At 62.8% G+C, this 57,671-nt stretch carries 51 protein-coding genes and 2 tRNA genes (1 of these 53 only partly in view); 18 read left to right on the top strand and 35 right to left on the bottom strand.

Going from position 1 to position 57,671, the window contains the following annotated elements:
• The first annotated feature begins 74 nt into the window (after positions 1 to 74).
• Positions 75 to 998 carry a helix-turn-helix transcriptional regulator gene (locus ATN38_RS02525; RefSeq protein WP_007729195.1) on the top strand — a complete coding sequence of 308 codons (924 nt, stop codon included), beginning with the start codon at positions 75 to 77 and terminating at the stop codon, positions 996 to 998.
• Here ATN38_RS02525 and ATN38_RS02520 read toward each other — a convergent pair.
• Positions 991 to 1,935: a rhomboid family intramembrane serine protease gene (locus tag ATN38_RS02520; protein ID WP_042453365.1), complete on the bottom strand. Its 945-nt coding sequence runs from the start codon at positions 1,933 to 1,935 to the stop codon at positions 991 to 993. The two genes, ATN38_RS02525 and ATN38_RS02520, sit on opposite strands and share 8 nt — an antisense overlap.
• 17 nt (positions 1,936 to 1,952) lie before the next feature.
• Positions 1,953 to 2,480 (bottom strand): peptidylprolyl isomerase, encoded by a 528-nt coding sequence (locus tag ATN38_RS02515; protein WP_007729190.1) that lies wholly within the window; start codon positions 2,478 to 2,480, stop codon positions 1,953 to 1,955.
• A 90-nt stretch (positions 2,481 to 2,570) separates the two neighbouring features.
• On the opposite strand from ATN38_RS02515, the gene ATN38_RS02510 reads away from it, so the two are divergent.
• A complete protein-coding gene (locus ATN38_RS02510; RefSeq protein ID WP_042453366.1) occupies positions 2,571 to 3,023 on the top strand; it encodes a hypothetical protein in 453 nt (150 codons plus the stop codon).
• A gap of 57 nt (positions 3,024 to 3,080) precedes the next feature.
• Here the strand turns inward: ATN38_RS02510 and ATN38_RS02505 are convergent, their stop codons facing one another.
• The 16 genes from ATN38_RS02505 to dnaA form a co-directional block, all read right to left on the bottom strand.
• Complete coding sequence (locus ATN38_RS02505) at positions 3,081 to 4,358, bottom strand: lipase family protein (protein ID WP_050656763.1); 1,278 nt, start codon at positions 4,356 to 4,358, stop codon at positions 3,081 to 3,083.
• Between the two features lie 127 nt (positions 4,359 to 4,485).
• Positions 4,486 to 6,150, bottom strand: a complete 1,665-nt coding sequence (locus ATN38_RS02500; protein ID WP_007729186.1) for an alpha/beta-hydrolase family protein — start codon at positions 6,148 to 6,150, stop codon at positions 4,486 to 4,488.
• A 62-nt stretch (positions 6,151 to 6,212) separates the two neighbouring features.
• Entirely contained in the window at positions 6,213 to 7,322 is a 1,110-nt protein-coding gene (locus tag ATN38_RS02495) for a hypothetical protein (protein WP_054828211.1), read from the bottom strand.
• A 284-nt stretch (positions 7,323 to 7,606) separates the two neighbouring features.
• Positions 7,607 to 7,679: transfer RNA gene (locus ATN38_RS02490), tRNA-Ala, on the bottom strand.
• Between the two features lie 176 nt (positions 7,680 to 7,855).
• A tRNA-Ile gene (locus tag ATN38_RS02485) sits at positions 7,856 to 7,929 on the bottom strand.
• Positions 7,930 to 8,004: 75 nt separating this feature from the next.
• Positions 8,005 to 9,399 (bottom strand): DUF3566 domain-containing protein, encoded by a 1,395-nt coding sequence (locus ATN38_RS02480; RefSeq protein ID WP_218747541.1) that lies wholly within the window; start codon positions 9,397 to 9,399, stop codon positions 8,005 to 8,007.
• Positions 9,399 to 11,930, bottom strand: coding sequence for a DNA gyrase subunit A (gene gyrA, locus ATN38_RS02475; protein WP_047272672.1), 2,532 nt, complete (start codon positions 11,928 to 11,930; stop codon positions 9,399 to 9,401). The genes ATN38_RS02480 and gyrA overlap by 1 nt, the downstream gene beginning before the upstream one ends.
• Positions 11,931 to 12,016: 86 nt before the next feature.
• Positions 12,017 to 14,053, bottom strand: a complete 2,037-nt coding sequence (gene gyrB, locus ATN38_RS02470) for a DNA topoisomerase (ATP-hydrolyzing) subunit B (protein WP_003942515.1) — start codon at positions 14,051 to 14,053, stop codon at positions 12,017 to 12,019.
• Between the two features lie 197 nt (positions 14,054 to 14,250).
• Entirely contained in the window at positions 14,251 to 15,174 is a 924-nt protein-coding gene (locus ATN38_RS02465) for an alpha/beta fold hydrolase (protein WP_007729179.1), read from the bottom strand.
• Positions 15,175 to 15,202: 28 nt separating this feature from the next.
• Positions 15,203 to 16,324 carry a PDR/VanB family oxidoreductase gene (locus ATN38_RS02460; RefSeq protein WP_054188747.1) on the bottom strand — a complete coding sequence of 374 codons (1,122 nt, stop codon included), beginning with the start codon at positions 16,322 to 16,324 and terminating at the stop codon, positions 15,203 to 15,205.
• Positions 16,324 to 17,235: a metal-dependent hydrolase gene (locus ATN38_RS02455; protein ID WP_007729174.1), complete on the bottom strand. Its 912-nt coding sequence runs from the start codon at positions 17,233 to 17,235 to the stop codon at positions 16,324 to 16,326. Before ATN38_RS02455 ends, ATN38_RS02460 begins: the two co-directional genes overlap by 1 nt.
• A 124-nt stretch (positions 17,236 to 17,359) precedes the next feature.
• Positions 17,360 to 17,905 carry a DUF721 family protein gene (locus ATN38_RS02450; protein ID WP_003942471.1) on the bottom strand — a complete coding sequence of 182 codons (546 nt, stop codon included), beginning with the start codon at positions 17,903 to 17,905 and terminating at the stop codon, positions 17,360 to 17,362.
• A complete protein-coding gene (recF, locus tag ATN38_RS02445; protein ID WP_064688058.1) occupies positions 17,898 to 19,127 on the bottom strand; it encodes a DNA replication/repair protein RecF in 1,230 nt (409 codons plus the stop codon). Before recF ends, ATN38_RS02450 begins: the two co-directional genes overlap by 8 nt.
• Positions 19,128 to 20,036 (bottom strand): phosphogluconate dehydrogenase (NAD(+)-dependent, decarboxylating), encoded by a 909-nt coding sequence (gene gnd, locus ATN38_RS02440; RefSeq protein WP_218747540.1) that lies wholly within the window; start codon positions 20,034 to 20,036, stop codon positions 19,128 to 19,130.
• A 44-nt stretch (positions 20,037 to 20,080) separates the two neighbouring features.
• Entirely contained in the window at positions 20,081 to 21,265 is a 1,185-nt protein-coding gene (gene dnaN / locus ATN38_RS02435) for a DNA polymerase III subunit beta (RefSeq protein ID WP_007729165.1), read from the bottom strand.
• A 589-nt stretch (positions 21,266 to 21,854) separates the two neighbouring features.
• Complete coding sequence (gene dnaA, locus ATN38_RS02430) at positions 21,855 to 23,417, bottom strand: chromosomal replication initiator protein DnaA (protein ID WP_003942491.1); 1,563 nt, start codon at positions 23,415 to 23,417, stop codon at positions 21,855 to 21,857.
• A gap of 780 nt (positions 23,418 to 24,197) precedes the next feature.
• On the opposite strand from dnaA, the gene rpmH reads away from it, so the two are divergent.
• The 6 genes from rpmH (at position 24,198) to ATN38_RS02400 (ending at position 27,930) form a co-directional block, all read left to right on the top strand.
• On the top strand, positions 24,198 to 24,341 hold the full coding sequence (rpmH, locus tag ATN38_RS02425; protein ID WP_003942540.1) for a 50S ribosomal protein L34: 144 nt from the start codon (positions 24,198 to 24,200) through the stop codon (positions 24,339 to 24,341).
• A gap of 26 nt (positions 24,342 to 24,367) precedes the next feature.
• On the top strand, positions 24,368 to 24,748 hold the full coding sequence (gene rnpA, locus ATN38_RS02420; RefSeq protein ID WP_003942450.1) for a ribonuclease P protein component: 381 nt from the start codon (positions 24,368 to 24,370) through the stop codon (positions 24,746 to 24,748).
• Positions 24,745 to 25,125: a membrane protein insertion efficiency factor YidD gene (yidD, locus tag ATN38_RS02415; RefSeq protein ID WP_007729147.1), complete on the top strand. Its 381-nt coding sequence runs from the start codon at positions 24,745 to 24,747 to the stop codon at positions 25,123 to 25,125. Before rnpA ends, yidD begins: the two co-directional genes overlap by 4 nt.
• A 4-nt stretch (positions 25,126 to 25,129) precedes the next feature.
• The gene (gene yidC, locus ATN38_RS02410) at positions 25,130 to 26,236 is read left to right on the top strand and encodes a membrane protein insertase YidC (protein WP_003942570.1); all 1,107 of its coding nucleotides are present in this window, start codon (positions 25,130 to 25,132) and stop codon (positions 26,234 to 26,236) included.
• 20 nt (positions 26,237 to 26,256) lie between these two features.
• Positions 26,257 to 26,820, top strand: a complete 564-nt coding sequence (locus ATN38_RS02405; protein WP_003942504.1) for a protein jag — start codon at positions 26,257 to 26,259, stop codon at positions 26,818 to 26,820.
• Between the two features lie 234 nt (positions 26,821 to 27,054).
• Complete coding sequence (locus ATN38_RS02400; protein ID WP_042453666.1) at positions 27,055 to 27,930, top strand: GNAT family N-acetyltransferase; 876 nt, start codon at positions 27,055 to 27,057, stop codon at positions 27,928 to 27,930.
• A 799-nt stretch (positions 27,931 to 28,729) separates the two neighbouring features.
• Here the strand turns inward: ATN38_RS02400 and ATN38_RS02395 are convergent.
• Positions 28,730 to 28,867, bottom strand: coding sequence for a hypothetical protein (locus ATN38_RS02395; protein ID WP_157838935.1), 138 nt, complete (start codon positions 28,865 to 28,867; stop codon positions 28,730 to 28,732).
• A 717-nt stretch (positions 28,868 to 29,584) separates the two neighbouring features.
• On the opposite strand from ATN38_RS02395, the gene rsmG reads away from it, so the two are divergent.
• From rsmG to ATN38_RS02375, 4 genes are all read left to right on the top strand, one after another.
• A complete protein-coding gene (gene rsmG / locus ATN38_RS02390) occupies positions 29,585 to 30,265 on the top strand; it encodes a 16S rRNA (guanine(527)-N(7))-methyltransferase RsmG (RefSeq protein ID WP_019746204.1) in 681 nt (226 codons plus the stop codon).
• Positions 30,266 to 30,346: 81 nt separating this feature from the next.
• Positions 30,347 to 31,348 (top strand): ParA family protein, encoded by a 1,002-nt coding sequence (locus ATN38_RS02385; RefSeq protein ID WP_003942510.1) that lies wholly within the window; start codon positions 30,347 to 30,349, stop codon positions 31,346 to 31,348.
• Between the two features lies 1 nt (position 31,349).
• Complete coding sequence (locus tag ATN38_RS02380; RefSeq protein WP_003942563.1) at positions 31,350 to 32,390, top strand: ParB/RepB/Spo0J family partition protein; 1,041 nt, start codon at positions 31,350 to 31,352, stop codon at positions 32,388 to 32,390.
• Between the two features lie 255 nt (positions 32,391 to 32,645).
• On the top strand, positions 32,646 to 33,329 hold the full coding sequence (locus ATN38_RS02375) for a GNAT family N-acetyltransferase (RefSeq protein WP_218747539.1): 684 nt from the start codon (positions 32,646 to 32,648) through the stop codon (positions 33,327 to 33,329).
• A gap of 20 nt (positions 33,330 to 33,349) precedes the next feature.
• Here ATN38_RS02375 and ATN38_RS02370 read toward each other — a convergent pair whose 3' ends face one another.
• The 4 genes from ATN38_RS02370 to nox form a co-directional block, all read right to left on the bottom strand.
• Positions 33,350 to 34,540, bottom strand: coding sequence for an N-acetylmuramoyl-L-alanine amidase (locus tag ATN38_RS02370; RefSeq protein WP_003942558.1), 1,191 nt, complete (start codon positions 34,538 to 34,540; stop codon positions 33,350 to 33,352).
• Between the two features lie 128 nt (positions 34,541 to 34,668).
• Complete coding sequence (gene trxA / locus ATN38_RS02365; RefSeq protein ID WP_003942530.1) at positions 34,669 to 34,992, bottom strand: thioredoxin; 324 nt, start codon at positions 34,990 to 34,992, stop codon at positions 34,669 to 34,671.
• A gap of 38 nt (positions 34,993 to 35,030) precedes the next feature.
• The gene (trxB, locus tag ATN38_RS02360) at positions 35,031 to 36,038 is read right to left on the bottom strand and encodes a thioredoxin-disulfide reductase (protein WP_218747538.1); all 1,008 of its coding nucleotides are present in this window, start codon (positions 36,036 to 36,038) and stop codon (positions 35,031 to 35,033) included.
• A 131-nt stretch (positions 36,039 to 36,169) separates the two neighbouring features.
• Positions 36,170 to 37,381, bottom strand: a complete 1,212-nt coding sequence (gene nox, locus ATN38_RS02355; RefSeq protein ID WP_218747537.1) for a 4,4'-dithiodibutanoate disulfide reductase — start codon at positions 37,379 to 37,381, stop codon at positions 36,170 to 36,172.
• A 98-nt stretch (positions 37,382 to 37,479) separates the two neighbouring features.
• Between nox and ATN38_RS02350 the strand changes: the two genes are divergently transcribed.
• Positions 37,480 to 38,046 (top strand): helix-turn-helix domain-containing protein, encoded by a 567-nt coding sequence (locus tag ATN38_RS02350; RefSeq protein WP_030537491.1) that lies wholly within the window; start codon positions 37,480 to 37,482, stop codon positions 38,044 to 38,046.
• A 9-nt stretch (positions 38,047 to 38,055) separates the two neighbouring features.
• Here ATN38_RS02350 and ATN38_RS02345 read toward each other — a convergent pair whose 3' ends face one another.
• The 5 genes from ATN38_RS02345 to ATN38_RS02325 are packed head-to-tail and all read right to left on the bottom strand — an operon-like array spanning position 38,056 to position 46,478.
• The gene (locus ATN38_RS02345) at positions 38,056 to 38,772 is read right to left on the bottom strand and encodes a hypothetical protein (protein WP_218747536.1); all 717 of its coding nucleotides are present in this window, start codon (positions 38,770 to 38,772) and stop codon (positions 38,056 to 38,058) included.
• A 53-nt stretch (positions 38,773 to 38,825) separates the two neighbouring features.
• Positions 38,826 to 39,452, bottom strand: coding sequence for an RNA polymerase sigma factor SigM (gene sigM / locus ATN38_RS02340; RefSeq protein WP_074447119.1), 627 nt, complete (start codon positions 39,450 to 39,452; stop codon positions 38,826 to 38,828).
• Between the two features lie 47 nt (positions 39,453 to 39,499).
• Entirely contained in the window at positions 39,500 to 43,558 is a 4,059-nt protein-coding gene (locus tag ATN38_RS02335; protein ID WP_218747535.1) for a lipid II flippase MurJ, read from the bottom strand.
• Positions 43,555 to 45,909 (bottom strand): DUF6049 family protein, encoded by a 2,355-nt coding sequence (locus tag ATN38_RS02330; protein WP_218747533.1) that lies wholly within the window; start codon positions 45,907 to 45,909, stop codon positions 43,555 to 43,557. The genes ATN38_RS02335 and ATN38_RS02330 overlap by 4 nt, the downstream gene beginning before the upstream one ends.
• On the bottom strand, positions 45,906 to 46,478 hold the full coding sequence (locus ATN38_RS02325) for an NUDIX hydrolase (protein WP_037130264.1): 573 nt from the start codon (positions 46,476 to 46,478) through the stop codon (positions 45,906 to 45,908). Before ATN38_RS02325 ends, ATN38_RS02330 begins: the two co-directional genes overlap by 4 nt.
• Before the next feature lie 111 nt (positions 46,479 to 46,589).
• Here ATN38_RS02325 and ATN38_RS02320 point away from each other — a divergent pair, with 111 nt between their 5' ends.
• Positions 46,590 to 48,041, top strand: a complete 1,452-nt coding sequence (locus ATN38_RS02320) for a CCA tRNA nucleotidyltransferase (protein WP_003942535.1) — start codon at positions 46,590 to 46,592, stop codon at positions 48,039 to 48,041.
• Here ATN38_RS02320 and ATN38_RS02315 read toward each other — a convergent pair.
• From ATN38_RS02315 to ATN38_RS02300, 4 genes are all read right to left on the bottom strand, one after another.
• Positions 48,025 to 49,332 (bottom strand): MFS transporter, encoded by a 1,308-nt coding sequence (locus ATN38_RS02315; RefSeq protein ID WP_075835067.1) that lies wholly within the window; start codon positions 49,330 to 49,332, stop codon positions 48,025 to 48,027. The two genes, ATN38_RS02320 and ATN38_RS02315, sit on opposite strands and share 17 nt — an antisense overlap.
• Positions 49,333 to 49,355: 23 nt before the next feature.
• Positions 49,356 to 50,993, bottom strand: coding sequence for an acyl-CoA dehydrogenase family protein (locus ATN38_RS02310; protein WP_218747531.1), 1,638 nt, complete (start codon positions 50,991 to 50,993; stop codon positions 49,356 to 49,358).
• Complete coding sequence (locus ATN38_RS02305; protein WP_042924289.1) at positions 50,977 to 51,600, bottom strand: TetR/AcrR family transcriptional regulator; 624 nt, start codon at positions 51,598 to 51,600, stop codon at positions 50,977 to 50,979. The genes ATN38_RS02310 and ATN38_RS02305 overlap by 17 nt, the downstream gene beginning before the upstream one ends.
• 87 nt (positions 51,601 to 51,687) lie before the next feature.
• Entirely contained in the window at positions 51,688 to 52,254 is a 567-nt protein-coding gene (locus ATN38_RS02300) for a TetR/AcrR family transcriptional regulator (protein ID WP_218747529.1), read from the bottom strand.
• An 86-nt stretch (positions 52,255 to 52,340) separates the two neighbouring features.
• Between ATN38_RS02300 and ATN38_RS02295 the strand changes: the two genes are divergently transcribed.
• Positions 52,341 to 53,762: an MFS transporter gene (locus tag ATN38_RS02295; protein ID WP_030537482.1), complete on the top strand. Its 1,422-nt coding sequence runs from the start codon at positions 52,341 to 52,343 to the stop codon at positions 53,760 to 53,762.
• A 24-nt stretch (positions 53,763 to 53,786) separates the two neighbouring features.
• Here ATN38_RS02295 and ATN38_RS02290 read toward each other — a convergent pair whose 3' ends face one another.
• Entirely contained in the window at positions 53,787 to 54,728 is a 942-nt protein-coding gene (locus tag ATN38_RS02290; protein WP_218747527.1) for an NAD-dependent epimerase/dehydratase family protein, read from the bottom strand.
• 134 nt (positions 54,729 to 54,862) lie between these two features.
• On the opposite strand from ATN38_RS02290, the gene ATN38_RS02285 reads away from it, so the two are divergent.
• The 3 genes from ATN38_RS02285 to ATN38_RS02275 are packed head-to-tail and all read left to right on the top strand — an operon-like array spanning position 54,863 to position 56,491.
• A complete protein-coding gene (locus ATN38_RS02285) occupies positions 54,863 to 55,558 on the top strand; it encodes a TetR/AcrR family transcriptional regulator (protein ID WP_003942494.1) in 696 nt (231 codons plus the stop codon).
• A gap of 53 nt (positions 55,559 to 55,611) precedes the next feature.
• A complete protein-coding gene (locus ATN38_RS02280; protein ID WP_003942572.1) occupies positions 55,612 to 56,217 on the top strand; it encodes a YqgE/AlgH family protein in 606 nt (201 codons plus the stop codon).
• A 55-nt stretch (positions 56,218 to 56,272) separates the two neighbouring features.
• Entirely contained in the window at positions 56,273 to 56,491 is a 219-nt protein-coding gene (locus ATN38_RS02275; protein WP_042924370.1) for a hypothetical protein, read from the top strand.
• Here the strand turns inward: ATN38_RS02275 and ATN38_RS02270 are convergent.
• Together ATN38_RS02270 and ATN38_RS02265 are read right to left on the bottom strand one after the other, a co-directional pair.
• Positions 56,484 to 57,464, bottom strand: a complete 981-nt coding sequence (locus ATN38_RS02270) for a bile acid:sodium symporter family protein (RefSeq protein ID WP_003942582.1) — start codon at positions 57,462 to 57,464, stop codon at positions 56,484 to 56,486. The two genes, ATN38_RS02275 and ATN38_RS02270, sit on opposite strands and share 8 nt — an antisense overlap.
• A gap of 4 nt (positions 57,465 to 57,468) precedes the next feature.
• Positions 57,469 to 57,671, bottom strand: partial view of an MFS transporter gene (locus ATN38_RS02265; RefSeq protein WP_218747525.1) — the final stretch only. The gene runs 967 nt beyond the window's last position; 203 of the gene's 1,170 nt are visible here — the last part of the coding sequence; the start codon falls outside the window, past its right edge; its stop codon occupies positions 57,469 to 57,471.

The following is a 57,671-nucleotide window of genomic DNA, read 5'->3' as shown; positions in this document are numbered from 1 at the left end:
CGCTCGGACGAGTCCGTCGATCAGGGGATGCGGAGACAGCGGACTCGTGCTGTGACCCAAGGCATAATTCAGGGATGGCTGATCCGACCTCGAGACGCTTGGCTGCCGCGCTGAGGCTGCGCGACGCCTTACCCGCGATGGTCCCGGCGCGCGCACTCTTCGAATTGCAGGAAGCAGTGCCGTACCACCACGCCGGACTGTCACGGTGGGATCCGTCCGAACGCACCCACCGAACAGTCGCGAGCCTGGGATACCCGGCGGCATCCCTCGACGTCGTCAATACTCGAATGGCAGCACATCCCGTCTTCGAACAGCTTCAAGGGCAGCGGCTGCCGATCGTTCTGCACGACGTCGACGATCATCTGCGGACCGGAGTTCTGTTCGATACCGTCATCACACCCTTCTACAGCGACGGCATCAGCCAGTGTCTGTTTGCGGGCGACGGTCGCTATCTAGGAATGTTCAACGCGAGTACAACACCGGGGCATTATCTCGACGATCAATCGAAAGTGACGATCGCTCTGCTCGCAGCGTCGTTGGCCGCTGCCCTCGACCCATACGAGCCCAGCCGGAAGGCGTTGCCCGATTCACGGCCGACAGCTCTGATCGCTCCGGACGGCACCGTCGTCGACGGCTCTCGCGAACTGCCGATAGCGGTGCGGCACGCCGGCGCCGAAAGTGCCCGAACGGGTGCCCCCGCCACTTACCTGTCACTCGACGGGACTTCGGTGATTCGTCTCGAGGTAACGCCGACCCAAGGGGGCCTCGCCGTCGTCAAATGGCATTCGATCGAGCCACCGATGGGATTGACTCGACGCGAACTGGAAGTACTCGCACTGATACCGACCGGGGATTCGAACACGGCCATCGGAGCACGCCTGGGGATCGGAGCAGCAACGATTGCTACACATGTCGAACGCGTGATTCGGAAAGTAGGCGTCCCCAATCGAACCGCCGCGGCAGCACTGGCGACCCGATGGGGATTGCTCGCTAACTGATTCCCAGCTGTTCGCGCAGTTGAACGACGCGGAGCACGATGACTCCGATTGTCACCACGGTGACGGCACCAAAAGCGATCCAGCCGATCCGCACCGCCTTCACGCGGTTCTCACCGGCGCCCAACCACTGCGGGGCGTACAGGAATGCAGCGGCCGTTGCGGCACCTGCCACCAGACCTCCCGCGTGACCCCAGAACGAGATCCCGGGCAGCGAAATGCTGATGATCACATTGATCGCGATCACCGAGATGATCGGGACCGGGCTTCGACGCAAACGCAATAGAAGGACGGCCTGTGCGCCCATGATGCCGAAGATCGCACCCGACGCCCCAGCAGTCCAGGACAGGGCCGTGAGCGAAGAGAACACCGGCTGGAATGCCATCACCGAGGCGGAACCGCCGAGAAGCGAAACCAGGTAGATGCCGATGTACCTCGAGCGGCCCATCACGATTTCGGTGTCGCGTCCGAGGATGTAGAGGGCGTACATGTTGACCGCGAGGTGCAAGATGCCGAAGTGCAAGAACCCGGAGCCGATGAGCCGGAACCAGTCACCGCTGGCGACCAGACCCGGATTGAGTGCCCAGTTCGCGAAGATCGACGAGCCGACCTGATTGTTCATGATGCTTCGCGACTGCGCGAAGGTGGCGAGGAACGCCAGGACGTTGAGCCCCATCAAGGTGTACGTCACGACCGGGACCGCACGGGTGGGGCTCACGGTGTTTCCGGCGACGCCCCGAACGGGACGGACATCACGCTGACCGGCAGCTACACAGTCAACACATTGGTATCCCACCGCCGCCTCGCGGAGGCAGTCCGGGCACGCCGGACGTCCACAACGATTGCAGGAAAGTGCGGTGGGTCGATCTGGATGGCGGACGCACCGCGGTTGGGGCGGGATGCCCTCACTCGCACCGCCGCCCCAACCGGGGTTCGTCATCTGCTTGTTTTACCTGTTCAGGAGATGGTGATGCTGTTGATCACGACGGGCTCGACCGGACGATCGCCACGATCGACGGCGGTGGAGGAGATAGCGTCGACAACCTTCTTGGAATCGTCGTCGAGAACCTCACCGAAGATGGTGTGGCGACGGTTCAGGTGCGGCGTCGGGCCGGTGGTGATGAAGAACTGCGAGCCGTTGGTTCCCGGGCCTGCGTTGGCCATGGCCAGCAGGTAGGAACGGTCGAACTGCAGTTCCGGGTGGAACTCGTCACCGAACTTGTAGCCCGGGCCGCCGGTGCCGGTTCCGGTGGGGTCGCCACCCTGGATCATGAAGCCGTCGATGACGCGGTGGAAGATGGCACCGTCGTAGAACGGGCCGGTCTTGGTGCCGGCGGCGTTTGCGGTGGTGTACTCCTTCGAGCCGTCGGCGAGGCCGACGAAGTTCTCGACGGTCTTCGGCGCATGGTTGCCGAACAGAGCGATCTTGATGTCGCCGCGGTTCGTGTGCAGCGTTGCGGTTGCGGTCTGATGAGTTGAAGTCACACCACCATCGTGCCATTGCCGGCGTTCTCGCGGATGTCGCCCCGCAAAAGTCTCCCTGTCCTCGCCCCACTGTTATGGCACAGTGAAGTCATGACACGAGTGACCGAGTCCCTCAGCACGCAGTTGCCCGACACCTTCGATCACGCGCGCGCCCGCGTCGAGGACACCTTCGACGAGACTGCCGCCTACCTCGAAGAGACAGCGGCTCGCATCAAGGAGTCCGAGGCAGCCGACAACGCTCGCCGTATCGCCGCGGTGGTCGCGACGTCGGTCGCTCGCGGCGCTGGGCAGGTCGGGTTGTTCCTGGGCCGTCAGGGCAAAGTCCTCGCCAAGAAGGGCGTCGAGCGCGCAAAGGCTATCCCCACGAAGTCCGCGGAACGCACCGAGAAGCCTCGCGGCCGCAAGCGCGTCACGGTGTTCGTCATCGCCGGTGTCGCGGTGATCGGTGGCGCGGTGTTCTTCAAGAGCCGCCGACGCGAGCATCCGCCGGTCGCTTCCGCACCCCCTCGCCTCGAGGAGAACTCGGCCGAGAAGACCGCTTAGTCGACATACGAAAAGCCCCGGAACAGATTGTGTTCCGGGGCTTTTCGATGTTCACGTTCAGCAGTTGGACGGTGCCGGGACGTTGTTGAAGCGATCGATCATGTATCCGATGGATTCGGGGGTACCCACCAGGTACGGCGTCGCGTGATTGATTGCCAGTCCCGGAATGATCGGGGGCAGTTCGTTGACGGAGAACTGCACCGTCGCGCCCTTGCCGCACCAGTCTCGCGCCAGTTGCTGCCCCTGGCCGAACGGAACGATGTCGTCGGAGCGGCCATGCTGAATGAGCACGGGCGACTCCGGCGTCAGCTTGCCGATCTTCTGCTCGTCGAGGATTGCCTGCGCCATGGGTAGACGCGCCAGAACTGCGGAGAGTGATTCACCGGAATTGGTGAAGCTCGACGACTGCTGGAAGCCGAACTGCAATCCACTTTCGGCGACGCACTGGTTCTTGGTGGCGGCCAACATCTGTCGGCCACGATCGTTGATCTCGGCGTCGAGCAGCGGCTGAACCTCGGGGTACTGCGCAAGGATCCCGTTGAGCGCGTATCCGATCACTCCGGTGAGGAACGTGCCGTCGACCTGCTGCAGCGTCGCCGCCAGATCGGCGGGCGGAGCGCCTGCATACGTGCCCTTGAGATCAAGCTCGGGAGCATACGACGGCTTCAATTCCGTTGCGGCAGCGGCAGCTCCACCACCTTGCGAGTAACCCCACAGTCCGACGGGGCCGTCGGCGGGAATGCTCGTGTTCGGGAGTTGCTGAGCGGCTCGCACCGAGTCCAGAACGGCGTGCGCTTCGGCTTCACGGTTGACGTAGGTGTGATCGCCCGGAGTTCCGAGGCCCTCGTAATCGGTGACGACGACGGCAATGCCGTTGAGCAGCAACGTGTTCACCCAGATGGACTCGTAGCCGACCATGACGTCCGTCGGGAACTGGTACTCGATACCGGTGTTGAACAGCTTGGACGGTGCGCATTGATCGCCCTGCCCATGCGTTCCCACCGCTGCGGCAACCAGTGGACGCGCCCCCTGCCCGGTCCACGGGTTCGACGGTTCGAGATAGGTGCCCGTCACGGCAACGGGGGCGCCCTTGGCGTCCTCGCTTCGGTACATGATCTTGGTGGCGGTTGCCGGCCACGCACCGTTCGATCCGGGCACGCTCAGCAGCAGTGGTGACGGCTCACTCTTGATGAGATCTCCGTTGGCACCTGCCGGAAGCTCGACCGGCGGCGTGTAGAAATCCGCCGGCTCCGCCGTTGCGGCAGGGGCCGTCACAGCACCCATGACCAGTGCCGCGACGGAGACCCCGGCCGCCCACCATGCTCTGCTCTTCACGTTTCGATCTCCCCACGTTCGCTTGCGCTGTGGCTTGGCACACAGCGAACGCAGAGTAACACATACCTCACGTAACACTTTTTCGTGAGGTTTTCGCCTTAACAGGCTGAAATACAACCGTTTACGACTACTTCGTGGGCTCCAGATTGGTGGTCAGCAGCGCACGAAGCTTGTCGGTATCAGCCGAGGTCCAGGCCTCGGGGTGCAGGATCTTGGCCCACATGTCCGCTGCATCCTCGCCGTAATTGTGACCGTGCCCGGACGGGACGTCAGCCGAGAAGACCATGTCGAGGGTTACCTGCCAGAAGGTCACGAGAGGAACCCATGTCATTCCCGGATCCACGTCGCGACCCAGCGGTTCCTTGAGCCAATCCGGCTTGTTGAGCAGCAGGTCGAAGGACCACCACGTGATCGGGTCGCTGGCGTGCTGCCAGTACACGATGCGATCGTCGTCCCAGTCCGACTTCAGCTCCAGATCTTCCGGATCACCGGCAAACCGAATTGCCTGGCCACCGTCGATCACCGGCAGAATCTCCGGTGAGCCCGAGTCACGACTGTCCGTGATTTCCTGCCACTGAGCAGTGAAGTTGGGGGTTCCGACCCACAGTGCGCCGTCGACGCGCGTCATCATGTCCTGGGCGCCGGCGAATGCGGCCTGGCCACCGTAGGAGCCGAGGCTCTCACCGAAGACAACCAGTTCGGGTCGCGTCTCAACGGGCAAGTCGATCCACTTGGCGTACACCGCGTTGAACAGCGCGCGGCCGGCGATCATCGGCGTCTCACGGTCGGCGATGAAGGCCAACGGACTCGGAAGGAATGAGTACTGCATCGACGCGATCGCCGTGTCCCCGCCCTCGACGTACTCGAACGCCGACGCGACGTCCTCGTTCACCCAACCGCGACCGGTGGTCGTGACAACTGCGAGAGTTCCGCGGTCGAATCCGCCGGTGCGCTCCAACTCGTCGACGACCCGCTGTGCGACACCGTTGATCGAGTCCGAGGATTCACGTCCGGCATACACCCGGATCGGTTGCTTCGCTTCACGTCCGGTCAATGCAGAGATCTCGGCTGCAGTGGGACCGCTACCCATGAAGGTGCGCCCCTCCTGACCGAGAGAATCCCAAGCCTCGGCGGACATCGGCGAACCGCTCCGCTCTGCAATCATGGGCTGTTCGATGCCGTCCGGTGTTTCGTGATCCGCACCGGAGAAACTCCAGTTCGCGAAGGCGATCAGCCCGTTGTACAGCGCACCGTTCACGATGAAGATGCCGAGGGCGAAGATGACGATCAAGCTGCCGACCTTCGCCGCCTCGAGGGGAACGAACCGAAGTGCGACGGCGGTGAGCTTGTTGGTGGTGAAACGAAGACCACGGCCTGCCTCGAGCAGGATGAACCAGATTCCGAGCGAAATCATCAGCACCAGAAGATAATTCGCCTGATTGGTGCGTGGAGCTTCCACGAGATCGCGAACGATCTGCTGCCACCACGAACCGAGGACCAAGAACGTCGGCACCAGAATGACGGCCGCGACCAACAGGATTCGCCAGCCGATCTTCTTGGTGCGATCCGACCACTGCGGTTCGACGCCGCACTTGCGGATCATCCAGGCGACCGTCACGCCGACGCCGTATCCCATCGCGAGCGAGATGCCCGTCGCAACGCCCTGCAGGTACCACGCGCGCGGCAACAGGGACGGACTCATCGACCAGGTGAAGAAGACCAGAGCAAAGGCAAGCCCGACCGGGTGCAGCGTCTTGCAGTAGAGGCGCAGCCGTTCCCACACACGTTTCATGCCGGAATCGTATGCGCCCCGTGCCCGAATCAGGTCACGAAGCGCACACGCGTCCAGTCTGTTTACGGGGCGAAGCGCAAAATCGCGGCAACTGCGCCGCCGCCCGGAATGTCCTCCGCGCGAACAGCGAGCACCCGCGCACCCGTCAGGAGCGCACGACGAGCGATCTCGTCGACGACCCCGTAGGTGCTTCCGTTGGTCGACTCACCGGTCGTGAGAGCGCCCGTCTGGGGATCGAGACTTCCGGGTACGACGGAATCGATGTCGATGAAAACGGTGTCGACCTGTCCGTACGTCGCGGCTGTTGCCACGTCGGCGACGTCCGTCTGAGTGCGTCCCTGTTCCGTGCGCACATTGAAGGTGTCCCGCACCGCCGCCAGCTGCTCGGCATGGAAGTCGTCGAGCGCCGGACGCGAACCGTCCGCCACTTCCTGCGTCGACAAGGCTTCGGGGTTTCCCTCGACGGTTTTGTCGACCAGGTGGCGGTACGAATTCACGGAGCGATACACCGACGCGATGGGTTCCGCAGCGGCCAGAATCAAGGGGACGTCACGGCCGGCGAGCACACCGCGGACCTCGTGATCGACTGCGCGGGCGTACTGATTGACGCGCAGCTTTCGGCTGTCCGAACCCGAGAGCCGACCCGCCTCGGTGCGACTGTTGATCGACGACTTGCCCGCGTGATCCGCAGCGTTCTTCGGCATTCCCTGAACACGAACCTCGTCGGCCGGTTGATCGGCGGCGATCTCGATCAGTCGCACCGAACCCTCTGCCAGAGCGAGAACAAACGCCGTCTGGGGGAACGTCACCGAACGGAGCAGTGGCTTGAGATGAAACCGATCGCTGACCGTTTCGAGCGCCTGCAGACGGTTGGGGAGGCGGAAGGTCACCAGACGGTCCGGCGTCGCGTACGTGACCAATGAGCGCGACTGGAAGCGCCAGAAATCGTCGTCGTCGTCGAGCTCTGCGTATTCGGCCTCGAACTGCTTGCGCTCGGCCGGATCCTCCACCGATGCGAGTGCCGAGCGGACCTGGTCCTTGAAGGCTATGCGCGCTTTGTCGTAATCCTGCGGCGCATCTTCAGTCGGAGTAACGATGGTGATGCAGGTGGGCCCCTCCACCTCCGCGAGTGCGGCAATTTCACCGTGGCTGGGAATGTCGTTGTGAAGCACTACGAACCTCCTGAAATTGGGTTCTCCTCACGCTACGCCCGGCTGGTTATGACCACTAGACTTTCCGGAGAATTCGGGACGAACGGTCCATAGTGGGCGCGGTTCCGGCCACCCCACTCCGAGCGAACGGCATGTTCATCGCCTTCAGTGCGCCGGAAGTGCCGTTCGCTCAAAAAGGGGGCACACAAGTCGGGCAAGTCGGGCACCGGCCGGGGCGAGCAGAGATCGGGTACATCGGCATACAAAAACACCCTCCCGGATCCCGGGAGGGTGTTTTCTTACTGTGGAGCCTAGGAGATTCGAACTCCTGACATCTGCCTTGCAAAGGCAGCGCTCTACCAACTGAGCTAAGGCCCCGTTCGGTTTTCTGACCGGAGTCAGAGTACCTAGGTTCTATCCTGTTTCCAAATCGTGCCAAACCTTGTCTCCGCGCTGACTTTTGATCAGCTTGGTGACCCCGAGAGCTACCAGAATTCCGGCCCCGACAAGCAGGAAAACCTTCATTCCAGCAACCCTTCTTCGGCACATGGGAGTGGGCCTAGGAGGACTTGAACCTCCGACCTCTTCATTATCAGTAAAGCGCTCTAACCACCTGAGCTATAGGCCCCTGAACCGATTCCAAAGATTACCCCACCGGGCCGCTGACACCAAAACGGGCCCGGCGGAGCAATGTTTTCGCAGGTCAGTCGCGGTCGGCGAGAGTTACCTCTACGCCGCCAACCAGGTCGCTGCAGAGGTTGTAGATGAACGATCCGATCGTGACGAGTGCCGTGAAAAGCACCATGTTCGCGATGCCGATCAGCGCGGCGTAGCCGAACACCTGGCCGGCCGTCACCAGACCGTCCGAGCCGCCGTCGGCAACGATGTCGGTGAACGCGTTGTTCAGGCGATCCCAGACGCCCATGCCGTCGAGAACGACGTAGAGCAGTCCGACGGCCACCATCCACACGAAGAACAGCGACACCGAGATCACGGATGTGATCTTGAGCGTGGACCACGGGTCGATACGACGGATCTGGACCGTTGCGCGCAGCGGCGCACCGTCCACGACCGAGGCCGATACGGCGTGAGTTTTCTCACCCTTCACCGCAGCAGGCAACGGATGCTTGGCCTCGGAGAGGTCAGGCATGTCCTTCGGTAGATCCTTGCGATCGATGTGCCGAGTCGGCCCGTCGATCGCGGCGGCTTTTGCTTTCGGATTAGCGACCGTGGGATTGGCGACCGTGGCGTTTCCAGCCTTGGGATTTGCGCCCGAGGGTGTAACAGCCTTGGCTGCTGCCGCGCCGGCGACGCCACCGGTAGCTGCGGCAGCCGCCGTTCCCGTCACGACGGGACGTGCCGACGGGTTGCCGGCAGGACGACCCGTCGGTGCACCGGCAGCGGGGCGACCCGATTGCGGCTGTCCCTTCGGCGCACCACCCTGCGCGGGGTTTTTGGCCGGACCACCCTGCGCCGGACCACCCTGCGCCGGGCCGGCCGCTGCAGGACGCTGCGGACCCGCAGGCGGCTTACCCCCGGCAGGAGCTGCCGGTCGACCCGCAGGAGCACCAGCGCCGGCTGGGCGCGTGATGTTGGTCTGCGGCTGACTTTGCGGAGCCTGATTCTGCGGTGGCTGAGCCTTCGACGCCGGGGCCTTGGACGCCGGGTTCTGAGCAGCGGGGTTCTGAGCTGGCTGCCCCTGCGGCTGACCCGACGGCTGGGGTCCGCGTTGCCACGGCGGCGCCTGGCTGCCACGAGCCTGATTGGCAACCGGTTGCGGCGGAGCCTGACCGTCACCCTTTGCCGGAGTTACCGGCGCAGCCGGAGCCACAGAAGGAGCGGAAGGAGCTTGACCCTTGGCCGCACCCGCGGCGTCGGAAGCCCCACCCGCCGGCTTCTGAGCCGACGGGCCGCGAGGCGGCTCCGGCGCCTTGGGCGCCGGAGCTGCCTCGGAAGCTTTGGGTCCGCCGTCCGCTGGAGCTGCAGGTTTCGAGGTCTGCGGCCCCGCCGGAGCAGTTGCCTGCTCCGGCTTCGGTGGCGTCGAACCTGAAGTGCTTTCGCTCTTCTGGTCACTGCCCGGCTGGTTGGGAGTGCTCACTAGGACTCCTTAGCTCCATCGGCATTGTCTGCGTTGTCGGTGGTCTCTGCAGCGAGCTCTTCGGGCTCGTCGGCGTTGCGCGCAATCGCGAGCAGTGTGTCGCCTTCGCCGAGGTTCATCAGACGCACGCCCTTGGTCTGGCGTCCCGCCTTACGAACCTGCTTGGCAGCCGTCCTGATGACGCCGCCGCCCGAGGTGATCGCGTACAGCTCGTCGTCGTCGTCGACGATGAGCGCACCGACCAGAGTGCCACGTTTCTTGTCGTACTGAATCGTGAGCACGCCCTTGCCGCCGCGACCCTGCACCGGGTAATCCTCCATGCCGGTTCGCTTGGAGTAACCGCCCGAGGTGGCGACCAGGAGGAACGTTCCTTCACGAACGACGTTGAGCGAGAGCAGCTCGTCGTCACCGTTGAAACGCATGCCCTGGACACCGGAAGTGGCGCGGCCCATCGGACGCAGTGCCTCGTCGGTGGCCGAGAAGCGGATCGACTGGCCCTGTGCCGAGACGAGAAGGAGGTCGTCTTCGGCGGAGCAGAGGACAGCGCCGACCAGTTCGTCTTCACCGCGCAGGTTGATGGCGACGATGCCACCGCTGCGGTTGGAGTCGAAGTCGGTGAGCTTGGACTTCTTGACCAGACCGTTGCGAGTGGCGAGCACCAGGTAGGGCGCGTCTTCGTACGTCTTGATCTGGATGACGGACTGAATGCGCTCGTCCGGCTGGAAGGCCAGCAGGTTGGCAACGTGCTGACCGCGAGCGGTACGGCTCGCCTCGGGCAGTTCGTAAGCCTTGGCGCGGTAGACGCGGCCCTTCGTGGTGAAGAACAGCAGCCAGTCGTGCGTCGACGTGACGAAGAAGTGCGAGACGATGTCGTCCTGCTTGAGGCCGGCACCCTGAACACCCTTGCCGCCGCGCTTCTGCGAGCGGTACAGGTCGGTCTTGGTGCGCTTGGCGTAACCGGTCTCGGTGATCGTGACGACGACGTCTTCGCGGGCGATCAGATCCTCGTCGTTGACGTCTCCGTCGGCGGCGATGATGCGGGTACGACGGTCGTCGCCGTACTTGTCGACGATTTCCTTGAGCTCGTCACGAACGATCGCGCGCTGACGCTCCGGGCGAGCCAGAATGTCTTCGAGGTCCGCGATTTCGAGTTCGATCTCGGCCAACTCGTCGACGATCTTCTGACGCTCGAGGGCGGCCAGACGACGCAGCTGCATGCCGAGGATGGCGTCGGCCTGGATCTCGTCGACGTCGAGGAGTTCCATCAATCCGGCGCGAGCGATGTCGACGGTCTGCGACGCACGGATCAAGGCGATGACCTCGTCCAGAGCGTCGAGGGCCTTGACCAGACCGCGCAGGATGTGGGCGCGCTCCTGTGCCTTGCGAAGCAGGTACCTGGTACGACGAACGATGACCTCGAGCTGATGCGCCGTGTACAGACGGATCATCTGGTCGAGGCGCAGAGTGCGCGGCACTCCGTCGACGATGGAGAGCATGTTGCAGCCGAAGCTGGTCTGCAGCTGGGTGTGCTTGTAAAGGTTGTTCAGCACGACCTTGGCAACGGCGTCACGCTTGACGGTGACGACGATGCGCATGCCGACGCGGTCCGAGGACTCGTCGTGGATGTCGGAGATGCCACCGATCTTGGCGTCACGAACCTGCTCCGCGATGGAGGTGATCAGGTTGTCCGGGTTGACCTGGTAGGGCAGCTCGGTGATGACGATTGTGGTGCGGCCCTTGGCATCTTCTTCGATCTCGACGACGCCGCGCATACGAACGGAGCCACGGCCGGTGGTGTAGGCGTCCTGGATGCCCTGTCCACCGACGATGAGCCCGTGCGTGGGGAAGTCGGGTCCCTTGATGCGCTCCATGACGGCCGCGAGGGTGGCTTCCTCGTCCGCTTCGAAGTTGTCGAGCGCCCAGTAGATGGCCTCGGCAACTTCACGCAGGTTGTGCGGCGGAATGTTGGTGGCCATACCGACGGCGATGCCGTTGGAACCGTTGATCAGCAGGTTCGGGATACGGCTGGGCAGAACCGTCGGTTCCTGCGTCTTGCCGTCGTAGTTCGGGGTGAAATCGACTGTCTCGTGGTCGATTTCGCGCAGCATTTCCATCGCGAGCGGCGTGAGCCTGCACTCGGTGTAACGCATGGCGGCTGCGCCGTCGTTGCCGCGGGAGCCGAAGTTTCCCTGACCGTCGACTAGCGGGTAACGCAGCGACCACGGCTGGGCCATACGAACCAACGTGTCGTAGATCGAGGAGTCGCCGTGGGGGTGGTAGTTACCCATGGTCTCGGCGACCGGTCGGGCAGACTTCACGTATCCGCGGTCGGGGCGATATCCGTTGTCGTACATCGCGTAGAGCACGCGGCGGTGCACCGGCTTGAGTCCGTCGCGGACATCCGGCAGAGCGCGACCGACGATGACGCTCATGGCGTAGTCGATGTAGCTGTTCTGCATTTCCTGCTGGATGTCGACCGGTTCGATCCGGTCGTGTTGCGGACCGTCCGGTGGCAACGTGGTGTCGGTCATGAGCTCACTTTCTTAAAAGAGGGGGCAAGCCCCTGTGCGCGGAAAAGGAGTCCGGGGACTCCTCAACCGCTCACAGGGCCGCAGGCCTACACGTCGAGGAAACGAACGTCCCGGGCATTGCGGGTGATGAAGCTGCGTCGTGCTTCGACGTCTTCGCCCATCAGCACGCTGAACAGCTCGTCGGCAGCAGCCGCGTCGTCGAGCGTGACGAGACGCAGAACGCGCACCGTCGGGTCCATCGTGGTTTCCCACAGCTCCTTGGCGTTCATCTCGCCGAGGCCTTTGTAGCGCTGGATGCCGTCGTCCTTGTTGATCTTCTTGCCGGACTCGAGGCCGGCCTTGACCATCGCGTCGCGCTCGCGGTCGGAGTACGCGAATTCCGGCTGCGCACCCTTCTGCCACTTGAGCTTGTACAGCGGCGGCTGCGCGAGGTAGACCTTGCCGTGCTCGACGAGCGGCCGCATGAAGCGGAACAGCAGCGTGAGCAGCAGCGTTGCGATGTGCTGACCGTCGACGTCGGCGTCGGCCATGAGCACGATCTTGTGATAGCGCAGCTTGGCGATGTCGAACTCGTCGTGGATGCCCGTGCCGAACGCGGTGATGATCGACTGGACTTCGGTGTTCTTGAGGACGCGATCGATACGCGCCTTCTCGACGTTGATGATCTTTCCGCGAAGCGGGAGGATCGCCTGGTACATCGAGTCTCGGCCGGACTTGGCCGAGCCGCCTGCGGAGTCGCCCTCCACGATGTAGATCTCGGACTTCTCCGGATCGTTGGAGCGGCAATCGGCGAGCTTGCCTGGCAGGCCACCGAGGTCGGTCGCACTCTTACGACGGACCAGCTCACGCGCCTTACGTGCGGCGACGCGGGCCTGCGCCGACGAAACAGCCTTGTTCACAATGGTTTTCGCGTCGGCCGGGTTCGCCTCGAACCAGTGCGCGAGGTGCTCGTTGCACGCCTTCTGCACGAAGGACTTGACCTCGGTATTGCCGAGCTTGGTCTTGGTCTGACCCTCGAACTGGGGTTCACCGACCTTCACCGAGATGATGGCCGCGAGTCCTTCACGGATGTCGTCACCGGTGAGCTTGGGATCTTTGTCCTTGAGCAGCTTCTTTTCGAGCGCGTACTTGTTGACCGTTGCGGTCAGTGCGGCGCGGAAGCCCTCTTCGTGGGTACCACCCTCGTGGGTGTTGATCGTGTTGGCGAAGGTGTGCACGGACTCCGAGTAGCCGGAGTTCCACTGCATTGCGACCTCGAGCTCGTGGCCGGTGCCCTTGGCGGTGAATCCGACGACCGAGTTGTGGATCGGGGTCTTGCTCTTGTTGATGTGCCGGACGTAGTCCTCGAGTCCACCGGGGTAGTGGTAGATACGGGTCTTGGACTTACGCGGCGCTGCCTGAGCAGCTTCTTCGGCTTCTTCGGCAGCAGACTTGGGAGCCTCGGCCACCTCGGCAGCTTCGTCGTCGATGACCTCGGCGCGCTCGTCGGTCAGCGTGATGGTCAGGCCCTTGTTGAGGAAGGCCATTTCCTGCAGACGACGCGCAACGGTCTCGAAGTTGTAGCGGGTGGTCTCGAAGATCTCGGGATCGGCCCAGAAACTGACGGTGGTGCCGGTCTCCTTCGTCGGGTCGCCCTGTACGAGCTCTCCCGGCTTGGAATCGGTGTACGTCTGCTGCCACCGGTAGCCGTCGACCTTGATGTCGACGTCGAGCCGGGTGGAGAGCGCGTTGACCACCGAGATACCGACGCCGTGCAGACCACCGGAGACGGCGTAGGAGTCGGAGTCGAACTTGCCGCCGGCGTGCAGCTGGGTCAGCACGACCTCGACGGTGGGGACTCCGGAGGCGTGCATGCCGACCGGGATGCCACGGCCGTCGTCGATGACGCGGATTCCGCCGTCTTCGAGGAGGGTGACCTCGACCTTGGTGGCGTGTCCGGCCATCGCCTCGTCGACCGAGTTGTCGACGACCTCCCAAATGAGGTGGTGCAGGCCGCGTTCACCGGTGGAACCGATGTACATGCCTGGACGCTTACGTACCGCCTCGAGTCCTTCGAGGACGGTGATGGACGACGCGTTGTAGTCCTTGCTGGAAGTGCTTGTATCTGACTTCTGGGCAGCCACGGGTGGGTAGCTCTCCTTCTCCGTCAATACTCGAGCGCAGCCGTCAGCAAGCCCTTGCGGGTGTCGTCGGAGCGGGTTCGAGAATGTTGCCGCTAGTTACCGTTGACCATCTTACTGGTAAGCACCGACTAGAAGCGGCCAATGACACCCCTGGCTGCGCCGCAGACGAATTTTTACGATCCCCGGAAGGTGAAACGCTAGGAACTTTGCTTCTCCGAGCGACGCTCTCTCAGGCTCGCGATAAATGCCCGCGCATGTTCGGCAACCTCGCCCGGATGTGAAAACGGTGACCAGTGTCCCGCGGCAATTTCACGTCGCTGCAGGTCGGAGACCCATTTTTCGGTGTCTTCGTATCCCACCGGACGAACGGCTTTGTCGTACTTGTTCAGAATGAGCTGAACAGGCACGTCCGTGTACCGATCCCGCGGCTTGCCGAGAGACGGCCGGATGTTCGCGCGATAAAGCTTGAGTCCGTTCACCATGTCGTCGGCGATGGTGGGCGCGGTGTTGACCACACGGGGGTCCAGACCGTCGAAGAAGCCCAGAAATGCCGGCCAGTGCTTGGAGAACCACAGACGCAACGGAAGGGTGCACAGCCCGGGAATCTGGAACAGAACGGTGTAGGCCGACGCAATTCCCTGCGCCGCCGGGCCGAGGAAACGACGCTTGGACGCGCTCGCCCGGATCCACTTGCCGAGATGATCGAGATTGGGGCCCGAGATGGACGAGAACGACGCGATCTTCTCTTCGGCACCCGGCTCGCAGACCGCTTCCCACGTTTCGACGGATCCCCAGTCGTGCGCGAGGACGTGCACCGGCTTGCCCGGGCTGACCGCGTCGATGACGGCAAAAAGATCGCCGGCCAGTGCGCTCAGTTGGTAGTCCTGCACCCTCGAGGGGATTGTGCTCTCACCGGCCCCGCGGCTGTCGTAGCTGACGACGCGGAAGTCGTCTGCCAGCAAAGGCACGATGCGGTTCCACAGTTCATGGGTGTCGGGCCAACCATGCACCAGGACGATGGTCTCGCCGTCCGCCTTGCCCTGCTCGAACACGGCCAGGCTGACGGAACCGTTGGTCACGCGACGCGCGGTCACGGCATGGACAGGAGAGTGCTTCGACATTGTCGAACCCTTCGGAGTCGGGAAATATCTAGAGATCGAGAACGAGACGTCCACCGTCGGAACGGGATACGCAGATGAGCATCTCCGTTTCCTGTTCGGTGTCGGTCAGACGCCTTTCGCGGTGATCGGGTTTACCCGCGAGCACCTTCACACGACAGGTTCCGCAGAAACCCTGCTGACACGAGTACCCGACACCGGGCAATGCCTTCTTGATGACGTCGAGCGCGGACTCGTCGGCGGGCACGGTGAGCACCTGTCCCGAATTGACAAGCTGCACTTCGAATTCCTTGCCGTCGATCACCGGCGGAGCCCCGAACCGCTCGAAATGCAAAGCGGTGGAGGGTGTATCGCGGAAACCGCGGCGGACGGCATCGAGCATCGGCGTCGGGCCACAGCAGTACACGGCGCCGCCGACCGGCGCTCGTCCGAGAAGGTCTGTGGTGGTGGGCAATCCGAACTCGTCGTCCGGGCGCACGAAGACACGCTCGGGTTCCCAGGTTGCGATCTCGTCGAGGAACGGCATGGATTCACGAGAGCGGCCCGAGTACACGAAGTACCAGTCCATCCCCAATTCTCTTGCCGCACGGACCATTGCGATGATCGGCGTGATACCGATGCCGCCGGCGACGAACAACGCGCTGCCTTCTCCGACAAACGGGAAGCCGTTGCGTGGTCCGCGTACCGTGACGTGCTCACCGGGCTGGAGAGCGTGCATCTCGATGGAACCGCCACCGCCGTCGGGGATCCGGCGCACCGCGACGCTGTACCCCGTGCGGTCGGCAGGGTCGCCGCACAGCGAATACTGACGCCGCAGACCCGAAGGTAGATGGAAGTCCAGGTGCGAACCCGGATGCCACGGCGGAATCGGTGAGCCGTCTGCGGATTCGAAGCGCAGGCGAACGACGTTCTCGTCGGTCGCCACCACCTCACGCGTACTGACCACCATGTTCATGGCCGTGTCGGGGTTGTGGCCAGCGATCTCGGGGTTGTAGTCGTAGGCCGTCAACACCCGAAGGTACTTGTCCGCCAATAACTCCGTGATGCGCATGGCACGGTCGGGACGGTTCTTTCCGGACAAATCGGGTGGCGCCGGAAAACGCGGCAACCCGTCGTGCCCGGAGATGACGTCCTTGACCCTCGAGAGTGAAATCACCGTGCAGCCGCCTGAGCTGCGGGTGACGACGCGAGGTATTGCACCGCCTGGGCGGTCGAGCCCTCGTTACTGGGGTGATAGGACTTGCTGAAGTAGGTCGACATCCGCTTGACCAGCTCGAACGACGTGGGAACTGTGCCGCGCTTACCGGCCGCGATGAAATCGGACAGGTGGGGGCGTCGACGGCTGGGAGCCTGAGCGGCAAGCTCGGGATCGTTGCGCATCAAGAACCGGGTACCGCGAATCCACAGCCACACGATTGCGGGCGTGACGAGGATCTGGGTACGGATCCGGCGGGTCTCACGCTTGTCGAAGTAGCGCATAACGTCGTACGCGACGGCTCGGTGTTCGACTTCTTCGGCGCCGTGCCAGCGAAGGAGATCAAGCATGGTCGGGTGCATGCCGGCTTTGTCCAGTCCCTTGGCGTTGAGCACCCAGTCGCCGAGGAAAGCAGTGATGTGTTCGATGGCCGCGATGATCGCCAAGCGCTCCACCAGGTGATTCTCGGCACGCAGACCCGTCATCGGACGCGGTCCGAGCAGCTTCGAGAATGCCCACTCCATCTGCTGGGTGTACGGCGTCGGATCGAGGCCGTTTTCCTTGAGATGGACGAGGACACCCGAGTGCGCGTTGGAGTGCATCGCCTCTTGGCCGATGAATCCGACGACGTCTTCACGGAGTTTCTCGTCCTCGATCAGAGGAAGAGCTTCCTTGAAGGTCTCGACAAACCATTCCTCACCGGCGGGGAGGAGAAGGTGAAGCACGTTGAGAACGTGTGTGCTGAACGGATCGCCCGGAATCCAGTGCATGGGCAGATCGGACCAGTCGAACTCGACATTGCGAGCCTGCAACAGGATGTGATCCGGCTCGGCGAACGACGAAGCGGGTGTCGATATCTTCTGCGACATCTAGCTACTCCTTCATGCCTGCCGATCGGTGGGGAACGACAGCCTTGTGACACAGTTCACTCACTAGCGAGTTTTAACTGTAACACGAAGTAATAGGTAGAACCAGGGCCTGGTTGAGTTTTCCTCAGCCGTACGTATCGCGAGGTCCGCGGCCTTTCACATGCCTTTCTCCCTTGCGCCAGCTAGGCGCACTCGGACCGGTGATCCGCAGTGTCTTCACGACGCCGTCACCGACGGCAGCAGCGATCTTGGCCAGAATCTGGGACTGCATCATGCGCAACTGGGTAGCCCACGCCGTCGACTCGGCGGAGATGCTGAGAACACCTTCTTTCAGAGAGATCGGCTCGGCGTGCGCGGAGATGTCTTCTCCGACGACCTGCGGCCACCGACCGAGGACCGTGCCCTCGGACACCTTGGGGGACCACCCACGCGATTTGGAGATAGCGCTGGTGAGAGCGCCGAACGGCTGAGGGTCCCGCGCATCCGGGCCGGGGCCGGACCAACCGCTGCGTCGACGCGGTCGGCCACTTCCGTATTTGGGCGACGATCGCCCCTGCCCGACGGCCTTGCCGTTGGCCTTTGCCGTCGCGCGTGCCTCCTCGAGGGCACGGCGCGCCAGATCGATCCCTTTGAGCTCGGGCTCCGGAGCCGCGCTGCTGTCTTCAGTCATCGAACTCGACCTCCTGATCTGTCGAGCCTACGGGCACTATCCGGGATATCCGACCGTCTCCGGTATCGGAGGCTTCGACGCCGAACTTGGCCGCCTCGAGTTCGTCCGGTACATCCTCGGGAACGGCGGCCGTGATCAGCACCTGTTCGGCGGTGGCTGCAACGGTGGCGAGCGCACGACGCCGACGACGGTCCAATTCCGCGAAGACATCGTCGAGCATCAGGACCGGGTCGCTGCCGTCGGCGCGCAACAGGGCAAAACCTGCCAGCCGCAGCGAAAGCGCGAAAGACCACGATTCACCATGGCTTGCAAAGCCTTTCGCCGGGCTGTCACCGAGAATCAGCTCCAGATCGTCCCGATGCGGACCGACCAGACACACTCCGCGATCGATTTCCTTCGACCTCATCTGCGCCAACTCGTGGTGGAATCTCTCCTCGAGGTACGCAACGTCGTCGATACCGGAAATCCTTGCAGGATCGGTGAATTCGGGATCCAACGAGGACCCCAGACTGCTCTTGTATCGAATCGACGCCGGCCGGGATTCGGGTGCGATGGAACGATACGACTCCGCCAGATGCGGCGCCAGATCATGGACCAACTCGAGGCGCCCGGCCAACAATTGTGCGCCGTGAGCGGCCAGATGCCCGTCCCACACCTCGAGGGTGGAGAGGACGTTGTCGGACTCACCACCACGAGAACCGCGACGCAAAGCCGCACCAGCAGTTTTGAGTAGGGCTGAGCGCTGACGCAGCACTTTGTCGTAATCCGCACGGACAGCAGCCATTCGGGGAATCCGCGACGTCAACAACTCGTCGAGATAGCGTCGACGATCACCAGGATCACCACGTACCAACGACAGATCTTCCGGCGCGAACATCACCGACTGCAAAATCCCCAGCACTTCGCGTGGGCGACGCGTCGGAGACTGATTTATCCTGGCGCGGTTGGACTTTCCCTCGATCAGTTCGACGTCGATGGTCAGTTCGCGCCCGTTGTTGACCACCGTTGCACCGGCAAAAGCACTGGCGGAACCGCTGCGGATCATCGGTGCGTCCGTGGACACTCGATGAGAGGACAGCGTCGACAGATACCCGAGCGACTCGAGGACGTTCGTTTTACCGTGCCCGTTCGAACCGAGGAAGACAGTTGTTCCCGGCGTGAGGTCAAGCGTCAGCGAATCCCAGGATCGGAAGTCACGCAGCGAAAATCTACGAACGAACACTTAGCTTCCAGAAGCCGAATTCTTGGGCGAAGCGCTCTTGACCGCGTGACCACCGAACTGATTGCGCAAGGCCGACACCGCCTTCATGGCCGGTGAATCATCCTGTCGTGAAGCAAATCTCGCGAACAGAGCAGCGGAGATGACGGGAGCGGGGACAGCGTGCTTGATGGCTTCCTCTACCGTCCAGCGGCCCTCACCGGAATCCTCGGTATAGCCCGTGATCTGCGCAAGCTCCGGATCCTCCTCAAGGGCGTCGACAAGCAGATCGAGCAACCACGAACGTACGACGGTTCCCTTCGACCAAGCTCGGAGCACGCCCGGAACGTCCGCGATCAGGCTTTCCGCCTCGAGGAGCTCGTACCCCTCGGCATACGCCTGCATCAGGCCGTATTCGATGCCGTTGTGCACCATCTTCGCGTAATGACCAGCACCGACGGGGCCGGCGTGGACAAAACCGTCTGCAGCGTCGCCGTCGGGGCGAAGGGCGTCGAAGATCGGCATTGCCTTCTCGACGTCGGGCTCGGATCCGCCCACCATCAGGCCGTAGCCGTTCTCACGGCCCCAGATGCCACCGGAGACACCGCAGTCGAGGAAACCGATCCCACGGGCGCCCAGAAGCTCGGCATGGACAGCGTCGTCGGTGTAACGCGAGTTCCCACCGTCGATGACCAGATCACCGCCCTCGAGGGCATCCGCCAGTTCGGCAATGGTGCTCTGGGTGATTTCACCGGCCGGAACCATCACCCAGACGACTCGAGGTCCCTCGAGGGATGCAGCTAGTTCGGCAAGTGACCCGACATCGGTGACTTCCGGTCGAGGGTCGTATCCGATCACCTCGAGGCCATGAGCGCGCAAGCGCTCACGCATGTTGAAGCCCATCTTGCCGAGACCTACGAGTCCGATCTTCATACTGTTCTCCCTGGTCAGGCGCGAACTGAAGTGCGGGGTTCCACTCAGCCCGGGAGGCGAACCGGCATCAGCAGGTACGTGTACTCGCTCGAGGGCGCAGCGAAGTTACCGGACTCGTCTGCCGTGGGCTCTTCCTCGGCCGCGGGGCGAAGAACAGCCGGACGGCTGGGAGTGGTGAAGCCGAACAGAACGTTTTCGCTGTGAAGCGAATTCAACCCGTCGATCAGGTAACCGGGGTTGAACGCAATGGTGAGTGCTTCGCCCTGGAACGACGCGTTGAGCGTCTCTTCCGCGCGGCCGGCGTCGTCGCCACCCGCAGAGAGGAGCAGTCCGTCAGCGGAGAACTGCATGCGAACCTGTGCGCCACGCTCGGCGACGAGTGCTACACGCTTGATGGCCTCGATGAGAGGCGTGACCTCGACCGTTGCCATCGCGGTGTGCTGAGCAGGCAGCAACTGACGGAACTTCGGGAACTCGGCGTCGAGGAGGCGCGTCGTGGTGCGGCGTCCGTCGTTGACGATGCCGAGGAGTCCGTCGTTTCCGATCGTCGTACCGGAACCGAGAGCCAACTCGACCGGCGAATTTGCATTGCCGGCAAGCGTTTTCGCGGACTCGGACAAAGTCTTGGCCGGGATGAGAACAGCTGCTTGGACGTCGGGATTGGCCGGAGTCCACTCGAGTTCACGCACGGCGAGACGGAAACGGTCCGTAGCGGCGAGGACGATCGAATTCTGTTCGATCTCGACACGGATACCCGTGAGCATCGGAAGGGTGTCGTCCTTGCCGGCTGCAACGGCTACCTGGCTGATGGCTTCGGAAAACAGGTCGACGGGAATGGACCCGGACTGCTGGGGAAGCGTCGGAAGCTGGGGGTAGTCCTCGACCGGCATCGTGGGCAGGGAGAACTTGGCGCTTCCGCAGGAGATGAGCACGCGAGTGCCCTCGAGGGTCACATCGACCGGCTTGTTGGGAAGCGACTTGGTGATATCGGCAAGGAGGCGTCCGGAGACGAGTGCCTGACCTGCAGTTGTGACATCTGCCGAGACACGGACCTGCGCGGATACCTCGTAGTCGAACCCGGAAACGGTGAGGCCGGCTTCGGTTGCGTCGAGAAGAACTCCGCCGAGAACCGGCACGGGCGGCCTCGAGGGCAGGCTACGAGCAACCCACGCTACTGAATCAGCGAACTCTTCCCGGGAAACGCGAAACTTCAGGCTTCCAAGCTCCATCGCCGGGTTATTCCTCTCGGTAGGCATGTTCGTCTGCTGCGGATCTGCATCAGCTCACTTGAAGTCTGACACAGACCAAGCGATGCCCACCGTATGCCCTCGAGGGCGCAAGTGGAAAGCCGAAGCCGCGGCGAGCGCAGCCTGAGGCGAGGTTCTCAACAGGAGTTGTCCCCAGAACTATTTTCAAAGAGCTTTTCCTAGGAAATTCTCAGTAGTAGTAATAAGTCCTGTGCAATCTGTGGAGCAACGGTTGTCGACGCTGGTAGGTCCCCTCGAGGGCCTGTGCACTTCTCGAGGACAGACTCGAGGACCAATCGACCCCCTCTGTGCACTCTCTGAAAGTTTTCGGATTCCTCCTCGAGAACTCCACAGACTTTCGGAGTTATCAACACACTTATCCACAGATGTGAATACTTTTCACAAGAAACGAAGAGTTTGTTCTCATCGGCGTGTCTGACTCCGGCGTGTCGTCCCTCGAGGTGGCCAACCGCCCTCGACTCGAGGGGACCGCACGTGGAACCCTTCGAATACACCGATGCCGCTCGAGGGAACCTCTGCCTCGAGCGGCATCGATCGAAATAAGTGCAGGTCAACGCTTGGAGCGCTGCTTGATCCTTGCGGTCAACTCCTGAACCTGGTCGTACACCTTGCGGCGTTCCGTCATTTCCTTACGGATCTTCTTGTCGGCGTACATGACCGTCGTGTGGTCACGGCCGAACGTCTGACCGATCTTCGGCAAGGACAAATCAGTGAGCTCACGGCACAAATACATCGAGATCTGGCGGGCCTGAGCGAGTGGCCGGGCCTTACCCGGCCCACACAGGTCGTCGATCGACATGTTGAAGTATTCGGCCGTCACCGCCATGATCGTCGCCGCGTTGATCTCGAGGCTCGACGAATCGGGCATCAGATCTCGCAGGACCACCTCGGCCAACGTCAGATCCAACGGCTGGCGGTTGAGCGAGGCAAAAGCGGTGACGCGGATCAACGCGCCCTCGAGTTCACGAATGTTGCGCTCGATACGGCTGGCGATCAACTCGAGGACGTCGTGCGGGACCTCGAGGCGATCCATCCTCGCCTTCTTGCTCAGAATCGCGATACGCGTCTCGAGCTCAGGCGGCTGAACGTCGGTGATCAGGCCCCATTCGAAGCGCGTCCGCAGACGCTCCTCGAGGGTTGCCAACTGTTTGGGCGGACGGTCCGAGGAAACGACGATCTGCTTGTTCGCGTTGTGCAAGGTGTTGAAGGTATGGAAGAACTCCTCCTGAATACCTTCCTTGCCTTCGATGAACTGGATGTCGTCGACCAGCAGGACATCCGTTTCCCGGTAGCGACGCTTGAACGCGACCTTGCGGTCGTCACGAAGACTGTTGATGAAGTCGTTGGTGAATTCTTCGGTCGAGACGTACTTGACCCGCATGCCGGGGAACAGCCGCTGTGCGTAGTGGCCGGCCGCATGAAGAAGGTGCGTCTTGCCCAGGCCCGAAGCTCCCCAGATGAACAAGGGGTTGTACGCACGCGCCGGCGCCTCCGCGATCGCGACGGCAGCGGCATGAGCGAATCGGTTGGACGATCCGATCACAAAAGTGTCGAAGGTGTACTTCGCATTGAGGCTGTTGGCGCCGGACCCCGAAGCAGAAGGAGTAGCGGGCGGCTTCGTGAAGTACGACGGCCACGATTCGTGAACGCTCGCGAGTGCTTCGCGGTCGTCGTCGACTTCTTCGGTCTCGGCAGTCTCGGAGTCCGAAGGTTCGCCGTCGCCTTCGGTGAATCTGCGCCGACGGTATGCGCCCGATGAGTTGACCGACTCGAACTGACGGCTGCCCGTGCGCTCCTCGACCGGTTCGGCGGGTGCGTCGGCATCGTCTTCGAGTGCAATGCGGACACCGAGTCCCTCGACCTGGCCGCCGAGATGGCGTCCGAGTGCCTGCAGGATCGGCTCGCGTAGATCGCGCTCGATCGTCTCTTGAGCAAATGGCGATGGAACCGAGAGGAGTGCAAAACCCTGAGCAAGTGTGAGAGGCCTCACCAGACGGACAAATGCCTTCTGCTTGCTGCTCAAAGCCGGAAGATTACTTCCGGGGTCATCACTCGTGAGTTCTGCAACCACGTCGACCCAGACCCGTGCGAGCGCGTTGGGATCGTCGTTCACGTGGTTCCTTCCCGTGTTTCGCCGACAGTGGGTGTGCTGCAGCTGCCGAGCGTATGGCTGCGGCGTCGAATGATTCGGTGGATTACCACCCGGGGTGAGAACCCCGTAACAGGCTACGAATATGCCACCTGGGCTGTGTTTCCACACAATTATCCACAGATGTGGACAAACCTGCATCGAGTCGGTTTTTTCGTCAACCAAATTCGTCAAAGTGACCGAGAAATTGATCTACCTGCAACTTTGTCGGAACTCGAGGCGTTCGCCACTTGGTGTCGGGGATGCGTCAACACTCACAGCCCTGTGGATGAATGTGGAAACTCGGGATTCGGGGTCGCGTCCGGTGCTCGTGCCCGTATGTGCTGATGAGGCCTTGTCGAGAGCGTGCGCGGGTGGAACTGTCCGGGTTGCCTTCGGGTCACCTGCGTTCCGTAGCGGAACTGTTGCCAAGGTCACACTTGCCGGCCCGCTCGAGGTCACGGCCGTATGCACACCGCGAACGGAATCTTCGGAATAATGGAAGTGTCGGCGTGTCGCCGCAGTTGCCGCGGGAGGGCCCTGAATCGGGCTGGTTTGACCTTGGCAACGGTGGTAAGTAACCTCGAACGGTCACCCGCTGGTGGTGATCGCTTCGTGCTGGCTACATATGTCAGGTCGGAACGGTCTTCCAAGCCACAACGAGTGAAGCTGATTGTTCTGTACCTGTTGTATCCAAAGGCGCCGTAAGGCGTCGATCACTGAATGACGCCGGGAGGCGTCAATGAACTTCGAGGAGTGTTGACCGTGGCCAAGGGCAAGCGGACGTTCCAGCCGAATAATCGCCGCCGCGCGCGTGTTCACGGCTTCCGTCTTCGTATGCGTACCCGTGCGGGTCGTGCAATCGTTTCGGCGCGTCGCCGTAAGGGCCGCGATTCCCTCACCGCCTGATCTGATTTCGAGTTCAGGAGCTCGGGGTGTTGCCTGAGCCGTTCCGGTTGCGTCGCCACGCGGATTTCTCCGTGGCGGTGCGACGTGGACGTCGTATGGGAAGACGCGACCTTGTCGTGCACGCGTTCGATCGCGAGCAAGTAGAGGCGCTGGTAGTAACAAATCACGGTCCCCGGTTCGGGCTGATCGTGAGCAAGGCTGTCGGGCCGGCGGTGATTCGACATCGAGTCGCACGCCGGCTTCGTCATATCTGTGCAGATTTCGTCGGACAGGTTTCACCGGAGACAGACGTGGTTATCCGCGCACTTCCGGGTGCAGCTACCGCCAGTTCAGCCGAACTGGCCAAGCAGTTGCGCGGGGGCCTGACCAAAATGAACCTATTGGTGTCGGTAAGTGAAGAGCCATGAGTACTCCGCTCTCTGAGCAGATCGAGACTCCCAGAGCCTCCCGTGTCATCACGGTGTTGAAGGCTGTGCGTCGCGCTCCCGCCACTGTTCTCATCTTCTGTATCGAGTTGTACCGGACGTATGTGTCGCCCTTGAGGATGCCGACCTGCCGGTTCACCCCCACCTGCAGTGAATACGCAGTCGAAGCGCTGCGCACTCACGGGGCGATCAAAGGCCTTTTCTTGACTGTGGTGCGGTTGGCGAAGTGTGCCCCCTGGCATTCTGGAGGGTGGGACCCTGTCCCTGCCCGTCGTGACCGTGATGCGGGTAGCCGCCATAGCTGTCCGGAAGCACGCGCAGCGTGTCACAGTCCGACGGACGAACAGAGGAGTACTTAGAGCCGTGCTCAATTTCATCTACTATCCGGTATCCGCGATTCTGTGGGTCTGGCACAAGGTCTTCGGGTTCATTCTCGGCCCGGACAACGGAATAGCCTGGGCGCTTTCCGTGGTGTTCCTGGTGTTCACCTTGCGTGCGGTTCTGTACAAGCCGTTCGTGAAGCAGGTCCGCACGACGCGTCAGATGCAGGAACTGCAGCCACAGATCAAGGCATTGCAGAAGAAGTATTCGGGCGACCGTCAGCGCCAGGCCGTCGAGATGCAGAAGCTCCAGAAGGAGCACGGATTCAACCCGATCATGGGCTGTCTCCCGGTCTTGGCTCAGGCTCCGGTGTTCATCGGTCTGTTCCACGTCCTGCGCTCGTTCAACCGCACCGGCACCGGCATGGGCCAGCTGGGCATGAGCGCCGAAGACAACCTCAACACCCCGAACTACGTCTTCTCGGCCACTGACGTCCAGTCGTTCCTGGATGCTCGTCTGTTCGGCGCGCCCATCTCGGCCGCGATCACGACGCCGGTTGCGCAGCTTCAGGCCTACGTCACCGAGAACGTTCCCGAGCTTCCGTCACGGCTGAACATCATTCTCGTGGCCGCTCCGCTGATGATCATCGCCAGCATCGCGACGCACTTCAACTCACGCGCTTCTGTTGCCCGTCAGAGCGAAGCAGCTGCCGCGAACCCGCAGTCCGCGATCATGAACAAGCTCGCCCTGTACGTCTTCCCGCTCGGTGTTCTGGTCGGTGGACCGTTCCTTCCGATCGCGATCCTCCTGTACTGGGTGTCGAACAACATCTGGACCTACGGTCAGCAGCACCTCGTCTTCCGCAAGATCGACGCGGAAGAAGAAGCCAAGAAGCAGGAAGCGATCACTCGCCGCAACGACAATGCGCCCAAGCCCGGTGCCCGTCCCGATCCCAGCAAGAAGAAGGGATCTCCGGCTGCGCTGAAGACCGCGGATTCAGCCGACGACGACGGTGACGCCCCGGAAGTTTCGCTCAAGAAGCCACAGCCGAAGCCCTCGGGTTCCAGTGGTGGTTCCACGTCGAAACCGAAACAGAACCGGCCACAGAGCAACCGCGGCAACTCCCCCAAGCGCAATAAACGGCGCTGATCCAGGAAAGAGAACGACCAATGTCCAGTGAAGCTGACATCGTTGTGGATGGAGAGAACGCAGACGTGAGCACCGAGACCACTGCGCCGGTTACCGATGTGGATGTAGACATCGACGATTCCGATGACGACCTGATCGAAGAGGGCGAGATCGCCGGCGACTACCTCGAGCAGTTGCTCGACGTTCTCGATTTCGACGGAGACATCGACCTTGACGTCGAGGGCGATCGGGCGATCGTCAGCATCGACGGCGGCGACGACCTGACCAAGCTTGTGGGACGTAAGGGTGAGGTTCTGGATGCTCTCCAAGAGCTGACTCGTCTGGCTGTTCAACAGTCGACCGGCGAGCGCAGCCGCTTGATGCTCGACATCGCCGGATGGCGGGCGGGCCGCCGCGAGGCACTCAGTGCTCTCGGTGCGGAAGCTGCACAGCGTGTTCTCGAGACCGGCGAACGCGAAGAGCTTGCTCCGATGACGCCGTTCGAACGCAAGATCGTGCACGACGCCGTCGCCAAGGTCGCCGGTGTTTCCAGCGAGAGCGAAGGCGCTGAGCCGTCTCGCCGAGTAGTTGTCCTCAAGGACTGACACTCCCCCCTTGATCGAATGCGGGCCCCGGATTTTCCGGGGCCCGCTTTTGTGTCCGAGAGTGTTTCACGTGAAACCGAATCCGGCGGCACGGTGAAGGTCAGGTGCCTATCGTTGTCGACACGGCCTATCTCTATTTCGGAACCTGTCGTCAATGAAGCGTCGTGAAGGGAAGCAATCTTGCTGATACGACCCGCGACACGGGCCGAGCTGGAAGAGCCCGTGGGGTTCGCGATGAACGATCCGGTCGAGTTCGTCGACACTGACTCGCTCCGGGAAGAGGTGGCGGCCGGACGGCTTCGTCCGGAATGGAGTTGGTTCGCCGTTGACGGCTCCAGGATCGTCGCGCGTGCCCTGTGGTGGGGGCGTGAGGACAGTGAGCGTCCGCTCGCCCTTGATTTCCTGCACGTGCTGGCTGACGTGCCGGATCGTGCTGCGCTTGCCGCCGAACTCATGTCGCGGGCGCACACCGAGTTCCATGCGAAACCTGAGTATGTGCTGGTCGTGCCGACCGCCGGGCAGGACGCGAATTCCGCCGTCGCAGACGCCGTGTCCTGGCGTCGTGAGGCGGCCCAGGCGGCCGGACTGACCGAGATCATCGAGCGGCTGCGTTTCGAGTGGACGCCTGCGGCCGGTGTGCCCGCCCCCTCCGAGCGTCTGACTTTCCGTCCCGCCACCGATGAGGAGTTCCTCGCGGTGTTCCAGCGGGTCGCTGTCGGCAGCCTGGACGTCGCCACGCAACGAGGCATCGCGGCTACGGACATCGTCAGCCAGGCCCGGGACGATCTCGAGTTCTACCGGTCGTGCCCCGGCGAACGATCGTGGTGGCGGCTGGCGGAGACCATGGACGGGACGCTGGTCGGCTTCGCGATCCCGTCCGCGACGCCCTACCACCGCAACGTCGGATACCTCGGAGTAGTGCCCGAGCTACGCGGGTGCCGCTACGTGGACGACATCCTCTGCGAGATCACCCGCTTTCACGCAGCCGATGGCGCCAATCGCATCACCGCGACCACGGACGTACCCAACACACCCATGGCCGCGGCGTTCAAGCGGGCGAACTACCAAGTGACCGAGGTCAGGATGGTGTTCGAGGCCCCGGCGGGCTGATCCGGGCCTCAACCGGAGGTTCGCTGCCGTCGTGCCGGCGCGGGCCTTTCTGTCCAGCTTGTCCGACGGTGTACGGGGTGACGCGGAGACCGCCGTGTACCAGGGGGTAAAGGTGGCCAGGTTCCAACTCGGCCCACATATCCTGCTGCAACGGTGTTATACGAAAATGGCTAGCGACCGAGACTTCGATCCCGAACATATCTCGCAGGCGGGCGGCGATGTTGGGTGCTTTGAGCGGGATGCTCGTGTGCGGCCTGAGTTGTTGGCCCGTGGTCTTCGAACTGCAGCAGAGAATGGAAGTCCAGTCTTTCCCGCCCGGGCGGGGTGGAGTATTGGCTCTGCTGGTTGTTGCCGCTGGGAGTTGTCGCCGTCGTATTCATTCCACTTGCACTGGCATGGCGATCCGGGAGAGCAGTCATGCTCAGCTTGCCTCATTGCCTCATTGCCTCATTGCCTCATTGCCTCATTGCCTCATTGCCTCATTGGCTGTCGGCGGCACACTGTGCACGTTCGGATAATCGATCGACAACACGGCGTACTACATGTGAGCCCCTCCCCTCCCCCAGCGGAAATAGTCGGCCCTTCGTTTCACGTGAAACCGGATCGATGGTTGTTGCCCCGAGCCCTCGATCTCCATCCCAGATTGGTATTGGATGTCTACTGGATGGCGATCACGACCCAATGGCTTCTGGTGTGCCATCGTCAGCGCGAACCCCAACCTGACGGATGCGGCCGTGAACCAACTTCAGCCCGTCACCGTTTGCTTGCTCGATCATCGCGATCTGTGGGGCTTCGGCGCCTAGATCGCCGAGATCGGATCGTCTTCGGATATTTCGAATGTCGCGAACGGTTCGTCGTGCGCCGGAGTCGACGATCGTTCCGGAGATGCCAAGTGGCGGATCTCGTGTTCGAGTCCCACCCAGTGTCGAGCCGGCATGGAACGACGGTGCAGTTCGATGAAGAAATTTATGTGGTGCGGATTGCTCAATGCATCTGCGAACGGAGTCGAGGGCGAGCCCAATGCTGCGGAGTGCGTTCACCATCAGTCCAGAGGAGAGGGTGAACTCTCGGATGCGCATCGGTAGGTGCGAAGCTCCTTGGATTGATTCTCGTTTTGTGATGACAAGTCTCCGGTGTTCCGCAACAGGAGTGTCAAGCCGCCGGATATATGGCTCGCAACAACCGGCGATGAGATACCGAAGCTGTCCGAGATCTGGAATCGAAGTCTGTTTTCCGAGTCGACCTACAGAGAGGATCTGACTGACCGAGTCCGTTCTGCAGTCCGACGTCGGCGATCTTTTGCAACGACTTTTCATCGAAAATTGGTCTTTTTGGGTCAGAATTCCATCCATGTAACTACCCGTGACAGTTTCGTCACTGTGATGATATTGATAATCGACCTCCTATCTGCGTTCGATCGCCCGGCTATGTTTCACGTGAAACGCATCAGAATTGGAAGATTTGTCAGCGCGATGTTTCACGTGGAACGTGAACCCCTCCCCTTCCCCACTTGAATTTTGGGCGGAATACTTCCCAAAGAATGAACGAGTCGGCAGACTCACAGCGAGTCGGTGTGCAGAAGCGAACACATGTCGGCTCCAGAGCGGATAATGATTTCGGTCTTGATTGTTGATTTCGCGGTTTACGCGGGAGGATGTTTCACGTGGAACAGAATGGTGCGGCGTCGGTTGACTGGGACGAACAAGAGACTGCGCGCGCAGTGTTCGGTGACAGATATGAGATCGCGGAACGGTACTACCAATCCCTGGCAACGGATGGTGTCGAGCGCGGGCTCATTGGTCCCCGTGAGGTTCCCCGACTATGGGAGCGTCACCTTCTCAATTGCGCAGTGATCGGTGAACTGATCGCCGAAGGTGAGTCGGTTGTGGACGTAGGAAGCGGTGCCGGCCTACCCGGAATCCCTCTCGCGATCGCCCGCCCGGACTTGAAGGTGACTCTCGTCGAACCGTTGCTTCGACGCTCGGTGTACCTCGCGGAGTTCATCGAGTCCAACGGATTGGACGTATTGGTTGTCCGAGGGCGAGCCGAGGAATCGGGTGTTGTGAAGGAAGCGGGCGGCGCGGATGTAGTCACCTCGCGAGCTGTGGCGCCTCTCGAGAAGCTCGCACGTTGGTCCCTCCCACTCATTCACGAGCACGGCCGGATGTTGGCACTCAAGGGTTCGAGCGCCGCCGAGGAGATCGAGCGAGACCGTACGGCGCTCACCAAGTTGGGCGCAGGTAAGTTGGAAATACTCGAATGCGGAGCCAAGATTCTCCGCACCCCCACTGTTGTGGTGAAGGCCGAACGTCTCCCGAAGCGCCGCCAGCGTTGATGATTTACACGCATGCAATCGAGAGCAATGTACAGATGATGAGAGCACCTAGTGATCGATTCCCAATCGAAGGAGCAGTCAATGTCGGGTCGATCTGAATCCGCCGTTTCACGTGAAACACCGAAGCAGCACACGAGTGCGGGTGCGGATCAGATCGTCAACGACGACGACAATTTCACCGCCCCCTACGCGGCGATCTCCTCGGAGGAGACCCCCATCGGGGCGGCCGCGCATCGAGCGAGCCAAGTGCTTCATCCCCATTCGGTGACGCTGCCGAAGCCGGCGTTCCGCCGCGTGATCACCATCGCGAACCAGAAGGGTGGCGTCGGCAAGACGACGACCACGGTGAACCTTGCGTCGGCGCTCGCTCTTCAAGGGCTCACTGTCCTTGTGGTCGATTTGGACCCTCAGGGCAACGCCAGCACCGCTCTGGGCGTCGTCCATACCTCGGGCACCCCGTCGAGCTACGAGCTGCTCATAGGCGAAGTGAAGGCCCCGGAGGCGATCCAGACCAGCCCGCACAGTGAGCGCCTTCTCTGCATCCCGGCAACGATCGATCTGGCGGGCGCCGAGATCGAATTGGTCTCCATGGTTGCCCGCGAGAATCGACTCAAAGGCGCGCTCAACGACAAGGTGCTAGCAGAGCTTGACGTCGACTTCGTCCTCATCGACTGCCCGCCCTCGCTGGGACTGCTGACTGTCAACGCGATGGTCGCTGCCAAGGAAGTTCTGATCCCGATCCAGTGCGAGTACTACGCCCTCGAGGGGGTCGGTCAGTTGCTCCGCAACATCGAACTCGTCCAGGCTCATCTCAACCCGGATCTGCATGTCTCCACCGTCCTTCTGACGATGTACGACGGGCGCACCAAGCTGGCCGACCAGGTCGCCGAAGAAGTACGCAAGCACTTCGGTGAGGCCGTTCTGCGCGCTGTGATTCCGCGCAGCGTGAAGGTGTCCGAGGCTCCCGGATACGGGATGACAGTTCTCGACTACGACCCGGGTTCGCGTGGCGCCATGAGTTACCTCGACGCCGGCCGTGAACTTGCCGCCCGCTCTGCCACCACGACGACCCAGGAGCAGTGAGATGAGTCAAGCACGCAAAGGTGGATTGGGCCGCGGCTTGGCTGCTCTCATCCCCACTGGGCCAGCCACGGCGCCGGGTCTGGGATCGGCTGCAGCGGACGTCGTAATCGGCGTCGACAAGCGCAACCCCTCCCCTCCCCCACCGACCAAAGCGGCCCCGAAAACGCCGAAAGCCACCAAGGCGTCGGCTGCGAAGGCTCCGGTGGAAGCTGAGCCGGAGACCGAACTCGAGCCGACCGGCGCGGTCTATCTCGAGATCGAACCGAGCCTGATCGAGACGAACCCGAAGCAGCCTCGCAGCGTTTTCGACGAGGAAGCACTCGCGGAGTTGGTTCACTCGATCCGCGAGTTCGGCTTGATGCAGCCGATCGTGGTCCGTCGTCACGGTGACAAGTACCAACTTGTCATGGGTGAGCGTCGCTGGCGTGCGAGCCAGGAAGCCGGGCTGGAGAAGATTCCGGCGATCATTCGTGAAACAGATGACGACTCGATGCTGCGCGACGCGCTCCTCGAGAACATCCATCGAGTGCAGTTGAACCCCCTCGAGGAGGCAGCGGCGTATCAGCAGCTGCTCGAGGAGTTCGAAGTCACCCACGAAGAATTGGCTAATCGGATCGGACGTTCGCGTCCCGTCGTGACCAACATGATTCGTCTGCTGAAGCTGCCGGTGGCGGTTCAGCGTCGCGTTGCGGCTGGAGTACTTTCGGCCGGCCATGCTCGCGCATTGCTGTCCCTTGAGGCGGGTGCCGACGCTCAGGAGGTCATGGCGGCGCGCATCGTCGCGGAAGGAATGTCTGTTCGCGCGACGGAGGAAGCAGTCACTCTCGCCAACCGGGCGGATAATGAGATCGCTCCCCCACAGAAGCGCAAGCCCATCGTGATGCCGGGTCTGCAGGATGTGGCCGAGCGGTTGTCGGACTCGTTCGACACTCGGGTGACTGTCAGTCTGGGCAAGCGGAAGGGAAAGATTGTGGTCGAATTCGGCTCGGTCGACGACCTACAACGCATCGTCGGAATGATGGAAGCGCAGAAATCGACGTAGTGAACTCGGATGCCCGTTTGGTGACGTAATGACGATGACCGGGCACACCACCTATTTTCGTCACTGTGACGAATTTAGGTGGTCCGACCTTCTCGAAATCTTGAACCGGGACGAAAGATGTTGAACAGCAATACATTAGAGCGATCAACTCTCGCGCCACTGCCGACTCGGTACAGCTGGCCTATCCTGGAGAAGAAAAAAGCGGCGGGCGAACATCAAAACCGCTTCGGGGACCTACGGAGAGTGAGTTAGTCAGTGTCGACTCACGTCATCACCTCTCTCACACTCGACAGCCTCGATCAGCTTTCCGCCCATGCGCGCCGATGCGTGTTCTGGGAGATGGACCCGGGCGCGCTTCATGACGCCCGAGGATTCTGTGATCAGGAATTCGAGAAGGAAGCCTGGCTGTCGATGGTCATGCTCGAGTGGGGTTCGTGCGGACAGGTCGCCGTCCGCGACGGAAAGCCGCTCGGCAGTGCGTTGTACGCCCCTCCCCGCATGATCCCGCGCGCGCAACTGTTTCCCACCAGCCCGGTCAGCTCGGACGCAGTGCTTCTCACAAGCCTTCGCCTCGAGCCCTCGGGCATAGAGGAAGAACTAGGGCCGAGCCTGCTGGCCGCTGTCGTGACAGATCTGGTCCGACGAGGAGTTCGTGCGCTCGAGGCATTCGGTATCCGTAGCGGCGACTCGGGGCCAGCTTCCGACGTGGCCAGCGCAACCGCAGCTTTGGAATGTTCACCCGCAGAATGCATGATCAATGCCGAGTTCCTCGAGGATTACGGTTTCGAGGTCGTGGCACCGCACCATCGTTATCCGCGCCTTCGTCTCGAACTCAATCGAGATCACGAATGGAAAGTCGACGTCGAAGAAGCCCTCGACCGTCTATTGAAGGCCGCAGCTCTCGAAATGGTGGAGATCAGCGAACTCGCCAGAGTGTGAGCAGGTGCCGACCGCAGGACCTACGAAATGCGGTCGGCTACCGAAAGTTCTTCTGCGAGAAGCTCGGCGAAGGTGAAGGTGCCGGTCGGCTGATCGTCTTGACCCAGTAGGTACAGCCGCTTGACCGAGATCAAGATGGCTTCGGCGATGGTGTCACGCATCCGCGGATTCGTCAGTACCGCAACGTCGGACGCGTTGGACAGGTAGCCGAGATCGATCTGTACCGTCGGCATGTTGGTCAGGCGCAACAACTCCCACGTTCGACCGTGAGTTCTGCAGTCCCGCAACGGAGTTCGCGCAACGATCTCGCGCTGAACGAAACCGGTCAACACCTGCCCGATCATCGAGACCGAACCGTGCGAATTTCCGAAGTGGAAGCTCGCGACGCCGTTCGCCGACGGGCTCGAGTTGCTGTCGCAGCGCAGGGAGATCATCAGATCGGCGTCGAATGCGTTGGACGTCAGCGCGCGCTCGGCCTCGCTCGGATCGGCGTTGTGCGGGCGGGAGAGGAAGGTTTCCATCCCGGTTGCTGCCATCCGCCCCTCGAGGCGCATAGCCAGATCCCACAGGATGTCGGCTTCGGAGATGCCGTTGACGATGGTGCCGGTGGACGGACCACCGAGGCCTGGATCGATGACGATGCGCTTGCCGCCCAGTTGCGGGCCCTTGCGCCGCACCAGTTCCTCTTCGCTGATCGCATGTGGGGAACCACCGGTGACGCGGGTTCCCAGAAGTTCCAGCGAACGGAGTGTCTGCGGTCCGCAGATACCGTCGGCGGCAATCCCGATTTCACGCTGGAAAGACGAGAGAGATTCGTGGGTCTGCGGGCCGAAGAAACCGTCGACCCGACCTGCGTAGAAGCCGAGGTCCTGCAGTTTGGCCTGCAGAGCTGCGACGTCGTCGCCGTACAGCGGCGCAGAAAGCTGGTAAATCAACGTACGGGCGCCCAGGCGGTACGAGGCCTCGCGAAGTGACCGATAGGTGGCCGGGCCCACGATGCCGTCGACAAGGAGCCCACGCTGCTGCTGGAAGGCGCGAACGGCGCTGTCGAGTTGATGATCGAAGATGGCGTCGGGTGCAACCCAGTGGGCACCGTCGGCGCTTTCACGTCGAATACCGGAAGTTCCGTGATGGAGGTATCCCAGCTTCGTCAATGTGCCCCGAATCTCGGCGACGGCCGGGCCGTGATCGCCGTGTCGGAGTCTGTGCATGCGTGAAAGCCTCTCGGATCGGTTAACGAATTCGATCGATGTGCCTGGTCGTAGACCCGATCAGGCACATCGATCGATTATCTCAGAAATTCTGTGGATTGCGAGAATCCACGATGCTCATCCAGCCGTCAGAGAACGTCTGCGAGGTCCTTGAGCAGTGCGGCCTTGCCCTTGGCGCCGACGATCGTCTTGATCGGCTTGCCGTCCTTGAACAGGATCATCGTCGGGATCGACATGACCTGGAAATCGCGGGCGGCCGCCGGGTTGGCGTCGATGTCGAGCTTCGCGACGGTCAGCTTCTCGCTGTTCTCACCGGCGATCTCCTCGAGGACCGGGGCGACCATCTTGCACGGGCCGCACCAGGTTGCCCAGAAATCGACCAGAACGGGCTTGTCGCTGCCCAGGACGTCCTGCTTGAAGGAATCGTCGGTGATGGTGACGGTATTCGACACTGTTACTCCTCGAGGGTTGGGTACGACAGCTTGATGAATCAGGGAGCGCCGACGACGTCGACCGTGTGGCCGGCAGCGTCGAGCGTGTTGGCGGTGATGTCGCCGCGGTCGGCCAGCCAGCGTTCGGCGTCGATTGCTGCGGAGCATCCGGTGCCGGCAGCGGTGATCGCCTGGCGGTACGTGTGATCGACCAGGTCACCGGCAGCGAAGACGCCGTCGACGGAGGTCGCGGTGGAACCGGGAGCGACGCGCACGTATCCGGCGTCGTCGAGATCGATCTGGCCCTTGACGAGCTCACTGCGCGGGTCATGGCCGATGGCGACGAACATGCCGGTGATCTCGAGTGTGGAGGTCTCACCCGTGACGGTGTCACGAACGACGAGCCCGGTGACGCTGTTCTCGCCGAGGACCTCGACGGGCTCCGCGTTGGTCAGGAAGCGGATCTTCTCGTTGGCCTTGGCGCGCTCGAGCATGATCCGTGAGGCGCGGAATTCCTCGCGGCGGTGCACCAGGGTGACCGAGCGAGCGAAGCGGGTCAGGAAGGTTGCCTCTTCCATCGCGGAGTCGCCGCCGCCGACCACGACGATGTCCTGGTCACGGAAGAAGAAGCCGTCGCAGGTGGCGCAGGCGCTGACGCCGCGGCCGAGGAGGCGTTCTTCACCGGGAATGCCGAGGTAACGGGCTGCCGCGCCCATGGCGAGGATGATCGCGTGCGCGGCGTACGTTTCGCCGTTCGCGACGACCGTCTTGATCGGGCCGCTGAGATCGATCTCTTCGACGTCCTCGGTGCGGATGTCGGTATCGAAGCGAAGTGCCTGCTCACGCATCTGTTCCATCAGGTCGGGGCCCATGATTCCTTCGCGGAATCCGGGGAAGTTCTCGACCTCGGTGGTGGTCATGAGGGCGCCACCGAACTGGGTTCCCTCGAAGAGCACGGGCTGGAGCTCAGCACGCGCGGTGTAGACACCAGCGGTGTAACCGGCCGGTCCGGAACCGACAATGATGACGTCATGGACCGCGGGCGTGTTTTCCAGCTGGGTGGTCATGCGAGCCTTCCAATAGTGAGTGCAGACCCTCCGCTTCTTGGAGAGCCGTACCGATCAACACCAGGATAAGGGGTGTTGTTCCCGCACTCGGCTGGAAAGTGGCTCACAGCCGGCAGCTCACAGTGTGGGACTCACTGGGCGGGGCGCGGTGCCTCCCGAACCACAAGTGCGTCCCGAACCACACAGCGCGTGCCGGTGTAGATGGTGGGCATGCACTTGTTGCAGTGGATACACAGCCCCTCGTCGACGCTCTCGGCTTGGAATTTGTTGACCAGCTGTGGGTCCCTGAGGAGCGCACGCGCCATGGCGACGAACTCGAACCCTTCGTCCAGCGCGTGCTCGATGGTGTCGACGCGGTTGATGCCGCCGAGCAGGATCAGCGGCATCTTCAGCGCTTGCCGGAACTGACGGGCGAAGGGCAGGAAGAAGCCCTCCTCGAACGGGTACGTCGGAAAGAGTTTGGGACCGTAGAACTTCAGCCCGTACCCGACGAGTTTGGGTTGGGAGGCGACAAACTCAGCCAGTGGGACCTCGCCGCGGAAGAAGTACATTCCGTTGAGAAGTGAACTGCCACCGGTCAATTGCATCGCGTCGAGGTGGCCGTCGGCTTCGAGGATCTGGGCGATCGGCAGGCTCTGGTCGAGCCACAGACCTTTCGGCACCCCATCGGACATGTTGAATTTCGCGGTGACCGCCACGCTGGATCCAGCGGCCCGTCGCACCGCTTCGACGACTCGACGCGGATACTCGGCGCGCTTGGCGACGCTGCCACCGTATCGATCGTGGCGCTTGTTCAGATTGGGGCTCATGAACGAACTGAGGAGGTAGTTGTGGCCGAGATGGACCTCGATGGCGTCGAATCCTGCGTCCACGGCGACGTGAGCGGTCCGTTCGAAGTCGGAGACGACACCGTCGAGTTCGGCGAGTGTCGCGCCCTTGACGAGGCCCATCGCGGGCGGACTCAGCCGGGTCGACGGCGCCAGAGTCTTCGTCTTGTTGGAGAGCGTGTTGGCGACCAGTCCCGCGTGGCCGATCTGTGCCGCAGCAAGTGCGCCTTCGGCGTGGACGGCGTCGGTCAGTCTGCGTAGTCCCGGCAGCGCGCGCTCGTCCATGACAAGGGTGTCGCGGTGGACTCGTCCACCTGGTGAGACGGCGCAGTAGGCGACAGTGGTCATCGCGGCCCCGCCGCGGGCCACCTCGGCGTGGAAGTTGATCAGATCGTCCGAGACCGCTCCCCGGGGCATGACGCCCTCGAACGTTGCAGCTTTCACGATGCGGTTGCGCAAGGTCAGAGGGCCGAGACGTGCGGGTTCGAATATCGACGGTGTGGGCGCTGTGGTCATTTTCAACTTCCTGCGGCGGCCTGATCTTTACGATGCCAGTGGACTCGTAACTACGACGATATAGCGCCTACTCCCAATCTGTCCGACAATTCGACACGATGAATGCCACAGGATCAGGTCGCCCACGAGACCCACGCATCGACGACACAGTCCTCGAGGTCACCCGAGCGATGCTCCTCGAGGTCGGTTGGGATCAACTCAGTCTCCGGGCGATCGCGGCACGGGCAGGGGTCAGCCGAGCCTCGATGTCGCGGCGATGGCCGTCGAAGGCACATCTTGTTCTCGGGTCGATCCTGGGGGCGACACCGGACCTGACACCGTTCGAGGGCACCGATCGCGACGGCTGGATCCGTTGGGTGGTGGAGGGAAGTGCTCAGCTCTTCTCCCGTCCCGAGGTTCGCGCCGCGTCGCCAGGATTGCTGGCGGCCCTGCGCGACCACGACGATCTGCGCAACGAATTGTGGCGCGGGTTCAGTGGGCCGAGTACGCAACTCTTCCTTCAGAACGCCGAAGATCCCGAATCGGCGCTGCTCGACGCCAAGGCCGTGCTGGTTTTGGCGGCCGGAGCAGCGATGTTCTCGAGTCTGATAGCGGTCGAGGACGATACGGATGCGTTGCGCGGGAGAATTCTCGAACTCCTGCTACCCGCCGCAACGCCGCGCTGACCGTCGACCTCAGCCGATGTTCTTGACCGACAACGTATTCGGATTCCCGTCGCTGCAGTTGATGCCAACAGTCAGTGCAGTGATCTGACGCGGCTGCGATCCCGTGAAGAGTAGGACTATCGCCGGCGCCCCGTCGATGCGAATCTCGCCGGAACCGAGCAGAGGCCGGCCCTCGCCGATGCCGTTGGCGCGTAGGCATCCGGCAAGTTTGGATGGATCATCCAGTGGTCCAAGGTTTTTGGATCCGACGAGTGAGAGCAGGGACGCCGAATCCGGATCGTCGACAGCAGACGTCGCCGGTGTGCTCGGTTGAGCGACAACACTTTCGGCAGGTTCGGAATCTCGGGTTCCGATAACAACGATCACGAAGGCTACCAACACGGCTGCTGCGGCACCGAGAACCCACGCTTGTGGGCGCCGCCGGAACGGCACGACAGCTGCCTCAGCTGGCGGCTCCAGCTGTTCTGACTGTAGATCCAGTGCCGAATTGATTCGCTCGGCAAGCGAATTCGGAATCCGTTCGTGAGTGGCCTTGCTCGAGTTCAGTGTCGCGAGTGATGCCGTGACGCCGTCAAGGGCGGTGACAAATGCATGGGCGTCAGGATCTGCGTGTACCACCGGCCACAGAGCCGCACTGGTTTCGGAATCGAGAACCCCGGCGTGAAGATCTGCGAGTAGGTCTTCCGAAAACGGAGGCGACGGAACGCGAACAGACGGATCTGTCATGAACCCTCCCTCGGCAGTCGGTGCGGACCCTTACAAGATAGGACGCGGCCGGTTCACGAATGGTTCCCGCCTTCGCGAAAGTCCTCCAACTGGGCGGCGAGACGCTTGCGCGCGCGGGCGCAGCGACTCTTCACGGTCCCTACGGGCACTCCCAACCTCTCGGCGGCCTCGGCTACCGGATACCCCTCGACATCGACGGCGACGACGGCAGCACGCTGCTCAGGCGGCAGCGATGCCAGTGCCTGTTCGACGGTCAGGCTCATGTCCACTCCTGCCGCGTAATCGCGGTGATCGCGGGGTTCCTCCGCATTCTCGGAAGACAGAGAAAACGCGGCCCGCGATTTGTTGCGTCGGATCCGGTCGAGGCAGGCATTGACCACGATGGTGTGGAGCCAACTACGCACCGCCGCGTCGCCGCGGAACTTCGCGGCCTTGCGGTGCGCGGACAGCAGACCCTCCTGGAGAGCGTCGGCCGCATCCTCGTCCGAGTAGCTCGTTCGCCGGGCAACGTGCCACAGATGATCCTGATGCCTGGTCAGTAGTTCACGGAACGCATGCCGATCGCCCTCGACATGAGCAGTCAACAATTCGAAATCCGTCGCCTCGAGATTCTTGTTCTCGAAACTTCTGGATTCGAATTTTCCGGCTCCGCCCCCGGTGCCCCCCCGATAACTGTGCACGGGCGGATATTAGCCCAGTCGGTAGGTTTCAGAAGGGCCAAGGGCGATCACTTTGCAGCAGTGAATGCAATCTCCGAGATGGATGTCTGGTTTTGTCCGGATTCGGTGCTGAGCTGCGTAATCCAAACCAGGACATACTGACCCGAGCCGTCCGACGTGACTGGAATGTCGGTCACGCCGTTCTTCAGGACACCCGATCCGATTTCCTTGGTCTGATCCAGCGAAGTATTCGCAGAAGGGGCAGAACGGATTTCAACGACGGTTCCCGGCGAATCAGACGTGATCGCAACGTTCTTCAGGTTGGCGGCATCGGCAAGCGTCACCATCAGGCCGACACCGTTCTTCAGCGACGGGAACGGCTGGAAGTACGAATCCGACGACCATGCGGTGGCCGGATTGCCGTCGATGGCGTTCTTCGCTGTTGCCGGCTGATCCGGCGTTCCCTGGGGTGAGAACACCGTTACGGCCGAGGAAGCTACCGGAACGGTTGCTGCCGCCGGTGCGGGCGCCGGTGAATTGTTCTCGGGCGCAGTGGCTTCGGTGGTCAGTCCGAAACTCTGCTCGCTGAGCGGGGTGTCGTTACTGCCACCCGAGAGGAAGCTCGCTACCCACACCACAAGGAGAATCAGGACGATCACGGTGAAGACACCGAGCGCCGTCAGTGCCGCGAGCATCCGCGTCGACTTCTTCTTCTCGGCCTCGATGGCTTCGGGGTCGTTCAGTGCATGACCCGACGCACCCTGTTCGCGGTGGCCGAGACGAAGTGCCGGAATCATTTCCGTCTTGTCGTTGACGACGGACGCCTGATCGAGGATGTGCTGCACGGTGGCAGCAGTGCGGATTCCACTCTCCGACTGCAACGCTCGAACCGCAACGGCCGAGATGTCGAACGGAACCTCCGGACGGACGACCCGAGGCTCGACGATGTTCCCGTCGGCGCCGCGGCCGGCGGGAAGCAAACCACCGACGGGACCGGCGGACGGATCGGCGAGCGGCCAGCGCGCCGTGATGAGCGAGTACAGCATGGCGCCGAGACCGCGGACGTCGCTGGTGGAATCGGCGTCGGCAAGCGTCGCCGGGAACGCCAGTACGGCGTCACCGTTGATGCTGATGCGAACGCGGTCCGGGTGATCGATGGACAGCGCACCGCCGGTGCGGTGAGCAGCTTCGGCAGCCGCCGCGAGGGCGCGGATGGCGCGGGCTGCACCGATCGGCGACGGCGTCGTCTCGGCCATCTCACGCAGCGAGCGGCCGGGAGTCCATTCGGCGACGACGATGCCGCCCGAGCTTCCGCGGACGACGTCGAGGACGCGAGCCAGACCGGGCGAGTTGATTCGTCCCAGGCGCAGAGTGCGTGAGAGAACTGCCTGCGGTCCGGACTGGCTGTCGTCGTCACCGCGCTGATCGGCGTCGACGAACGTCAGGGCTACTTCACGGTCGAGCTTGACGTCGAGAGCTTCCCAGAACTGCAGTCCGCGGGTTCCGCCGTGCGGCGCGAGCAGACGGTAGCGTCCGCCGGCGACAGATGCGCCGGGGATGAGCTTGGGTCCACGTGGCATCGGTCGCTGGGCCGGTCGTGATGCGGATCCGGCGGAAGGTGTGCGAGGTGCAGCGGGCGGTGGTGTCTGAGCGGCAGCCGTCTTCTGAGATTCGGGTGCCTTCTTGTCCGGAGCAGGCGTCTTCGGCGCGGGTGTCTTCGAGACAGGTGCTGAAGGTGTCTTCGACACGGGCGCCGAAGGTGTCTTGGACACACTGACCGGAGGTACCGGCGGAGCGGCCTTCTGCACCGGCGGCTGCGGCTTCTGACCCTGCGGGCTTTGGCCCTGCTGCGGTCGCTGTGCGGGCTGCTGTGGCTTCTGACCCTGCTGTGGCTTCTGACCCTGCTGTGGCTTCTGACCCTGCTGTGGCTTCTGGCCGGCAGATGCGGAGGAACTCGTGGATGCAGGTGTGCCCGACGATGCCGTTGACTTCTGTTCGGACGCTTTCACGGCAGAAGTCCCGGCACTCTTGTTGCCGGAAACGTTGTCGTCGCTCACCCTCGCTCCTTCTCCATCGATAGCCCGTCCCCGAATACGCGCGGGTTGCGATCCTGTACGCCCACGACCAGGGTACGGGAGCGCACCCGGTCGTTCTTGCTCGTTTGATTCCGTTCTGATTGCAGGAATCAGCTCGGTGACGTCGTCGTCGGTGTTGTTACGTGTGTCCGGTTCGGCGCGACCTGTCAGTGAACGAATCTTGCGGGAGACCGCAACCGTTACCGACAGAACCTCCGGAACCTTCTTGAAGTAGAGAATCGTGAAGGTGATCGCGAGCATCAGAATGCCGCCGACGGCGACGCGAACCATCGAGCCAGGTCCGCCGAAACGCTCGGTGAGTTGATCGAATCCGAGGACCCGGTCGACCGCGAGCATGGTCAACGACCCGGCTAGCGAGGCGAGTACGACGGACCAGACTGTCTTGCCCACGTTGGCCATCTGCAGGTTTCCGAGGCTGCGGTGCAGGAGGTACCCGCCGATGACGGCGCCGGTGATGTAGCCGAGACCGTTGGCCGCACCGAGCAGGATCACGACCTGATCGCTGTTGGACGCGAAGACCGGAGCCAGCGCCGAGAAAGCGATCTTCACTGCAGTGATGCCGAGAACGATCCACGTCGGCGTCCAGGCCTGTTCGCGGGCGTAGAACACTCGAAGTTGGATCAGGACCAGTGCGTACGGAATCAACGTGAATGCCGACCAGCTCACAGCGGTGCCGAGTCGTTCGGCCTGTTCGGGTCCGAAGCGGCCGTAACCGTAGAGCGCTTCACCGACCTGCGGACCCATGAAGGTCAGGAACATGATGATCGGAACCAGCGTGATCATGGTCAGACGTGTTGCGACCGACAGATCGTCCACGACGGCCGGGGTGTCGTCGGCCGCAGCGTTGCGGCTCAGGCGCGGCATGATCGCGGTCAGAACCGTCACTCCGAGCACGCCGTACGGGAGTTGCAGGAGCAACCAGGCCTGGCTGTAGATGGCAGGGCCGGCTTCGTCGGCATGTGAGGAAATCTTGGTCGCGAAGATCATGCCCATCTGGCTGATCAGGACGTACAAGACGATGGCGACGGCCATGCCGCCGAACTGGCGCAGGCGATCGTCGAGACCCCACAGCGGCTTGAGCGAGATCTTCTCGCGGCGAAGCGCGGGGATCAGGCTGGCTGCCTGCACGATGACGCCGATGGTGATGCCGATACCGAGGGTGAGCAGCTTTGCGTCGCCCATCGAGACCGGATCAAGCGAGATCTCGCCCGGAGTCAGGCGGTAGATCACGAGCACCACGAGGACGACGACGTTGTTGAGTACGGGAGCCCAGGCTCCGGGCTTGAAGATCTGCCTGGTGTTCAGAAACGCTGTGAACAGCGCCGACAGCCCGTAGAACAGGATCGCCGGCAGAAGTAGATACGACAGCGCCGTGGTCAGGTCGGTGCTGACCTTGCCGTCTTCGGACAGGAAGACGTATTTGGTGAGTACGGGTGCTGCCAGGGTCGCGAGCAGCGCGGCCATGCCCAGTAGGACGAGCGACGCCGTGAAGAGGCGTCGGACAAACGCTTCGCCGTGATCGGCGTCCTCCCGCTCGGCGCGGACCAGCACGGGGACGACGATGGCAGTCAGCACGGCGCCCAGAACCAGTTCCGCGATCATGTTCGGAATCTGGCTGGCGACGGTGAACGAGCTGGCGATGGCGGGGCCGAGGACCATCAGGATCATCAACTGCTTGGCGAATCCCGTGATACGGCTCGTCAGCGTCGCGATCGCGATGGAACCCGTTGCCGCGAGGAGTCGAGAGTTCGTCTCCTTGCGTTCCCCGACCTGGACATGGGCGTCGGTGTCGAACTCGTCCGACGTGGTCGTCTGCCGGTCGGCGAATTCCATCTCGGCTTCGCGGTACCGGGGGTAGTCGCGGATCACCGGGATGGTCATGGTGGGTGCGTCGTCGAAACGTGCGTCCGGGTTGACCGGCTGGATCGGGTAACCACGCTCCCACGGTGGCATCCGAGGATGCGAGCGGGTCGTGGCACTCTTGCGGGTGATCGCCGAGCGGCGACCCTCCTCGGGTGGATTCCCGGTCATGAGCGTTCGTACCCTTCATCTGCTGGGTCCGGCTGACCCTTGAATCGATGCCACAGCCGTCGCCCTGCCAGGAACAGCAGCAACCCTCCCGCTGTCGCCGTCACGGCGGCCAGGGGACGACCGTACGCATTCGACCGTACGGTCACGCTGGTCGGCGTACCCAATTGGCGGCCATCTGTCGTGGTCAGCGAGAAGTTGACTTCCAGCTTGCGAGAATCGTTCATTTCCGCGGGCACAGTCAACTGTCGGCTACCTCGCGGCGGAAGCTGTTTGGGACCGATGTCACTGATCTGCATCTCGGGTGGGGCTTCCACACGCAGGTCGACGTTGATGGCGATGGGCAGCTCGTTGCGCGCCACCAGGAGGAGCGGACTCTGCCCCGACGCGAGGGTGTAGACGCCGCCCGGCGACACCACACTGACGGCCCGGTACATCCCGTCGACGGCTTCGGTGACGTTGTCGGCGCGGATGGTCGCAGCGCGCTCCGCCCGATTGACCGAAGCGGAGTCGACGTTGCGGCGATCGGCCAAGGTCATCGAGCGGAGCAGATCTTCGCGGAGCGGCGCCGTGAATCCCCGGGGGGTGAGCGAAGCCGCCGGATCGTCCACGAGCGAAGCTTCGAGCCCGTCGATACGCGGAAGTTGGGTGGTTGCGGTCTCGACGACGGACGTTTGCGGACCGTCCTGGGTAGCCCGGTCCGGGTAGTCGAGAGTGGCAGCGTCCGTCGCGCCCGGTTGCCTGCCGAGCAGTGCCGGCAGGGCCTGAGGTGAGGCGAGCCCGGACCGGATGAGGGTCGCGAGCATCGAGAGCACCGCCGTGGCGTCGTTGCTGTCGGCGGTCCACAGTTGCGGCGGCGCGAAGATCTGATTGCGCGGCAGCGACGTCGGCGTCAGCGCGGCCCAGGCCATCGCCCCCAGCGCGTCCTGACGCCGGGCGCTGCGCGATTCGATGTCGATGGTCGGCGCGGTGTCGTCGGGGATGTACGACGGGACCTGCGGCTCCGAGCCGGTGGCGGCCAGCGCCGCTGCCGCCGAGGTGTCGAAGGCAAGCGCGTCGAGTGAGCCGGTTATCCGCGACGACAGCTGCGGAGCTGCCGAGTCGACGGAAGTGTCAGCCACCATCGCTGTGGTGGGATTCACGCTCAGCACCTCTGCGGTGGCCGAGTCGAGGACACCCGAATCCGGCCAGACGAAATCTCGCAGTGAGGTCACGCCGAGGATGTTGTCGACGATGTCCGCCGGCCGTGTGAGCGCGGTAGCCGTCAACTCCGGATTGGCCACCGAGGTGACCGCGGCGAGATCGGACTGCGCGAACGGAACCGCCGTCGTGCACATCGAGGACGCGAGCGTCTTCACCCGGCCGAGCCACTGGTTGGCGGCGTCGCTGCCGCGGCCTTCGTGCGACGGCCCGGTGGGGTCGGACGAGTTGTCGGCCACGAGGTATCCGCGAGTCATGTTCTCGACGGTGATCAGAAGGTCGGGGTCGATTGCCAGGCAGAGCGCATCCGTGACGCGGCGATCGGTATCGCTCTCGGGCTTGGTGGCGTTCTCCACCGCATCGACCAACGCGTCCAGACGGCCGCCGTCGGAAAGTTCGGTGGCAAGTTCGTCGTCGATCAGGCGTACGGGCTCGTTGACCGCGCCGGGGATTCCGCCGACGAGGCGTGGCGCATCGGCCAGCGGCCACATGAGCGTGACGCCGATCGGGGCGGACGTGTCGGGGGGAACGACGGCCGTGGCGGACGAACTGGGGGTTCCGGCTGTGGCGTTCGATTCGGCTGCGGCCGGCACACCGAGGACGGGGAGCAGGAAGCGTGCGTCGTCGAGTCGGGCGGCACCGCCGTACTCCGGGGTGCCGTTCACGTTGACGAGCATCGGGTAGACGCCCGGTTCGGTGATGTCGAGAGACAACCCGGTAGTGCTCCGCAGCGGCAAGGTGAGCGTGAACTGCTTGGACTGGCCGGTGTCGAGGGTGGTGGCGACGGTGTCGAATTCGCCGACCGTGTCGAAAACAGCCTGGTCGAAATCGAGTGCTGCGCGCACGTCGGAACTGGAGTCGATCGCGGGAGCGCGTTGCAGCCTCACCCCGACGTCCTCGACGGGACGGTCACCGACGTTCTTCACCGTGCCCTTGACCACGACGTTGCGGTCGCTGGTGGTCGTCACGGTGGTCGGTGCGGTGGAGTCGATGGTCAGTTGCAGAAATTTGGCATCGTTGGTGTTTCGCGCCGGGGCGCGCTCACTGGGCTGGCTGGACGGCGCTGCACCTGCGACGGCCGTCGTTGCAGGCCCGAAACCGACAGCGGCCATCACCAGAGCGGCCACACCGGCCCGCCGCAGAGCCATTCTCATCCGGCGTCCGGTTCCTTCGGGTGCTGTGTTCGCAGAATCTCAGGTCGCGGCATTTCGGCGATCATCTGCGATGCAAGTTCGGCCAGCTTGCGCTCGTCGGCGTATGCGAGTCGCTTGTGCAGTTCCGTCAGCGGCACCCAGGCGACTTCGGTGACCTCGATGTCCTCGTCGGAGAGTTCACCGCCGAGAAAGCGGAGGAGATAGTGGTGCACGGTCTTGTGGACGCGTCGACCTTCGGTCACGAACCAGTAGTCGATGCTGCCCAGCGGTGCCAGGACGGTTCCCTGGATACCGGTTTCTTCTTCGACCTCACGCATCGCGGTCTGCTCGGCGGTCTCACCTTGTTCGATATGGCCCTTGGGTAGCGACCAGAGCAGGCGTCCGCGGCGGTCGGTTCGGCCGATCAGTGCAGCGCAGAGGCGTTCCGGGGGTCCTCCCCAGCCGTCGACGACCAAGCCGCCCGCAGAAGTTTCACGGACGGTTCGCATCAAAGGTTTATCGGGGTTGCCGACGGCAGGTCGACGCCGCGGGTTGCGGCGACTCCTGTTTGTTCGTTCGGCACCAGACACCTCATCGATACTAGTTGGCGTTGCAGCGTTGCCCGGTAACCCGCGCAAAGCGGTCTATCGCGTTCGTATGCGCGTTCTGCTATTTGCGCACCTTAAGTAAGCTCCTTTCACGTGACTGTCCCTACCTCCGACGCTGATCGCCGCCTACGACTGCTTGCCGACGCCACTGCAACGCTCGGCACGTTGTCCGACGTGTTGAACCCGCTCGGTGAGCGTTTTGCTGCGGCCGGTCACGAGCTGTTCCTGGTGGGTGGCAGTGTTCGCGACGCGATCCTCGGCCGCTTCAGTGGCGATCTGGACTTCACGACGGACGCCAGGCCGGAGAAGGTTCAGGCTCTGCTCAAGGGCTGGGTGGACAAGCAGTGGGACACGGGCATCGAGTTCGGGACCATCAGCGCCATCAAGCACGGCCAGGAGATCGAAATCACGACCTTCCGGGCCGACGCTTACGATCGCGTCTCTCGTAATCCGATAGTCGAGTACGGCACGACGTTGGCCGACGATCTGGTGCGCCGCGATTTCACCGTCAACGCGATGGCGATGAAGATCGGCGCGGACGGTTCCTACACATTTGTCGATCCGCTGAACGGCATGGACGCGCTGTTGGCCGGAGAGCTAGATACGCCGTCGGCGCCGGAAAACTCGTTCAACGACGATCCGCTGCGGATGCTGCGCGCAGCCCGGTTCGTCTCGCAGCTTGGTTTCACGTTGAACAATCGCGTTTTCGAGGCCATCAAGGAGATGGCGTCGCAGATCGAGCGGATCACCGCCGAGCGTGTGCAGGTCGAGCTGAACAAACTGATGCTCGGCATGTACCCGGTGGACGGCATCAACATGATGGTCGACTCCGGACTGGCTGCATACGTGCTGCCCGAGGTTCCGCAGATGAAGCTCGAGATCGACGAGCATCACCAGCACAAGGACGTCTACCAGCACTCCCTCACGGTGCTCCAGCAGGCGATCGATCTCGAAGAAGGCGATCCGGACCTCGTATTGCGTTGGGCAGCACTGCTTCACGACATCGGAAAGCCGGATACCAAGCGTAACGAGCCTGGCGGTGGGGTCAGCTTCCACCACCACGAGGTGGTCGGCGCCAAGCTGGTGCGCAAGCGCATGCGGGCACTGAAGTTCTCGAAGCAGATGGTCGACGACGTCTCACAGCTCGTGTTCCTGCACTTGCGTTTTCACGGCTACGGCAAGGGACAGTGGACCGACTCGGCGGTGCGGCGGTACGTCACCGACGCGGGCGAGCTGCTCCCCCGCTTGCACAAGCTCGTGCGGGCCGACTGCACCACACGCAACAAGCGTCGCGCCGCGCAGCTGCAGGCCACGTACGACGACATCGAAGAGCGGATCGCGCGCATCGCCGAGCAGGAAGACCTTGCTCGGGTGCGTCCGGACCTCGACGGCAACGCCATCATGGAGCTGCTGAACATCCCGGCCGGCCCGCAGGTGGGCAAGGCATGGACGTTCCTCAAGGAATTACGTCTGGATCGCGGCCCGCTCGAGCGTGACGAGGCCGAGGCCGAACTGCTGAAGTGGTGGGCTACCCAGCAGGGCTAGTTTCTCGTTTCTTGCGGTTGATCAGCACCGCTGACAATCCGGCGGCATAGACACCCGCACCGGCAACGGCCAGGCCGACGCTCTTGCCGTCGGGTGCGATCACCGTCGACGCTGCCGCGATCGCACCGATGAACGCGACGTTGAACACGGTGTCCTGCAGGGCGAATACCTGACCTCGACGGTCGTCGTCGATGTCGATCTGCATGGCCGCGTCGCCGCTGAGTTTCACGGACTGGCCGGCGATGCCGAGCAGGAAAGCGGCGATCAGCAGCGACCCCTGAGTCAGCGTGGTCACGAAGACGAGCTGGACGAGAACCGCGCACACCAGGGCGTAGGTGATCGTCCGTGAGCGACCGATCCGCGGGATGAGGAACGGTGTGATCAATGCCGCGATCAGCATTCCGATTGCCGTGGCGCCGACGGCGACGCCGAATCCGGCCATCCCTCCAGGTAATTGGGAGCCGTTCGAGGTGTCGCGTAGGACCAGCACCATGATGAGGGTGTTGATGCCGAAGCAGATGCGGTGCGCTCCGATTCCGATCATCGCCGTGGTGACGCCGGGCGCCTCCCAGACAGCGGTTGCCCCGGTGCGCAGTCCGGCCGTCACCGAACGGACGGCACTGGCGCGGACCACTTCGTCGGCGACCGGACCAAGTGAGCGGGCGGTGAACCTGGCCGCGGCGAGGGCCGCGATCACCGATCCCAGTGCTGCGATGGCCACGGCGGCGCCTGACGCTCGATCCCCCGCGCCGATCATGCCGATGATCGCCACCGCTGCCGAAGCACCCAGGGCCGCTATCACCGAACCAGCGGTTGTAAGAACGGAATTGGTTGCCACCAGCCACGATTGCCGGACGACCTTCGGCAGGGCTGCGGATACGCCTGCCCCGACAAAGCGACTGACTCCGATTGCAGCAAGCGCACAGGTCAACAACAGAGTGTCACCGCCGCCGGCGACCAACAGCACCGCAGTGGTCAGGATGAAGAGCCCGCGGAGCACGCTCGCCCACAGGAGCACCAGGCGGCGGTCCCAACGATCCAGCAGAGCGCCGGCAAAGGGGCCGATCACCGAATAAGGAAGGAGCAGTACGGCAAAGCCGGCCGCTATCGCCACCGGATCGGTTTCGCGTTCCGGGTTGAAGAGGATTGCGCCGCCGAGCGCGGCCTGGAACATTCCGTCGCCGAACTGGCTGGAAAAGCGGACGAGCGCCAGCCTTCCGAGGCCGGGTGATTCACGCAGGGTGTGCAGTACGCGCTGCCAGGCCTCGCGGCGGTTCGAGGCTCGGTTCATAAGCGGAAACTGTAGTGGGTGGGTCAGGCGCCGATCTTGACGGTGGCCCGCTCGAGGATCGGCGCGACGTCCACGCCCCTCGGCAGCGTTCCGAACACACTCCCCCAGCTGTTTCCGAGCCGACTCGCGCAGAACGCGTCGGCCACCGCGGGGTGCCCGTAGCGGAGCAACAGCGAGGCCTGCAGTGCGAGCGCCATGTCGCCGACGATCTTCCGTGCCCGGTATTCGATGTCGTCGAAATCGCCGAAAGCCGCCTGGAGATCTCGCACGGCCTGATCGAAGTGGCCGTCCACTCCACTGGCTCGTTTCAGCTCGTCGAAGAACACCTGCAGTGTTTCGGGTTGCTTGGCCATCGCCCGCAGTGTGTCGAGCGCCGCGACGTTGCCGGAACCCTCCCACACCGAAAGCAGCGGAGCCTCGCGATAGAGGCGCGGCATCCGGGATTCCTCCACGTATCCGTTTCCGCCCAGACACTCGAGTGCCTCGGCAGCGTGGATCGGTCCGCGCTTGCAGACGAAGTACTTACTCACGGCCAACGAAATGCGTCGTAGTGCGCTGGCGTGGGCATCGCCTGCGGTTGCGCGGTCGGTCAGAGTGGCCAGCCACATCGCGACGGTGGTCGACGCTTCCGATTCCACCGCCAGATCTGCCAGAACGTTTCGCATCAAGGGTTGGTCGATCAGGTTGGCGCCGAAAGCACTTCGATGCGTCGCGTGGTGAACTGCCTGCATGGTGCCGACGCGCATGCCGGTGGCCGTGCCGATCGTGCAGTCCAACCGGGTCATGTTGACCATCTCGATGATGGTGCGCACGCCCCGGCCTTCTTCGCCGACCATCCACGCGAGAGCGTCGCGGTACTCGACCTCACTACTCGCGTTGGAATGATTGCCCAACTTGTCCTTCAGACGCTGCAGGTACATGTTGTTGAGCGAGCCGTCCGGCAGGACCCGAGGCAGGAAGAAGCACGACAGACCACCCGGTGCCTGGGCGAGGACGAGGAACACGTCCGACATCGGCGCGGAGGTGAACCACTTGTGGCCCGTCAGCAGGTAGCTGCCGTCGGATTGTGGCACTGCCCTTGTGGTTCCGGCACGAACATCCGAACCGCCCTGTTTTTCTGTCATCGACATACCGGCGATCAATCCGGGTTTGGTGAGGGGAGCTTTCAGCGCCGAATCGTAGTGCCGCGTGGTCAGGAGGGGTTCGTACTGCGCGGCCAGATCCGCGTTGTGCCGCAGCGCGGGGATCACGGCGTACGTCATGGAGATGGGACAGCCGTGACCGGCGTCGGTTTGACCCCACACGGCCATCTTCGCGGCGCGGACGAGGTGTGCGTGTGGATTCGGGTCAACCCACGGAGCGCCGTGCAGTCCCAATTCCACTGCGGTGCTCATGAGTTGGTGATAGGCGGGGTCGTAGCGGACCTCGTCGATACGGTTGCCGTAGCGATCGTGGGTTCTCAGGACGGGTGGGTGCTCCTCGGCCAGATCGCCCCACTCCTGGGCCTGAGCACTGCCGGCGCGGATCCCGACGCGATGAACCCCCTCGAGTGCGTCCGATGCTCCTTCGCGGTGTAGTGCCTCGAGGATCGGCGCGTATTCGGCTGCGTCGTAATCGATCAGGGGCGGAACCTGATTGGTGACTTCATGCGTGGGTGTCATCGAAGCTCCCTAACGATCGAAGGGTGAAGGCGAGAATGGCGTCGATCGCAGCGGGATCGGTGGTGCCGCCGCGCAGTGGAAGGATCAGGGCCTCGCCGATTGCCCCGACGATGCACGCTGCCGTCAGAGTGGCGTCCTGTGGCGGTATCTCACCGGATTCGACTGCCGAACGAATTGCGGTGGCCAGGCAATCGCGGAACGATTCGCGAAACATGAGACGCTGTTCGTCGACGAGTGGGTCCACCGGTTCCACCAGCAGGGCATAGGCGAGAACCGGTGCGCGCATGGCACGTTCGGCGAAGGTCCGAACCGACGCCGATACCGCGGAGCGGTGGTTGCCTTCCAGATGTCGGGCGCTGTCTCCGGCGTCCCGAGCTGCGGATACCTCACGGCTGCAGACTGATTGGAACACTTCGGCGAACAATTCGCCCTTGCCGTCGAAATGTCGATACAGCGTCCCGGTGCCGACGCCAGCGTTCTTGGCCACCGCGGCGATGGAACATCCCGCATAGCCGTGAGTTGCCACTGCCGTCGTGGCGGCCTCGAGCAGTCGGGCGCGTTGGGCGTCCAATCTTTCCTGTACTGCCGGAGTGCGGCGATAGGCCATGTGAAGAAGTGAACACCCGTTCCGTTCTTGCGTCAAGAGCTGACTGGAGCAGAACGGCGACATGACTACTGGAGCATCGTTGAACTTTTACACGCAAACCCCGTGGGTGAGCATTTCGATCAGCCCGTCGGCCGCCTTTCGAAACGGTTCTTCGGATTGGGCAGCACGAGCGAGGACGTAAGCACCTTGCCGCACTGCGAGAATGGTGGCGGCGAGAGCTTCGATGTTCGCATCGGGACGGATTTCACCGTTGCTGCGCCCGTCTTCGAGTGTGGATGCGATGTTCTGTTGAATCCACACGAACATGGTCTGGATCGGTGCTCGCAACTCGTCGTTGGATGCGACCTCGGAGTCTTGGACCAATCTCCCGAGCCGACACCCGCGGAGGACGTGTTCGTCGATCGTGAGGAAGGCAGCGATCTTGTCGACGGTCGTCTCGCCGGAGCTGAGTCGTTCGGTGATTTGCGCTTGTAGTTCGCGCCCCATGAGATGCTCTGCGGCCACCGCCAGGTCCGCTTTCCCCTGGAAGTGGTGGTACATGCTGCCTTGCCCGACGTCAGCCATTTTCTGCACGGCACGTGGGCTCGTTCCGGAGTAGCCACGCTCCCACAACAGTTCTTGCATGCTTGCGATCAGCCGTTCCGCGCTACCCATACAGACATTGTACCTATGGGTATGTACAGTCTCTGTGAAAGCTGTTGTACTTGCAGGTACAGAAATTCCGGAGACGGGGGCCTCCTATGGGCACGAGCAACATCTCTGCTGACAGCTCGGTCGGTGACGCAGTCTCCGGCGGCACGAAACATACTGCGCTGTTGGGTGATTCGAGAGATCAGGCACTGGCACTCACTGCGGTTTGTCTTGGATTCTTCATGATCCTGTTGGACGGGAGCGCTCTCAACATCGCGTTACCGGCAATCGAACGCGACATCGGTGGCTCCGTTGCCGCTTTGCAATGGTTGGTGAACATCTACACGGTTCCTCTGGCCAGCCTGTTGCTCACAGCGGGAGTTCTGGCGGACCGAGTCGGTTCCCGCAGTGTCTTCCTGTGGTCGTTGGGCGGCTTCACGGCGGCTTCTCTGTTGTGCGCCGTCAGCCCAAACCTTCTATCGCTGGCGGCATTTCGTTGCCTGCAGGGTATCGCTGCTGCCGGGCTTCTTCCAACGACACTGGCGATCATTGCACGCACCTATCCGGATCCGATCGCGCGTGCCAAGGCAATCACGATGTGGGGAGCAACGGGCGGAATCGCATTGGTCGCAGGACCGATCGGAGGAGGCTTGCTCACCGAGTTCATCGGTTGGCGCTCGATCTTCTTCGTCAATGTTCCCATCGGCGTTCTAGCCCTCTGGCTGTGCTGGCGGCATGTCCGTGAAACCGCGACGCGCGATGCGGAATCCTATGACGTTCCCGGGCAGGTCCTCGGCATCGCCGGACTTGCCCTCCTGGTAGCCGGTTTGATCGAAGGCGGCTCCCGCGGGTGGGGTGATCCGTTGGCGCTGGCGTTGCTACTCGGATGTGTGCCAGCGCTCGTCGGGTTCTTCGTCGTCGAGGGCCGAACCCGGCATCCGGTTCTGCCGCTGTCGATCTTCCGTAAGCCGGCGTTCTCTGCATCCATAGCGAACGGATTCGCCTTCCAATTCGGGGCCTACGGCATGCAATTCATGCTCGCGATATTCATCCAGTCATACTGGGGCTCTTCAGCGCTGCGGACAGGACTGTTCTTTCTGCCGTTTGCAGTGTTGTGGACGTTCGGAACGCTGGTCCTCAATCGCGTGTGGGCAGGTCGCGGTATGTGCTGGCTCCTGACTGTCGGTGCTTCCACTGCTGCGATCGGCGCGCTCCTGTGCACCGCGATCGGGGACAGCGATACCTGGCCTGTGGTCATGGCGGGGACCGCCCTGGTCGGTCTCGGGTGTGGTGTGTTCGGCCCCAGCTGCAATGGAGCGGCCATGGCAGTGATCGACAAATCGTTCGCCGGACTTGCCTCGGGGGTACTGAATACCTCCCGTCAAACGGGCATGGCGATCGGCGTCGCGGCCCTGGGCATCGCTCTGAGTGCGTCGAACTCCGTTGGTGGGGCACGCATCGGGATGATCTTCGTTGCAGCGTGTTTCGTGGCCATCGTCGCTCTCAGTCGACGCTATCTCACGCAGATCTGAGTGATGCCCGGCCCACCGCCAGATTCAGGCAGCAGCGGCGCGAGCCTGTTCCTCGCGCCACCACGCGACGGTCGCTTCGGCGGCCTGATCGAGCGGCGTCGGCGAGAGTCCGAGCAGCACTTCGCTGGCGCTCGAGTCCATGACAAACGGCTTGGTGAACTGGTAGTTCATCTCCGCGAGTTCGCGGCTGTCGGTGTTGATCTTGCCGACGGCGTCGAGCACCCAGGCGGGGAGTACACCCACCTTGGCGGGGGATGCCCCGGCGGCGCGGGCGAAGGCCTCGGCGATCTTGCGCTGAGTGAGCGCGGTGCCGGTGGGTGCGTGGAGGACGGAGTTCCAAAGCTCGGGGTTGTGTGCCGCCGCGATCATCGCTGCTGCGAGATCGGGGATGTAGGTGAAGGAGTGCGGCTGATCTGCGGAACCGATGACACGAATCTTCTTACCTGCCATGACCTTCGGAACCATGCGCTCACCGGCGTGGGCGGTGCGGACGCGGGGGCCGAAGAAGTCCGAGGCCACGACGCTGACGGTGGGTGTTGCAGAGGCCTCGCGAGCGCGCAGCAGCGCGGTGCGCACGCCGCGCTTGCCACCGGTGGCGTTGCGTGGATCGGATTCGGTCATCAGGGTGTCGGAGTTGTAGGCGTAGAGGCTTTCGGGGAAGACCACGACGGCACCGATGGATGCGGCCGCGTCGAGCACAACCTCCTCGGCCGCCGGGAGTTCCCGCTCCCAATCGGCTGCGTTGTAAGCAGCGTGGATGCAGTGGTAGATGGCCGTGGCGCCCTCGCTGACCGAGCGAAGGGCCTCGGAATCCGAGACGTCGACGCGTCGGCGGTCGATCAGCGGGTGCTCGGGCCCGCTGCCGGACCTGGTCAGGATGCGGACGTTGATTCCCTGCTCGGCGAGCTGTAGCGCGACGGCGGATCCGACGGGTCCTGCTCCGGTGACGATTTCGAGGTTCGACATGGTGTGCTCCTTCTTGTTTCGAGTGAACTGAGAGCACTGCTCTCGTTTTCAAGAATGCACCTGCACCCGAGCGCTGTCAAGAGCAGTGCTCTCTTTTGTTGATACTGCTCTCGGGAATGGGGCAAGATGGACCCATGGTTGGAACTCCCCGCGAACGGGCGCGCGAACAGACGCTGCAGGACATCACCCGTATCGGACGCGAGCATCTCGCTGCCGTCGGCGCTGCAGCCTTGTCTCTGCGGGCCGTCGCGCGTGACCTGGGAGTCGTGTCCTCAGCGGTATACCGCTATGTCGCCAGTCGGGACGAACTGCTGACCTTGCTGGTGGTCGACGGGTACACGGAACTGGGCGCGGAAGTGGACGCAGCCGTGAATGCCGTTGCAGCAGAGGATTTTCGCGGACAGTTCATTGCTCTAGGGCGCGCCGTTCGGAGCTGGGCGATCCGGGAGCCGGCCCGCTACGGTCTGTTGTTCGGCAGCCCCGTCCCCGGCTACGACGCTCCGGGCGAGCAGACCACCGGCCCCGGCACCCTCGTCGTGACCCGGCTGATCGGGATCATCGACGCCGCCCATCGCGCGGGTTCACTGACGGTGCGAGAGGGTCCGGGCCTGAGTGACACGTTGGCAGCGGACCTCGAGGGAGTGCGGAATGAACTGGGTACCGACCTGCCGCCGGATGCCGCGGTGCGCGCAACTCTCGTCTGGGTATCGCTGTTCGGTTCGGTGAACTTCGAGGTGTTCGGGCAGTACGGAAGCGATACGTTCACCGACGCGAGCGAGATTTTCGAGCGGCATTTGGCACTACTTGCCGATGTGGCGGGTCTGACCTGAACACGCTTGTGTCTCGTTCCTCCGCGCGCAGTTGTCGGTGAGATGATGACCTTGTGGCGCACGCAGAAGAACCCGAGGATCGAATGGCCTGGATAGAACCGGAGGTTCGTCCGGGCAGTTTGTTGGTGTCGTCGACCGATCTCACGGAACCCGCATTTCGCCGCACCGTCATCTACATGATCGAGCACAACGACGCCGGGAGCCTGGGCGTCGTCGTCAATCGGCCGAGTGAGACGGCCGTGCAGAACGTGTTGCCGCAGTGGTCACCGCTGACCGCGCATCCTTCGGCCCTGTACATCGGTGGACCAGTCAAGCGTGACTCGGCGCTTTGCCTGGGCATCGCTCGCAACGGTGCGCGGATCGACGGCGTCGCCGGCCTGCGGCGGGTGGACGGCAAGGTAGTCATGGTGGATCTGGACTCGGACCCGGAGGTCATTGCTCCTCTGGTCGAAGGGATCCGCATTTTTGCCGGGTACTCGGGTTGGACTCTGGGCCAGCTGGATTCGGAGCTCGAGCGTGAAGACTGGATGGTGATCAGCTCGCTGCCGTCGGATGTGCTGACGCCGCCCCGAGTCGATGTCTGGGCACGGGTGCTACGACGCCAGCCGCTACCCGTGGCGATGCTGGCCAGCCACCCCATCGAGGTGGAACGAAACTGACTTGTCGGAGGTCGATGATATTCCTGTGTCATCGTTTTCGAGAGAGGTGGCAGCAATGATCGCTGAGCGTCAGATCCAGTGCGCGGATTGTGTTTCGGATGTCGATCACTGCCACGATTCTTTGCTACGGCATGCCGACGGGTCACTCGAATGCACCGGCGCGAACTGCCTCGACCTGGCATCGGTCCGCCATGCGCTGTCCATCGATTGTGCTGAACTGCAGGGCGGTTGCGGCTGCGTCGACGCGACCCGAGGCGAGTTGCTCGCTAGCTGACGCTGACCGGATCCCGATTCGCGAAGCGTTGCGCCATCGCAGCACAGACGATCAGTTGGATCTGATGGAAGATCATCAGCGGCAACACGATCAGGCCGACGGGCTGGCCCGCGAACAGTACAGCCGCCATCGGTAGGCCCGTTGCCAAGGACTTCTTCGACCCGCAGAAGATGATGACGATCTGATCGGGAAGATCGAACCCGAGCTTGCGCCCCGCGAGAGTGGTCACGCCGAGAACCAGCGCGAGAATCAGGCAGCACACGATTGTGAGGATCACGATCTGCCAGATCGTGATGGTGCTCCAGATCCCCTCTTTCATGCTTTCGCTGAAGGCGGCGAAGACAACGAGGAGGATCGATCCGCGATCGACGTACTTGGTGGGTTCGGCGTACTTCTGCAGCCATCCGATCACCAGCGGGCGGATCAGCTGACCGACGATGAACGGGATCAGCAACTGCACGACGATGTCGAGGATCGACGAGAAGTCGACCGTCGCCTGGCCGGTGGTGTTCATCAGCAGAACCACCAGCAGCGGTGTGACGAAGACGCCGATCAGGTTGGAGAACGACGCACTGACGATCGCGCCCGCGACGTTCCCCTTGGCGATCGAGGTGAACGCGATCGAAGACTGAACCGTCGACGGAACCAGGCACATGTAGAGGATGCCGGTGTAGAGCTCGTCGCTGATCAGCGTCGGTGACAGGAATCGCAGTGCTAGGCCGATCAGTGGGAACAGCACGAACGTCGCGGCGAGGACGACGGTGTGCAGTCGCCAGTGCTTGACGCCCTTCCAGGCTTCCTGCGGCGAGAGCCGTGCGCCGTAGAGCAGGAACAAGAAGCCGATGGCGATCTTGGTGGCCCAGTTCAGAATGCTCTCCGCGGTACCCGATACCGGGAACACACTTCCGAGCACGCCGGCGATGATGATGCCGAGGATGAACCCGTCGATGTAGAACCTACTGAGAAACTTCACCTGGCTAAGGATAACGGCGTGCGTCGACGGGCTCTCGAGCCCCACGAAGGTTGAAGCCCATCACGGCCAGGCACAGCAGCGTCCCGACGATCGACAGTTCGATGATGGCCGTCTGCATTCCCTGGATGGTGATGGCGATACCCGCGATGATCGACGGGATCGCCAGTCCCGCGTAGCTGACGGTGAAGAATGCCGCCAGGACTCCGC

Source organism: Rhodococcus sp. FH8 (assembly GCF_019266085.1).
In the GTDB taxonomy this organism is placed as follows: Bacteria; Actinomycetota; Actinomycetes; order Mycobacteriales; family Mycobacteriaceae; genus Rhodococcus_F; species Rhodococcus_F qingshengii.
Note: the sequence above shows the minus strand (reverse complement) of the source record. Positions and strands in the feature narration are given on the sequence as shown.

Coding starts and splice junctions, on each gene's coding strand:
- ATN38_RS02520 (WP_042453365.1), bottom strand. CDS start 1,935: ATGACGAACCCCGGTTGGGGCGGCGGTGCGAGTGAGGGCATCCCGCCC.
- ATN38_RS02330 (WP_218747533.1), bottom strand. CDS start 45,909: ATGAGAATGGCTCTGCGGCGGGCCGGTGTGGCCGCTCTGGTGATGGCC.
- ATN38_RS02395 (WP_157838935.1), bottom strand. CDS start 28,867: ATGCCGGCTCGACACTGGGTGGGACTCGAACACGAGATCCGCCACTTG.
- ATN38_RS02385 (WP_003942510.1), top strand. CDS start 30,347: ATGTCGGGTCGATCTGAATCCGCCGTTTCACGTGAAACACCGAAGCAG.
- ATN38_RS02345 (WP_218747536.1), bottom strand. CDS start 38,772: ATGACAGATCCGTCTGTTCGCGTTCCGTCGCCTCCGTTTTCGGAAGAC.
- ATN38_RS02525 (WP_007729195.1), top strand. CDS start 75: ATGGCTGATCCGACCTCGAGACGCTTGGCTGCCGCGCTGAGGCTGCGC.
- ATN38_RS02275 (WP_042924370.1), top strand. CDS start 56,273: ATGATCGCTGAGCGTCAGATCCAGTGCGCGGATTGTGTTTCGGATGTC.
- ATN38_RS02370 (WP_003942558.1), bottom strand. CDS start 34,540: ATGCACAGACTCCGACACGGCGATCACGGCCCGGCCGTCGCCGAGATT.
- ATN38_RS02305 (WP_042924289.1), bottom strand. CDS start 51,600: ATGGCCTATCGCCGCACTCCGGCAGTACAGGAAAGATTGGACGCCCAA.
- dnaN (WP_007729165.1), bottom strand. CDS start 21,265: ATGGAGCTTGGAAGCCTGAAGTTTCGCGTTTCCCGGGAAGAGTTCGCT.
- ATN38_RS02510 (WP_042453366.1), top strand. CDS start 2,571: ATGACACGAGTGACCGAGTCCCTCAGCACGCAGTTGCCCGACACCTTC.
- yidD (WP_007729147.1), top strand. CDS start 24,745: ATGAGTACTCCGCTCTCTGAGCAGATCGAGACTCCCAGAGCCTCCCGT.
- ATN38_RS02290 (WP_218747527.1), bottom strand. CDS start 54,728: ATGTCGAACCTCGAAATCGTCACCGGAGCAGGACCCGTCGGATCCGCC.
- ATN38_RS02400 (WP_042453666.1), top strand. CDS start 27,055: ATGAACGATCCGGTCGAGTTCGTCGACACTGACTCGCTCCGGGAAGAG.
- ATN38_RS02315 (WP_075835067.1), bottom strand. CDS start 49,332: ATGAACCGAGCCTCGAACCGCCGCGAGGCCTGGCAGCGCGTACTGCAC.
- ATN38_RS02310 (WP_218747531.1), bottom strand. CDS start 50,993: ATGACACCCACGCATGAAGTCACCAATCAGGTTCCGCCCCTGATCGAT.
- gyrA (WP_047272672.1), bottom strand. CDS start 11,930: ATGACCGACACCACGTTGCCACCGGACGGTCCGCAACACGACCGGATC.
- ATN38_RS02295 (WP_030537482.1), top strand. CDS start 52,341: ATGGGCACGAGCAACATCTCTGCTGACAGCTCGGTCGGTGACGCAGTC.
- ATN38_RS02500 (WP_007729186.1), bottom strand. CDS start 6,150: ATGAAACGTGTGTGGGAACGGCTGCGCCTCTACTGCAAGACGCTGCAC.
- ATN38_RS02455 (WP_007729174.1), bottom strand. CDS start 17,235: ATGTCGCAGAAGATATCGACACCCGCTTCGTCGTTCGCCGAGCCGGAT.
- ATN38_RS02450 (WP_003942471.1), bottom strand. CDS start 17,905: ATGACTGAAGACAGCAGCGCGGCTCCGGAGCCCGAGCTCAAAGGGATC.
- ATN38_RS02335 (WP_218747535.1), bottom strand. CDS start 43,558: ATGACCGGGAATCCACCCGAGGAGGGTCGCCGCTCGGCGATCACCCGC.
- gnd (WP_218747540.1), bottom strand. CDS start 20,036: ATGAAGATCGGACTCGTAGGTCTCGGCAAGATGGGCTTCAACATGCGT.
- ATN38_RS02300 (WP_218747529.1), bottom strand. CDS start 52,254: ATGGGTAGCGCGGAACGGCTGATCGCAAGCATGCAAGAACTGTTGTGG.
- ATN38_RS02465 (WP_007729179.1), bottom strand. CDS start 15,174: ATGTCGAAGCACTCTCCTGTCCATGCCGTGACCGCGCGTCGCGTGACC.
- trxB (WP_218747538.1), bottom strand. CDS start 36,038: ATGACCACCCAGCTGGAAAACACGCCCGCGGTCCATGACGTCATCATT.
- nox (WP_218747537.1), bottom strand. CDS start 37,381: ATGACCACAGCGCCCACACCGTCGATATTCGAACCCGCACGTCTCGGC.
- ATN38_RS02380 (WP_003942563.1), top strand. CDS start 31,350: ATGAGTCAAGCACGCAAAGGTGGATTGGGCCGCGGCTTGGCTGCTCTC.
- ATN38_RS02285 (WP_003942494.1), top strand. CDS start 54,863: ATGGTTGGAACTCCCCGCGAACGGGCGCGCGAACAGACGCTGCAGGAC.
- ATN38_RS02350 (WP_030537491.1), top strand. CDS start 37,480: ATGAATGCCACAGGATCAGGTCGCCCACGAGACCCACGCATCGACGAC.
- ATN38_RS02405 (WP_003942504.1), top strand. CDS start 26,257: ATGTCCAGTGAAGCTGACATCGTTGTGGATGGAGAGAACGCAGACGTG.
- rsmG (WP_019746204.1), top strand. CDS start 29,585: ATGTTTCACGTGGAACAGAATGGTGCGGCGTCGGTTGACTGGGACGAA.